Below are 53,908 nucleotides of genomic sequence, written 5' to 3' on the forward strand. Positions count from 1 at the left end.
ACCACCACGACCACACGGCCATTGCCTCGACAGCACGGTTCCACACGCCCACCGACATCGTCAGCTTCATCGCCAACGCAGAAGCCGCCAAGATCAAACCGGCGAGTTAATTATCTGCGAGCCCTAAGGCCAACCACGACCACGCAGAGCCAACGGCCGTACGCGAACGTACGCCTCGCCCGTCCGTTGACGACCCCGAGGACGAAGCCGACGACGGTGGTCACCAACACCGCGGCGTAGAAGGCAAGCCCGATGCCGGCCGTCCACATGGTGACCTGGTAACACGGGCCGGGCACGCCGTTGACCCTGCCAGTTGACGCCAGTCCGTGCTCGGCAACGCACGCCTCGTACTGTTCGCCAAGGCGGAAGAGAAGCACCGCGAACACGGGCACGAGGGGCATGCCGACGGCGGTGACCACCCAGTGCCGTCCGCCCTGCGGACGCCCGCCGCCTCGTTTCGGCGCGTCAGAGCCGCGTACGGTAGACACTCAGGGACTCTTTCGCTGCCGTTAGCAGCCCCGCCGAGTCGTGGACGAGGCCACGAGCTTTGGACAGGTTGGCCTCGGTGTTGCGGACGATCTCGGGCCGGCTGCCGGCGAGTACGCCGAGCAGGGCGTTATGGGTCGCCCACATTCTGCGGTGGATTTCGGCGAGCCGCTTCGTGGTCTTGTCGACCTGCTCGATGACATCTTCGAGCCCGCCGATGACCTGCCCCGCGATGCTCGACGCGTTACTCCGGCGGCCTGACATCGTCCGGGGTCCGCGAAGCGCGCTGTGACTCGCAGCCCCCGATACACGGTGTCTTGTGCTGGAAGGCACACGCGGCGTTGCGCTGCCACTGCGGGCAGCGGCTGCGCGTCGCTGGTCACGGCGTTCGCGGAGATGATCGAACCCGGCAACTACCAGGGCTTTGCCCTGCGAGCCGACCATGCCGCCGATGACTGCACCGCCAGTGGAGGCGACCGTCGGTGACACGGGTAGGCCGTAGCGGGCACTGGCGAGACCGACAAGCATGCCGACTGCGGCGCCACCCCATTCGACCAGCTTGCCCAGCGCCTCCTTGACGCTCTCGTACTTCAGCCGCCGGGCAAACGGCCTCTCCCTCTTCTGGGTGGCCCTTTGCCTTCGTCCGTATCTCATTGACCGAGGACAGGGTCCAGGAACGCGCAGCCGGTTGAAATCATGACGGGCAGGTTGAGAGCGGTGTCGCGCGCAACCTCGGCGGGAGTCAGGTTGAGAAGCTCCTCACCTGCTTGCGCCTCTTCGGACTCATCCGCGTAGTAGGCGCAAGCTTCCCAGAGGTTCGGGTGAAGAAACGCATAGGACCATTGCGCGTAGACCTGGACGGGAACGGCGATCTTGGGTTGGCCGGAGTGACCCATCCGGTGCAGGTGAGGTTCCTCCGCCGTGGAGCCGAGTCCTTCTCCGAGGGGAAGCAGCTTGTGACGGCGGAAGACGGGTTCGAGGTCGCCATCGGTGTCGAACTCGACCAGCAGCCCGCGCTGGAGCAAGCTGTCGACCAGTTCGCGGGCCTGCGGCTCCGGGCTGGGTGCCGTCTCCAGCAGCCGGATCAGCGATTCACGATCGACCTCAAGTTTTGCGTGCCGAGCGGCGTCCATGAAAGCCGCCGCCCAGACCGCCGCCTCCGTCTCGGTCAACTCCACGAGGTCGTCGCCGAGGTGAATCTCGTAGCACTCCGGCGTCGGGTCCGGCGGGCGGACGTAGCGGTAGCGCGGACCCATCGACAGCCCGGCCGGCACGATGACGCGTGGCATGCGGTGTCTCCTCGGGTCAGAAGCTGGCAGCGTAGTGCCGGGTCGCTTCGATGGAGCCGGCGGCGAGTTGTGACGCCTCGTTGATCTTCGCCTTGGCCTGCTCCAGCCGGGCGATTGCCTCAACTACCCGGGGATGGGCGGTGCCGCTGGTGACGGCGCGCAGTTGAGCCAGGCTCTGATCAATGGAGTCGTGTACCGCCCTGAGCTGCGCCACCTGCTCCTGCGTGGATCGGCCGAACTGGTTGATCCCGGCCTTGATCTCCTGGATCGATGCCACCGCGTTCCTCCGATCGGCAACGGTCGTTTCCGCTGCGACCGTACCGGATCATGCACGCTACGTCAGCCCGGGGTCGCTTATCGGTCAGACCGGCTGGGGTGGGAAGCGGTAACGAGGTCGAGGTGCTGTCCGGGTGACCTGGCCAGCACCTCAACCGGTGCCCGTCAGCGAATGAACGAGTCGTGCCTTACGCCAGCGACGAAGCGCGCCCAAGCCTGTGGATCGAAGGTGAGGACCGGGCCGTTCGGGTCCTTGCTGTCTCGCAGTCCCACCATGTCTGTCAGGCCGTCGGCGACCTCGACGCAGTCGCCGGAGCCATTGCTGCGGGTGCTTTTCCGCCAGGTCACGCGGGTCATGCCGACCTCTTCCACCCGCGCCGTCCTCTCATAGCTCGTCGATCGCCCCATGGATCAGGTCGCGTGACTTTCGAGCGCTGGCAGCCGTGGCGACCACGTGCTCGAAGACTCGGCTGTATTCCCTGACCTGTTGGCCTTCGAGATAGAGGCTACCCGCGCGGGTTTCGACGTAGACAACCCCGGGGTCGGCGGGCTCCGGGAAGGCCAGCAAGCTGAAGGCGCTGCCCATCGACCCGTACTCGCCAGCGGCGAAGGTCAGGATCTGGATGGTGTTGCCGGGCCTATCGGCCTCCTCGACCAGTCGCCGCAACTGCGCCTTGAAGTGGTCGGCGCCGCCGATCGGCCGCCGTAGGGCTGCCTCGTCCAGCACCACCCAGAGCTTCGGCGGGGTATCGCTGTTCTGCCGGCGCATCCGCAGCTCAACTCGGCGCTCCACCTCCTCTGTGGGAGCGTCCGGGTGCTCTGCGCGGATCACGGCACGCGCGTAGTCGGCGGTCTGAAGCAGCCCCGGGATCAGTTGCGGCTGGAAGGCCCTGATCTCCGACGCCTCGGCCTCCAGTCCGACGTAGACCTCGAACCACGCCGGCAGCACGTCGTCGTACGCCTGCCACCAGCCGCGCTTGCGGGCGTCCCGAGCCACCTGGACGAGCGCGTCGACCTCGTCTCCTTCCACGCCGTACAGCTCAAGCAAGCCGCGGGCAACCGGTGGCATCACGGAGACCTGCGCGTTCTCGATCCGGCTCAGCGCGGATTTCGAAATGCCGATCTCCTTGGCCGCCTGGTCGGCGGTCATGCCGGTCTGCTCCCGCAGGCGGCGTAGGGCTGCGGCGAGGCGTCGCCGACGGACGGTCGGGCTTCCAGTCATGTCGAGCATTGTGGACCGCCAGGGCGGAGTGCGCAACGACCCCGGACTGAATCGGGAGTTGCGTAAAGGAACTGTGTCGGTGCACGATGAGTGAGGCTGCGAGTCGGTTGAGTGATCGAGTTCGCGTGGCTCGACAGCCCCTGAGCTGCCCTGCTGTCGTACTGCTGGTTGGAGGCTGCGGTGGTAGGTGCTGGTGGGTCCGTCGATGCGCGGAGGGTCGACGGCCCCACCGTCCAGGTGGCATCCACGTTCGAGAGGTAGGTACCCATGCGTGTTCTCTTCCGGCGGCTCGGGCGCCGCGAGCGGCCGGTGCCGGCCGCCACCTGCTACCGGTCCGCTTCCTACCAACCGCTGCGCCCCTGGCAGGTGCGCGAACGGCGGTTCAGCCGCAGCCCGTTCGGCCGGCGGGGCGTGGACCCGGACGAGGTGGCGCTGTTCCTCGACCGGGTGGCCGGCGACCTCGCGACGGTCTACGACGCGCTGTCCCGCAGTCGCCAGGAGACCGACCGCATCCGGGACGCGCTGCGCCGCTGGCAGTCCGAGCAGGCCCGGGCCCGCTCGGCGGGGCAGTGGCGCAACGAGCGGGGGAGCGGGCGGTGACCCGACGCTGGGTGGTGCACCTGCCGGTGGTCGCGACGGACCTGCCCGCGGCGCAGCGGATCGCCCGGGTGGTGGCCCGGTGGACGCTGATCCTGCCCCAGACCGACCCCGGGGAGATCACCGTGTCGGCCGAGGACGCGCAGGGCGTACGGCATCGGGTCTTCTGCGACCTGTTGCTGCCCGGCGGCCGGCGGTGCGTGCTCCGGGCCGACCACGACGGCCCCTGCGCCCGCCGGCTGGTATCCCGGTGAACCGGGTGCCGACGGTCGCCTGCCCGGACTGCTCGGGGCTGACGTTCCAGGTCCAGCGGTGCCGGTGCACCGACGGCGGCGACCGGCTGCTGGTCGAGGGGGACGCCTACGCCGACGAACCGTACCGCGAGTGCCGGCTGTGTCGGGGTGACGGCAGTGTCGCCGTACCGTGCCCGAGGTGCGAACGGACCGGCCGGCGGCGGGCGGAGGTGGTGGTGTCCGTGGTCAACCTGGACACCGGCGCGGTGGCCTCCGAGCGGTTCCGGCCCGGCCGGTTCACCCCGGTGCGCAGCCCGGACGGGCTGTGGGAGGTGCCGCTGCGGCGGGTCGCGGCCCGGCTGGCCGCGCGGGTCGGCGCGCGGGACGTGGGCGGGATCTCCCCGACCGGCCCGGCGCTGGACGCGCCGCTGCTCTGGCTGCCCCGGACGTGGCGGCCGGACCTGCCCGCCGACCAACGGTACGCGGCCGAGGCCGAGGCGCTGGCCCGCGCGGACCACACGCCCTGGGTGGTGCTGCTCGGCCGGGCCGCCGAGCCGCCCCCGCCGCCCGCGCCGGGGCGGCACCTCGGCTGGCTCTGCGGGGTGGCCGGGCTGCTCCACCTCGACCTGGTCGTGGAGGCCCGGCGGCGGCACGACCAGGTGTGCTGGGACGTCCGGTTCGAGCTGCCGGGCGGGGACGTGCCGGACGCGCCGCGCCGGCAGGGTTTTGACCTGCCGGCCGCCGTCGTGGACACCACGGTCGCCGCCGCGCTGGCCGGGCTCGCCGAGTCCGGGCTGACCGCGCCCGCGTACACGGTGCGGTCGTCGCTCGGCGTGCCCGCCGCGCCGGCCGACGTGGACGTGGCCGCGCTCGGCGGGCGGATCCTCACCGACCTGGCCGGCGGGCCCGGCGCGCAGGCGATCTGGCGGGACGGTCGCTGGTGGCACACCCTGCTGCGGCCCGGTGGGCGCGTCGAGGTGCTGCACGAGCACGACACCGGGCAGATCGTCCGGTGGACGACTACCGCGCTGCTGCGGGTGACCGAGCCGCCGGACCCGGCCTGGTGGGGCGCACCCATCACCCACCGGGACTGCCCCGACTGCCGGCCCGGCAGCCGGCTGCGCCGCTGTGCCTGCCGGGTCGGCGCCGCCGGCCCGGACCCGGACTGCCCGGACTGCGCGGGCGCCGGGATGGCCCCCGGGTGGGGCCCCTGCCCCGCCTGCGGGGGCAGCCGCCGCGTCTACTCGGCGGTGACCCTGACCGTCACCGACCTCACCCGGGTCACCCACCGCCTGTGGCAGCCGGTCGCCGGTGAGCCGGCGACCCGGATCGGCGCGCAACCGAACGGTGCGCCGGTCGTCCAGCTCCGCGAGCACTACCGGGCCGCGCGGCTGGCGGCCCCCTTCGGCGTACGCCCGGAGCACCTGATCCGGCTCGACCAGCCCGGCGGCCTCTGCCTCGGCCAGGACCTGCTGGAGGGCACCGTGACCCTCGACCGGCCCGACGACGACCTGGCGGCGCGCTACGTCGCGGCGGCCGCCCGCGGGGCGCCCGGCGCCCGGCTCGTCGTGCTGGCGCAGCCGCCGGACGTGCCGCCGGTGGCCGACCTGGTGCGGCTCGCGGCCGGGCTGGACCTGGCCGTCGCCGTCACCGCCTGCGATCATCGGCGCGACACCGCCGACCCGACCCGGCTGCACGGCGTCCGGTGGCAGCTCGACATCGTGCCCCGGGACGCGCCGCTCGGCCTCGCCCAACCCTGGTGGCCCAGCCCCGAGACCGCCGTCGCGGACTGCCTCGACCGGCTGGGCGGCGCGCTGCTGGAGGCTGTGCCCCGGAACCCGGACCGGCCGGTGCCGGCGCCCACGGCCACCGCACCGGGGGCGGTCGGCGACCCGGCGTCGCTGCTGCGCCGGCTCGCGCGACGGTACGCCGGGCAGGTCGTCGCCGTACGCGTCGACCGGGCCGGCTGCCAGTTCTGGCTGGCCGAGGAGGCCGGCGCGCGGGCACTCACCGGCGCGGTGACCCTGGTGGAGGCGGTGGCCGCCCTGCGGCTCGATTGACCATCTCGACACATCGGACGGTGACCCGGGTCTGACGCGCCGTGGCGATTGTGGATAGGGTCGGCCGGGTGGCCGTGATCCATGGGCTTGGGGAGTCGTTTGTGGAGTCGGTGGCGTCGGCGTTCGGGCGGGCAGTGGCGGCGCACCGGGAGGCCGTGTCGCATGTGGAGGCCGCCCGTGCCCGGTTGCGGGACGCGGCGGCCACCGTCGGCCCGTCGTCGCAGGCCGGAGCGGAGGCCCAGCGGCTGGCCGCCGGCATGCGGCAGCTCGCCGCCGCGTTGACCCCGGGTTGGCTGGGCTGCCGCTGGGAATCGGCCGCCGACCTGCCCACCGGGGTCGACGCGGCGGTCGGCCGTCCGCTGCCGGTCCGGCTGGGGGACGCGTCGGCCGGCGCCGGAGCCGGTTTCCCGGTGGTGGTGCCGTTCGTCGGCGCCGGGCACCTGGCGATCGACGCGGACGCCCGCGACCCGGCCGTGGCCCGGTGGCTTCGCGGTGTGCTGCTGCGGGCGCTGGCCGCGCTGCCCGATGGCGCGTTACGGGTGGCCGCGGTGGACGGCGCGACGCTGGGCGCGGTGTTCGGGCCGTTCCGGGCGATGGTGGACGCGGAGGCGTGGCCACGGCCGGCGACCGACCTGCCGGGTTTCCAGCAGGTGCTGGCCGAGGCGGAGGAGCGCATCGAGCGCGCCCAGGCCGGCGCGTCGGATCCGTCGGTGCTGCTGGTGTGCGTCGCGGCGCCGCCTGAGGGCGCCGGGCGGACGGAGTGGTCGAGGCTGGCGGCCATCGCGCACGCGGGGCCGGCGGCGGGCGTGTTCCTGCTGCTCGCCGGGTACCCGCCGCCGCAGCACCCGGGGCTGGAAGCGGCACCGCGGCTGGAGAACTGCACCCACCTGACCGCCGTGGGTGGTGGCGCGTTCGCGGTGTCGGACCCGCCGGGCCCGCACCGGTTCGGCGCCGACGGCTCGGGGTTGCCGGTGCCGGTGCGGTTGGCCGCCGGGCCGCCGGACGACCTGGTGGAGGCGGTCTGCCGCAGGCTCGCGAAGTCCGCGCGGGTGCAGGCGTCGACGGACTTCGCGGCGCTGATGCCAGCCGAGATCTGGCAGGAGTCGTCGGCGCAGGGCTTGCGGACGGTGGTGGGCCGGGAGGGCCGCGCCGACTGCGTGCTGGCGCTGGACGACGCGACGCCGCACTGGCTGGTCGGTGGGCGCACCGGGTCGGGCAAGACCGTGTTCCTGCTCGACGTGCTCTACGGGCTGGCGTCGCGGTACTCGCCGGACGAACTGGGCCTGTACCTGCTCGACTTCAAGGAGGGCGTGTCGTTCGCGGAGTTCACCCCGACCGCGGTGGACCCGTCGTGGATTCCGCACGCCCGCACGGTCGGCATCGAGTCCGACCGCGAGTACGGGTTGGCGGTGCTGCGGGCGCTGTCGCGGGAGATGACTCGGCGGGCGACCGAGCTGAAGCGGGCCGGGGTGACCAAACTGGCGGACCTGCGCGCGGGGCGGCCGGACGTGGCGATGCCGCGGCTGCTGGCGGTGATCGACGAGTTCCACGTGCTGTTCGAGGGCAACGACGCGGTGGCCCGGCAGGCGGTGGCCCTGCTGGAGGAGTTGGCCCGCAAGGGCCGCTCGTACGGCATCCACCTGATCCTGGCGTCGCAGACCATCTCCGGGGTGGAGGCGCTGTTCACCAAGACCGAGTCGATCTTCGGGCAGTTCCCGCTGCGTGTGGCGCTCGCCGGTGGCGGCGGGATCCTCGACGAGCTCAACGACGGCGCGGACGATCTGCCGATCGGCGCAGCGGTCGTCAACGCCGCCGCCGGCATCCCGGGCGCCAACCGGGTCATCCGGTTCCCGAACGCCGACGCCGGATCGGTGACGGCCCAGCGGCACCTGCTCTGGAACGCCCGGCCACCCGGCGACGCGCCCCCGGCGGTGTTCGCCGGGTACGCCGAGCAGCACCCCGACCAGGATCCCACCTTCGTGCGCCTGACACCGGACGTGCGGCGCCGGCGGGCCCTGGTCGGCCGGGCCGTCGACGTGGGCCTGCCCAGCGCGGGCTTCACCCTGGAGGCCACCCCCGGCAGCCACCTCGCCGTGCTCGGCACGTCGCCGGTCGGCGCCGACATCCTGTACGCGGCGACCGCCGGCCTGGCCCGCCAGCACGCACCCGACACCGCGCGGTTCCTGCTCGCGCCGCTGGTCGCGGCGGCCGACGACGCCGCCGACGCCACGGCCGCGGCGATCACCGCCGCCGGGCACTCCTGCGAGACGGTCACGGCCGCCCAGTTCCGGGCGCGACTGGCGGAGCTCGCGCAGTCGGGCAACGCGGGGAGCGAGCCGACCGGGGGTACGACGTACCTGGTGGTCTTCGGCGCCGACAGCGCCAGCAGCCTCCTGGCCGCCAGCGACCCCACCACCTACCGTTCCGGGCGCGACGACCTGCGCGACGTGCTCGCCAACGGGCCCACCCACGGCCTCCACCTGCTCGGCTGGTGGCGCACCCTGAGCCGCTTCGCCGACGACATCGGCTCCACTGGCGGCGAGATCGGCTGCCTGGTCGCCCTCAACCTGCCCGCGAACGACGTGGGCTCGCTGCTCGGCGACTACGCGGCCGACTGGCGGTACCGGCCCAACCGGGCGCTGCTGATCGACCGGCACGAGAACCGCCGCGCCCTCATCGTCCCGTACGTCCGTCCAGGCACCCTCGACCAAGGCGACGATCTCGCATGAGCGACCACCCCTTCACCCCGATGCCCCGAGACGGCGGCTGGGCCGCCTACACCGAACAGTCGCGCCGGCTGGCAGCCCTGCTGGGCGACGAACGCGCCCGCATGGAGCAGACTGCCGCCGCCAGCCGCAGCGGGCGGGCCGCCGTCGACCACCTCACCCATCGGCTCACCGCGCAGCGGCACCACCTCGTGGCGCTGGCGGCCACCCTCCGCCTGCCTGAGCCGCACGTCGGCGCGATCGCGCCCAGCCCCGTGGCCGACCCCGCGGATGCCCTGCGCCGCGCCGGCACCGCCGCCGACGCGGCCGACGCCGCCGCGGAAGCCGCCCACCGGCGTGCCGCCCAACCGCCGCTGCTGCCCAGCCTCACGCCGCTGGCCCGCAACGCCCTCGTCTACACCGCCGTTGCGGCGGTCGGCACCTGCGCGTCCCTGCTGATGTTCGCCGTCAGCCCCGACACCGAATTCGGTCGTATCCCGTGGCAGCTCGTGCCCTGGTCCCTCTGCGGCCTACCGGCACTGGCATTCTTCGCCGGCTACCTCACGATCAGCCTCGTCGGCCAGCCCCGCATCGGGGGCGGCGGCACTCGCTCGGCCCGGGTCGGCGGGGTGATCTGTTTCGTCGGCATGCCGATCCTGTGGTTCATCTTCATCGCCGCCACCGGAGGCTGACCACGGCACGGACGCGCTCGGCTGGGACGGGAGGTGGCCGGGCACTAGGATTCGCTGCGCGCATCGGTCACGCGGTGACGACGGGCCGGTCGCAGGCGGTGTTCCTGCACGGCTCGTTCGGCTCCGGCAAGTCGCACTTCATGCCGGTGCTGCGGGAGATCCTCCAGCACAACCCCGACGCCCGGCAGGTGCGCGGCCTGGCCGAGCCGGTGCTCGCCGCCGACCCCTGGCTGCGCGACCGGAAGCTGCTCACCCTCACCTTCCACATGCTCGACGCGCGCTCGGTCGAGCAGGCGATCCTGGAGGGCTACCTCAACCAGATCACCAGGCTGCACCCGGAGGCGCCCGTCCCCGCCGTACACCGGTCGGACGCGCTGCTGGACGACGCCGCGCGGCTGCGCGAGCGGATGGGCGACGACGACACAAGCCTCGCCACGCATCGTCGTCCGCCTTGCCGGCGACCGTGGTCGTCATCAGGTGGGCGATGGCGGCCTCCCAGACGGCGACGATGTCGCCCGGCTCGGCCACGCCTTCGCTCGAAAGCATTCGCAGGAACCGGTCGAAGCGCTCCGCCAGACTCTCCAACCACCGCCGCCACGGCCGTCATCCGTTGTCAGATCAGGCGGGCGGTGAAGCGGCCTTCCGGACCGCCTCCGCGTACGAGCGACAACCGAGAGCCCCGGATACGTCGGTAGCCGCCTGGATCACGAGTGTCCGCGTGCGCTCGGACATTTCGTCGACGACCGACGGGACGGGGCCAGCGACCGAGATCGCGGCTCTGAATTCGTGTTTCTGATCGAATATGGGCGCTCCGACGGCGGCGATCCCCGGCACGACGTCATCGACTGAGACGCAGTACCCGTTGCCCCGGATCTTCACGAGCTCGTCTCGCAGAGCGTCGGCGGCAGGGGTCGACGGCGTGAAGAGGTCGAGCGACGGCTGGCCGAGGAATTCCTGCTGGACCTGCGGGTCCGCGTAGGCGAGGAGGACGCGCGCGCCTGAGCCGCCGTGGAGCGGAACCGACCCCCCTCGAGGCAGGATCATTACCTGGATCTGTTGTCCGTCGAGTCGCTCGATGCACACGGCGCGCAGTCCCCGTCGTACCGTGAGAAAGATCGTCTGTCCGGTCTCGCGACTCAGGCGTTCCATCGCGGGCTTGGCGGCGGACTGCAGGTCCGCGAAGCGAGCCGCGACGATTGTGCCGAGCTCGAAGAGGCGTCCGCCGAGATGGAACGAGCTTCCATCCGGGGTCGGCTCGAGATAGCCGTATTGCACGAGGTTGCGGATCAGGCGGTAGACCGTTCCGCGTGGTTCGTCGATCGCCGTGGAAATCTCCGCCGGCGTGGCCTGCCCCGCGTGGGCGAGATGGTCCAGGACCGCCACCGCCTTGTCGAGCACCTTGATGGAAGTCATTGACATTTATCTCCATGGCCCGGAGTACTGTTGACGCGATGTAGGCAGTGTGCCCACATCGTAACACGCGCCTCCGGTTCGGTGAAGGTGGCTGGCCTGGGCCTCGGCGGAGCCGGGGGTGCGTGCCCGGGGTTCCTGGCGGCTACCGCCCTGGTCAGACCTTTGATCGAGTTGTTGACACCCGTCCGGCGCGGCCTTAGGGTCGCTGTCGTCACGATGTAGACAGGGTGCCCACATCATGAAACAGGCCAGAAGTTGGAGCCGAGCAAAGGTGGTCAGGATGCCAATCACGCGCCGAAGGCGAGCCTCAGTCGCTGCTCTTCTCAGCCCGCTGTTGATCGTGTTGCTTGCCGGCTGTATCGCTCCTCCCGGTGGCTCCCGCGGGGCCGACGGGGCGAAGGGGCTCAAAAAGATCTCGGTCGGTGTGCCCACGATCATGGGGCCGAACAACAGCCCGATCGCTGTCGCGCAGGGCTTGGGTTACTTCGCCGACGAGGGCCTCGACGTCGAGTTCGTCACGACCGGCGGTAGCGCGGAGAGCGTGCAGAGCACCCTGACCGGTCAGATCGACATCGGCAGTTCCACGTCGGAACCGATCTACCAGTTGGCCGAGCGCGGCAAGTCCGGCGAGGAACTGGTGATGGTCTACAACTATCTCCGGGCTCCCACCGGGAGCATCGCCGTGCGCGCCGACTCACCGATCCGGGACCTCGGTGACTTCGCCGGCGCCACGATCGGCGCCGACAGTCTGGGCAGTGGCAACGTGCTGCTCGCCGAGGGAATCCTCCAGCTCGGCGGGGTCGACGCCGACGCCGTCGACTTCGTGGCCACGGGTACCGGCGCGCCGGCTCTGCAGGCGCTGCGCTCGGGGAAGGTCGACGCCCTCTCGCTGTGGGACACCGAGTACGCCGCGATGGAGAAGTCCGGCATGAAACTGCGGTTCTTCAGCCACGACAAGATCGACCCGCTGTTCTCCACGACCTTCTTCGTGACACCGGACTTCCTGAAAAACGAGTCCAAGACCGTGGCCAGCTTCGGCAGGGCCATGGCCAAGGCTACGGTCTTCGCGTCGGAGAACCCGGCCGCCGCCCTTCAGGTGATGTACTCGGAGTATCCCGAGACACGGGTGGCGGGCAAGTCACTCGAGGATCAGCTCGACACCGACCTGACGGCATTCCGCGCACGACTCGAGCGGCTGACCGCCGGTGACCCGGCGGCCAACTCGAGCTGGGGGAGGTACCCCGACGGGGCGGTTCAGGCATGGCTGGACTTTGCCCTCACGGCCGGCATCGTGAAGAAGAAGCTCGATCCCACGCCGCTCTACGCGAACGATCTCGTGCCGGAGTACAACGCCTTCGACGCGCCGAGCGTGCTGAAAGAGGCGCAGACGTGGAAGCCGTGATCCGGACCCACGAAGGGACCGAGCCATGACCATCCTCGATGACCTGCAGGCAATCCCCGTCGTCGACCACCACTGTCATATTGGCATGGACACCTATCAGGATTCCCGGGGCCGGCTTCGAGACGCCGACAGTCACGAGAAGGCGTACGCCCGCGGTTACGTCGAGGGCCGGATCGGTCCCGATGCGTACACACGCTGGCTCGACGCCGAGCGCCGCCAGGACGCGGCCGAGCTGGCGGACCTCGAAGGGACGTATGGGATCAGCGGCTTGCTCCAGCGCGCCCTCCGGTATCGGGAGACCACGGTCTTCGCGGAGAGCCTCGCCGATGGACACAGGTTCCTGGACGCCCAGGTCGGCTTCGACTACCGCTCGCCCCGCGCTCGGAGCGACGTCCGCGCGCTCTTCGACCGGACGCTCGATCTGGTCAACTGTCCCGTCGTCCTGACCGATGTACGAGCTGTGCCCGAGGAACTCGCCGACTCACCGCGCTACCGGTGGGTGATGCGGATCGACGGGTACCTCTACCCGTTTCCCCTCGGGCGAACCGGGCGACGCGGCGAGGAGGTCGAATCCTTCACCGCACGGTTCCGGGCTGATCTCCAGGCGCGACTGAACGAGCTCGGGTTGGACCAGGCTCCCACGTCCTTCGCGGCCTACCTGGAGTTCCTGACCTCGTCGATCAGGCACGTCGTCGCCACCGGTGCCGTCGGCTTCAAGATCGCCTCTGCGTACACGCGGAGCCTCGCGTTCGTGCCGCGCGGCTACCGGGAGGCTGAGTCCGCGTGGAACCGCGCCGTCGCGGGTTCGTTCGAGGACCGGGCGCTCTACGAGGACTACATCGCCTTCCATGTGTTGCGCCAGATCGCGACGTGGCGGCTCCCCGTACAGATCCACGTCGGGTCGGGACACGGCGAACCCGGCATGGCCTACGCGGGGGCCCGCCCCCGGCTGCTCCAGTCCGTGTTCGATCAACCCGAGTTTTTCGGGATCCCGTTCGTGCTGATCCACGGCGGCTACCCCTACTGCAGCGAAACCGCGATCATGGCGCACACCTACGGCAACGTCTACCTGGACTTCTCCTGGATGCCGTACCTGCACCGCACGCACCTCGTGAGTCGACTCAACGAGTGGCTCGAGTTCCTGCCCGCGAACAAGGTCATCTTCGGTACCGACACCGGGCTGCCCGAGATGCACGTGGCCGCCGTCCGCAACGGACGATGGGCCGTCGCCCGGGCGCTCGAGCACGGCCGGTCGAACAACCTGTGGGCGGGCGAGCGGGCCGTGTGGCTGGCCGAACGGGTGCTCAAGGACAACGCACTCGAAATCTATTCCGAACTGGGGGTAGCAGCATGAGCACGACGGCACAGCGCCTGCCGACGAACGAGGAAGGTGCACACACCCGGCCGCTCATCTCCATCCGCGACCTGAGTAAACGGTACGAGACGAAGAAGGGCGCCACGGTGGCGCTCGACGGGATAGACCTGGACATCGCCGAGGGCGAGTTCGTGTCAGTCGTCGGACCGAGCGGATGCGGTAAGACCACGCTGCTGAAGATTCTTGCCGGCCTGGAACAGCGCACCGCTGGCGATGCCCTGCTGGGGGGAGCACCCATCACCGGCCCCCGCAACGACATCGGCATCGCGTTCCAGGGATCGGTGATGCTCCCCTGGCGCAGGATCATCGAGAACGTGCTGCTTCCCGTCGAGCTCAACGAGAAGCCGACGCCGGCACACCGGGAGCGGGCCCACGAGTTGCTCGCGCTCGTGGGGCTGGACGAATTCGCAGACTCCTACCCCAACGAACTCTCCGGGGGTATGCAGCAGCGCGCCGCGATCTGCCGGGCCCTGGTGCACGACCCGTCCCTGCTGTTGCTGGACGAGCCGTTCGGGGCTCTGGACGCCCTCACCAGGGAGCAGTTGAACGTCCAGCTCAACTCGGTGTGGGAGCAGAGCGGGAAGACAGCCCTACTGATCACCCACAGCATCTCGGAGGCGGTGTACCTGTCACAGCGGGTGGTGGTCATGAGCCCGCGCCCCGGACGCATCGTGGACGTCATCGAGGTGCCGTTCGGCCGCAAGCGAGGACCGGAGATCCTCACCGACCCGAAGTTCGGCGAGGCCGCCGACAAGATCAGGCAGCACTTCAACGGGGAGCGAAAGAATGGCTAGCACCACTACGACCCGCGTGATGACACCGTCCCGCGCCCATGGTTCCGCCAAGAGCCGTGGGGTCGCGTCCCGGCGGCACCTTCCGCCGCTCGCCTTCCTGGTGGTGCTCCTCGTGGCCTGGGAGTACGTGCCCAGGGCACTCGGCATCCCGTCGTTCATCTTTCCGCCGCTCGGTGAAGTCCTCCAGGCGTTGACCGATCCCGGCGCGACGAGGAGCTTCCTCTACCACACCCAGGTCACGCTCATCGAGGCGTTCAGCGGGCTGGCGATCGGAACCGTGCTCGGCCTGGTGCTCGGGGTCGTGCTGGTCGAGGTCGACATCCTGCACCGCATGATCTACCCGTACATCGTCGCCATTCAGTCGATCCCGAAGGTCGCCATCGCGCCCCTGTTCGTCATCTGGTTCGGGTTCGGGCTGACCTCGAAGGTCGTCGTGGTCGCGCTGCTCGCGTTCTTCCCAGTGCTCCTCGGCACGATGTCGGGAATCAGAAGTGTGAGCGCCGAGCACATCGCGCTGTTCAAGGTGCACCGGGCCACCCGGGGACAGATCAGGCGCAAGCTGTTGCTTCCCAGCGCCCTGCCCAGCATCTTCACGGGTTTCGAGATGGCCGTGGTCTTCTCCACCCTCGGCGCGATCGTCGGGGAGTTCGTCGGTGCCCAGGCGGGCCTCGGAGTGCTCATCCTCCAGGCGCAGTACCGGATGAACACCGGTGCCGTCTTCGCCTGCCTGCTGATCCTGTGCGCGGTCGGCATCACGCTGAACGTGATCGTCCGACTCGTGCGTCGCCGCATCCTCTACTGGGTCCCCGGAGAGAAGTCCCTGGACGTCTGAGCCCCGGAACCCTTACACGGAAAGGCTGAAGCCGATTACTGTCAAAGCGCCTCGAGGAGCGCCAGGGCCTCGACGGTCGGTGCCCGTTGCCGCGGCCGGATGCGTCAAGCCCGGTTCAGGGGAGAGCCACCAGGGGATCGTCGAGTCGGCGCGGAGGCTGCGCGCAGGATCCGTGACAGTGACCGAACTCGTGGAGACCTCGCTCGACCGTTGCGCGCAAATCGAGCGGCACGTCCACGCGTTCGCCCACATCGACGCCGCGCAGGCCAGGGCGCGAGCGGCCGAACTCGATGCCATGCTGGACGTCGGATACCAGCCTCGCTCACCGCTGTTCGGTATCCCCCTCGCCGTCAAGGACGTCATCGATGTGGCGGGGATGCCGACCCGGGCAGGGTCGCGTCTGTTCAGCGGCGCACCGGAAGCGGATCACGACGCGGCGGTGGTACGAACGCTGCGTACCGCCGGAGCGGTCCTGATCGGCAAGACGCACACCCACGAGATGGCCATGGGAACCGTCACGCCGACGACGCGTAATCCCCACGACCTCACCCGCATCGCGGGCGGTTCCAGCGGAGGGTCCGCAGCCGCGATCGCCGCCGGGGAGGTCCTGGGAGCACTCGGCACCGACACCGGCGGATCGATCAGGATCCCGGCAGCGCTCTGCGGCGTCGCCGGCCTGAAGCCGCGTACCCACTCGGTCGACATGACCGGCCAGATCCCGCTGTCGCCGATAGCCGACTCGTGCGGTCCCCTGGCGGCGAACGTGCGGGACCTGTCAGTCCTCTGGTCCGCCATGTCGGGGCGACCGGCGACCGCCGTCGACATGGACCGCCTCGGCATCCTGTCCCCGGCGGACCTCGGCGACGTGGAGTCCGCGGTCGGCATCGCCTACGAGCACCTCGGCGAGAGCCTGGCGCGGCACAGCCGGGTGTCGACGGTAACGGTCCAGGTCCCGGCCTTCGACGAGTGGTATCCCGTCCGGCTGGTCCCGCTCTTCGCCGATGCCTACCAGGCTCACCACGCAGCCGGCTGGTATCCGGCGGAACGGGGACTCTACAGCCGTGGCCTCAGGACCGTTCTCGACGCGGCGGCGCAGCACACCGCGGCTGACCTGCTGGCCGCGTGGAAGACCCTCACGCGCCTGGCCGAGCGTCTGGTGGCGGTCTTCTCGGTGTGCGACGCGCTCGTGCTGCCGACCGTCCCGACCACCGCGCCGTTGCGTACTGCCGTCGACGACGACTCGCGTCCGCGCGCCGAACTCACCGGTGCCAGCCGCCAACTGACCCGCTTCTGCGCGCCCGTCAACTGGTCCCCACTGGCCGCGGTCACGGTTCCCTTCGGGACCGACGAGCGAGGACTCCCGGTCGGGATGCAGTGCGTGGCCCTGGACGAGGAACGAGCGCTGTCCGCAGCCCGGTTGGTCGAGGGACTGGCCGGCGCGTACTGAACACCGCCCCACGCACGCCCGAGGCGGGCCGGCCGGCCGGAACGTCGGGCCGGTAACTCAACCTGCCAACCGAACTGGAGGATCAAACATGAGTGACTCGAACAAGCCGACGCTCGGACATTGGATCAACGGACGTCGGGTGATCAGCGAAACCGCGCGCCGGGCGGCCGTCTTCGACCCTGCGCTCGGGGAGGCCACGAAAGAGGTGGTTCTGGCCGACGCCACCGAGACTGCCGCCGCGGTCGAGGCGGCCAGGCGCGCCTTCGAGGAATGGTCTCAGCTGTCGGCCGCCAGACGGCAGACGGTGGTCTTCCGGTTCCGCGAGCTGCTGAACAGCCGTAAGGAGGAACTCGCGCGGATCATCACCAGTGAGCATGGCAAGGCCGTGTCCGACGCGGCGGCCGAGGTGCAGCGCGGACTTGAGGTCGTCGACCTCGCGACAGCGTTCCCACACCTGACCAGCGGACGTTACGCACAGAACGTGTCCACCGGCGTCGATGTGCATTCGGTGCGGCAGCCACTCGGTGTGGTCGCCGTGATCAGCCCGTTCAACTTCCCGGCGATGGTGCCCCTGTGGTTCACCCCCATCGCGATCGCCGTCGGCAACACGGTGGTGCTCAAGCCGAGTGAGCGGGTGCCGTCGGCTGCGATCTGGCTGGCCGAGCTCTGGAAGGCCGCCGGGCTCCCCGACGGGGTGTTCAACGTTCTCCAAGGCGACCGCGTCGCTGTCGAAACCCTGCTGGACCACCCAGACGTACAGGCGGTCTCCTTCGTCGGGTCGACGCCGGTGGCGCGTTCGATCTACGAGTCCGCGGCTCGGGTCGGCAAGCGCGTTCAGGCCTTCGGTGGCGCGAAGAACCACATGCTCGTGCTCGCCGACGCCGACCTCGACGCAGCCGCCGACCAGGCGGTGTCCGGTGGATTCGGGTCGGCGGGAGAAAGATGCATGGCCATCTCGGTCGTCCTTGCCGAGGAGTCGATCGCCGACGAGCTGAACGCGCGGATCCAGGAGCGGGCCGCGAGGCTGCGCGTCGACGACGGTCGCACCGACCCTGACATGGGCCCGCTGATCACCCGCCAACACCGGGACCGGGTGGCCAGCTATATCGACATCGCCGAACGCGACGGCGCCACAGTGCTGCTGGACGGTCGCCAATGCCGGGTGGACGGCCACGAGAACGGTTTCTGGCTCGGCCCCACGCTCCTGGACAGGGTTCCGACGACCTCGAAGGCGTACGAGGACGAGATCTTCGGCCCCGTGCTCGCGGTGGTCCGCGTGAAGGACCTCGACGAAGGGCTACGTCTCATCAACTCCGGCCAGTTCGGAAACGGAACGGCCATCTTCACCAACGACGGCCGCGCCGCCCGACGCTTCGAACGCGAGGTTCAGGTGGGCATGGTCGGAGTGAACGTCCCGGTTCCCGTTCCCGTCGCCTACTTCGCCTTCGGCGGCTGGAAGGACTCACTTCTCGGTGATGCTCCCGCCTACGGTCCGGAAGGGTTCGCGTTCTTCACCCGTCAGAAGGCGGTCACCTCACGGTGGGTGACCTCGACGCGTAGCTCGCTGAACATGGGGTTCCCCGAGAACGACTGAACGGGCGACACGCACCAGCCGAACCCGACCCGACTCGTCCGCTCACCAACTGCCGGGAGGGCTCGTCCGGCTGGTGTCGGTCACCCTGCCCCCACCTGTGGAAGGACACGAACTGGTGAGCGAGAACGAGGTGACGGCCGGGCCCACGGCGGGCACTCTGATACCCGGACTCGCGGTCGCCGTCGGGGCACTGGTCCTGATTCCACCGCCCTATCGATGGTGTTGGTGCAACGATGGAAGGCGTGGGAACTGCGAAAACTGATTCGCCTGCCATCTCGCCGCTTGGTGGCGAGCCGATTAAGCGTGCCGATGCCGAACGGCTCGCGGGTGTGCTGAAGGCGTTCGCTGATCCGGCCCGGCTGCGCCTGCTCAGTCTGATCCAGTCCGCTCCGTCGGGTGAGGCGTCCGTGAGTGACCTCACCGCGCCGCTTGGTCTCTCCCAGCCGACCGTGAGTCATCACCTCCGGATCCTCACCGAGGCCGGCCTGCTCGAGCGCGAGAAGCGGGGCGTCTGGGCGTACTACCGCCTCGTGCCGTCCGCGATAGCGGCGATCGCCGGCCTGTTGACGCCGCCCCGCAAGCGGGCGACGAAGCGGACCCGCTGAGCGGCACTGCCGCAGGCCGGCGCCGGCCGGTCCCCATCCGCCGTGGGTCGGCAACCCCCCGGGTGCCCGGCGGTGTTGTCCTACTCGGCCTGGCTGGCTTGCCGGCGGCGCAGGGTACGGATCCACCCTTGGGCGGTGTGCCCGGGCACGTTGTAGTGGTCGGCGACAGCCGCCACGCTGCCAGCCTGCCGGTACACCGCCTCGAGATCACTCGGTGACCGCCGATACACGCGGCCCGCGGCCGTGGCCTCCTCGCCCTTCGCGGTCTGCTTGGTGGCCTTCCGCGCCGCGGTGGTGGCGTTGGCACCCGCCGCGGCTTTCCGCCCACCCGCCCGGGTCGCGCCGGCGGCCCGTGCCTTCGCGCGCGACGCCTGCTTGGGAACCGCGACCTCAGTCACGTCAGTCTTCGCGGGGCTGGTCGTGGCCGGCTCGGCAGCGGTGGACGTGGTGGCGGCAACCGGCTGGGTGACCTCGGTGTCGGCGACGCGCTCCTCGCCGTGAACGGGTGTCCCGTCTGTGGCGGGCGCGTCGTCGGCTGGGGCAGCAGGCGACACGGTTATCGCCTGCTGCCCGCCGACGGCAGGCGTGACCGCCTTCAGCAGCAGATCCAGGTCGACCGCGGGAATCTGCCCGGCGGTCAGCCCGTCCCCCTCACCGGCGCGTACCACCAACTCGGTGATGCGCGCGGTCGGGCCGTTCAACTCGACCGTCACGGTCGTGGTCGCTCGACTGGGATCGTTTGCGGCGATGGTGATGGTGTATGAACTCACGACTTTGCCTCCGATGTAGGGCAAGGGCCTTGTCGCCTCTCGCGAACCCTCCTGACGAAAGGCGACAGCGACCTGGCCTTCCCCGTGCAGTATTCGGGGATCAAAGGGTAGAAGTTATCGCATGCCCCGCCAGCTGCCACCCAACGCATCGGCCACGCCCCCGGCTGCGCCGCTCTAACCTCAACCGGCGCGCGTCGACGCGATTGTGCGGGAGGTGATGATCTGCCCGCGTTCGGCGTCCAGCCGGCCGGGCCGTAGGTCGCGGCTGTACCGGAGGCGGCTGGCTGTCCCGCGGGACAGCCCGTCTTCCCACACCAACCGTCACCGCAGCGACTTGAATAGCGGTATGCAAGTCAGCAAGGACGGGCGGAGTTGGCGGATCGGCGCCGCCGCCGACGTGGACTGGATTGCCGGCCACACCACCGCCGGCACCTCGATCACCACCGCCATCCCACCAATCTTTGCCGCCTACGCCACCACGTACCAGGCCGACGACGTCACCGTCGCTGCCTACGAGCACGCCCTGGTCGAGGACCTCATCACGCATACCCCCGACCAGCCCTGGTGGCTGGCATACCTCGACACCGGCGCGCACGACATCGTCTTTCCCCGCGCCCCCAAGGTGTCGCTCTACTGGAACTGGCCGTACGTGCTGGTCGAGGCCGGACCCGAGCAGGCCCTCACCTGGCGGACCGGTCATATGCGCCATGGCCGCGGATCGCTACCCGACCTGTTCTTCCCCGCCGATCGATCATGGCTGGTCTCCGCACTCTGGGACGACACCTGGACCTGCGTCGGCGGCCCGGAACCGTTGATCAACACTCTCCAACACCACCCCGTGGCTAACGCCCGCCGGGTCCGACCCGACGAAGACGCGCTGCCACCAGGACTGACCCGCGAGTGACACGCAACGCCTGACCCCGGTCGCGGCTACCGAGATGGAAAGCGCTCAGTGCGGGCGCTGCAGGTGGAACGAGAACGAAGGCACGCAGCCGGGCCCGAGTCTCCCCGTCAAGGGGAGGCCCAGGCAGCTGCCTGCGTGCGGTCGACCGGCACGGCGCCCATCAAGGCGGCGCCGGCGCGGGTTCGACCCGGGGGAGGTGTGGGAGTTCCTCGACCGGGTCGCGGGCGACCTGGCAGCCGCGTACGACGCGCTGGCGCAGAGCCGCCGAAAGACCGACCGGATCAACGAGGCGCTGCGTCAGGCTCACGGGTGGCTCCTCCGGTAGGCGATACTCGCCAACCATTCAATCTGAACCGCGCTGAATCGCGCGCCTCGCCGAGCCGGCCCGGTTCGTGGTCACCTGAACCTCACCAGTGGGGGGCCTCGCCGACGATCGCCGGGGCGCGGGTGTTCGCCATCTCCACCGACCAGTCCAGGGCGTAGTCGGCCACCTGCTCCCAGCCGGGCTCCCCGACGGTGAAGTGCGACCGCCCCGGGAACCCGTGGTAGTAGGTCACCGCCCGGGACTTCTGGTACAGGCCGGCGACCGCCTTCACCACCGCCGCCGGTACCACGTGGTCCAGGTCGCTGCCGATCAGCAGCAGTGGCCCCCGCTCGTTGTTGCCGTTGTCCACCCCGGCGGCCGAGTCCGGGTTCAGGTTGGCGAACGCGCCCTCGAAGAGCACGTGCCCCGCCGCCGGTACGGCGTACCGCTGCCAGGCCCGGTCGGAGTCCTCGGCGCTCATGGTGTTGCCGAAGGCGTACCGGAACTCCTCGGGGGTGATCGGCACGGCCCGGTGCCGGTTCCGGGGGTTGCGGAGCACGGGGTACGCGGCGCGCAGCGTGCTCACCGGGAGCCGGACCACCCCCTTGATCGGCGCGGGGTGCACCCCGACCGCGACGGCGCCGAGCCCTCGGTCGAGCAGGACCTGGGCGAACAGGCCGCCGAAGGAGTGGCCCATCACGATCGGCGGGCTCGGCAGCTTCTCGATGATCGCGGCGTGGTGGTCGATGATCTGGTCCATGGTCAGGCTTGCGATGGGGCCCGGGTCCTCCCGCAGCGCCTCGACCTCGCGGTCCATTCCCGGCCAGGCGGGGGTCAGCACCCGGAAGCCGCGCGACCGGTAGCGGTCGGCCCAGTTCTCCCAGCTCCGGGGCGTCATCCAGAGCCCGTGGAGGAGCACGATCGTGTCGACCCGTCCCTTTCGCGTGGTATTCATCCCCTCAACCCCCCGCTGTCGCGACGCGGACCCGGCTCGGTTACCCGCCCTCGCGGGCGGGGAACGCGAAGGGCGGAGACGGGTCGGCCCTCGCCCGCGGACGAGCGCCGCGGGCGAGGGGCCCTACGGTACGGCCGGTCAGCTCAGCCTGGCGCCGACGTGGATGGCGATCGCGTCGTGGGCCGGGACGTTGGCGGCGAACCAGCCGCTGCCGTCCACCGTGATCACCGGCCCGCTGCACGTGCCGTTGCTGAAGTCGCCGTGGATGATGTCGCAGTACCGGCCGGCGGGCAGCCCCGTGTAGTACGACCGGCCGTTGACCGCGAAGTCCTCGTCGTTGATCGTCAGGTACCCCTTGCCGGACCGGCTGAAGGCGATGTGCTGGTAGCCGTTGTCGTACCAGTTGGCGACGCCGGCGCCCTGGGTAACGTTGTTGAAGCCCACCATGTTGAGGATGACCCGCCAGCGGTGCTCGCACTCCCAGCCGGAGTAGCACGTGGTGTTCAGGGTCTTGTTGCTCCCGTCCGAGGGCGGGCCCTGGTCGCGGTTGCTGAACGTGTAGCTGGACATCACCGTGGGGGAGCCGTACGGCCAGCCCAGCATGAAGGCGTTGGCCAGGGCGTAGATGCCCCGGTCGTGGTAGGTCAGCACGCCGCCCTCGCGCTGGGTGTCGTGGTTGTCCACGAACACCGCCGACACGCCGGTCGGCAGGTGGCCCCATCCCTCGCCGAAGTTCTTCAGGTACGCCAGCCGCTCGCTGCGGAACACCCGGGCCAGGTCCTTGCCGTACCGGAACTCGTGCACGTCGCCGTTGCCGGTGTACTCGGTCGGCAGGATCGGCTCGCCCGGGCCGTAGATGACCTCCTGCACGATGTACGCCGACCGGGAGAGCTTGGCCTTGATCCCGGCGATGTCGGCGGCCGGCATGTGCTTGCTGGCGTCCAGCCGGAACCCGTCCACGCCGAGCGAGAGCAGGTCGTTCATGTACCCGGCGATCTTCGACCGGACGTAGTCCGACTCGGTCTTGAGGTCGGCGAGGTTGACCAGCTCGCAGTTCTGCACCTCGTACCGGTCGTAGTAGTTGGCGATGTCGTTGTTGCCGTTGCGGCCGCAGTAGTGGAAGTCCTGCGACTGGTAGATGCCCGGGTAGTCGTAGTGGCCGTACGACGAGCCGGCCCAGCCGGTGCCGCCGGCGTCCTGGCCGGACATGTGGTTGATCACCGCGTCCACGATGACCTTCACCCCGGCGGCGTGGCAGGTGTTCACCATGGACTGGAACTGTGCCCGGGTGCCCTTGCGGGACTCGATCCGGTAGCTGACCGGCTGGTACGCCACCCACCACTGGTTGCCCCGGACGTGCTCCTGCGGCGGGGAGACCTGGACGTAGCCGTACCCCTTCGGGCCCAGCACGTTGGTGCACTCGCTGGCCACACTCGGCCAGTTCCACTCGAACAGGTTGGCGATGACCTTCTTCGTGCCGTACGGGGCCGCGGCGGCCGGGGGCGCCGACACGGCGGTCGGTGCGAGCAGGCCGGCGATCAGGCCCAGGGCGAGCGCCGCGGAGCGGCCTCGACGTCGACGCATCGAAACTCCTACGGGATCGGGGGATGGGGCGGTGCGGCGGGGGAAGGCGCCTCGGTGCCGGAATCTTGCAGGTCAGGGCTGAAATTTTCGGCAAGGTTACAAGCGCGTTGCAGAATCTGTCAACGCATGGAGATTCATCACTGCAATGGCGGCCTGTGGGCCACTCTCTGTGCTTGGGCCCGGGTGGTCACCTACAGTGGCGGGCCTTCCGAGCCGACCGACTCGGTTTCGTCCCTTTGCTCTGCACCTGCGGACGCAACGGTGCGGCTACCAGCGGAAACATCCGTCGGTCGCGTTGCGCCCGCCGCCGTAGCGGTCACTCACGGTGCCTGTCGCCTCGGTGGGTGCAGAGCAAAGTGCTGGCGTGTGGTGGTGGGGGTGGGTGGGTCCGTCGCTCCCCGTCATCGCCGCCCCTGCGCGAGCGATGACGCCCCTGCGCGGGGGCTGACGCCCATGCCGCGCCCATGCCGCGAGGGCTGACGCCCCTGCGCGAGGGCTGACGCCCATGCCGCGCCCATGCCACGAGGGCTGACGCCCATGCGCGAGGGCTGACGCTCACGCCCAAGCGATGACGCCGGCGTCGGGCCGTACGGCAGGGGCGGCCGGGTAGCGGCGCAGCGCAGCCGCGAAACGGCTCGGCGGGGGTCGGGTGAAACCCGACCCCCGCCGATGGAAGGTGTCAGCGGATCGGCGTGAGCCGGTCGGTGCCCAGCCGGTCGCGGAGCACCTCCGGCACCAGCACCGAGCCGTCGGGCTGCTGGAACTGCTCCAGGATCGCCGGGAACAGCCGGCTGGTGGCCAGCGCCGAGCCGTTCAGGGTGTGCACGAACCGGGTCTGCTTGCCGCCCGGCTCCCGATAGCGGATCGCCGCCCGGCGGGCCTGGTAGTCGCCGCCCCAGGAGACCGACGACACCTCCTTGTACTTGCCGGTGCTCGGCATCCAGACCTCGATGTCGAGGGTCTTGCGCATCGCCGCGCTGGCGTCGCCGGCCGCGAGCAGGCTGCGCTGGTAGTGCAGCCCCAGCCCCTCGACCAGGCTCTCCGCGTGGCCGACCATCTCCTCCAGGGCGGCGTCGGCCTGCTCGGGCAGGGTGAACTGGAAGATCTCCACCTTGTTGAACTGGTGGCCGCGCACCGTGCCACGCTCGTCCGAGTGCGAGCCGGCGGCCTCGCGCCGGTAGCACGGGGTGTACGCGAACACCTTCAGCGGCAGCTTCGTGACGTCCAGGATCTCGTCCTGGAACGCGCCGAGGATCGCCGTCTCCGCCGTGGGCAGCAGGAACTGCCCGCGCGGGGCGGACCGCTTGTCCAGGTGGTAGACGTCGTCGTAGAACTTGGGGAACTGACCGGCGGCGAAGCCGGCCGTGTCCAGCAGCAGGTGCGGCGGCAGCAGGAACTCGTACCCGGCCTCGACGTTCCGCTCGATCAGCCAGTTGACCAGCGCCCACTCCAGCCGGGCGCCCATGCCCGTGTACATCCAGAAGCCGGAGCCGCCGAGCTTGACCCCGCGCTCATGGTCGACCAGGCCGAGCGCGCGGCTCAGCTCCACGTGGTCGCGGACCTTCTCGATGGCCGGCGGCTCGCCGAACGTCTTGACGACCCGGTTGGCCTCCTTGCCCCCGGCGACCACGTCGTCGGCGGGCACGTTCGGCAGCTCGCTCATCCGCTCGCGCAGCCGGGACTGCACCCCGTCCAGCTCCGACTCCAGTTCGGCGAGCTGCTTGCGCCCGGCCTCCGGCGCGGAGACCTCCGGCTCGGTGCCGGCCCGCTTCGCCGCCGCGTACGCCCGGGCCTCCGCCTTGCGACGCTGCCGCTCGGCGTCGATCTCGGTGATCAGGGCGCGGCGCTCCTGGTCGAGCCGCTGGATCTCGTCCAGCGCCCGGTTGACCTCGGCGGGATCCAGTCGCTTCGCCAGCGCGGTCGCCACCGCCTCGCGATCCTTCCGGATCAACTCCATGTCGAGCATGCTGCTCCGTACGCCTCCGTCCGGGGAGTCAGGTGGGACCCCCAGATGCTACCGTCGCGGCCCTCCGCGGCCGGTCCGGCCCGGAACGACGGGCCCGGGCCGCTCCCGGCCGGTCAGAGCCGGATCGGCATCAGGATGGAGAACGCGTCCTCGTCGTCCGGTCGGCGCACGGCCAGCGGGGTGATCGGCCCGTCCAGCTCCAGCACGAGCTGCCCCCGACCGGCCGCGTCCAGCGCGTCGAGCAGGTACCGCCCGTTCACCCCGATCCGCAGCTCGTCCGGCCCGGCGGCGGCCAGCGCGTCGCCGTCGAGGACCCGCAGCGCGCCCCGGTCGTCCAGGCCGAGCACGGTCACCGCCACGTCGTCGCCCTCGTACCGGCGGACCAGGGTCGGCCCGCCGTCGGCGAGCGCCGCGCGCAGCGCCGGCACGTCCACGTCGATCCGGTACGCCGGCGCGTCGCCGACCGACCCGTGCAGCAGCCGCCGGTAGTCGGGGAAGTCGTACGGCAGGGCGGTGCCGGCCACCTCCCGCCCGGCGACGGAGACGGCCACCGTGGTCCCGTCCACCCGCAGGTGCGCCTCCGTCTCATCGCTGCTGTCCAGCAGCGCGCGTACCCGGTCGACCAGGTCCACCGCGGCGAGCGCCCGCAGCGGGGCGCCCTCCCGCCGCCCGGGAACCCGGGACACCGCCATCCGGTGCCGGTCGGTGGCGACGAGGCGTACGCCCTCGTCGGAGACGTCGAGCAGCACCCCGGACAGCACCGGCAGCTCCGGGTCGGCGCCGACGGCGAAGCGTACGGCGTCGATCGCGGCGGCCAGGTCGGCGCGGGACAGGACGAGACGGGTGGCCATGGGACTCTCCTCGGGGGTGATCAGGGCGCGGACCCGGGAGAGCTCGCGGCGCGCGTCGGCGAGGCCGTCCTCCAGCCGGCGCAGGTGCCCGTCGAGCAGCCGCCCCACGACGGCCGGCTCGGCGCGGTGCCGTACGGCGGCGGCGATCTCGGCCAGCGGCATTCCCACCCGGCGCAGCCCGGCCACCAGCCGGGCCGGGGCGACCTGGTCGTCGGTGTACCAACGGTAGCCGGTCACCGGGTCGACCAGGGCCGGCACCAACACCCCGGAACGGTCGTAGAACCGCAGGGCGCTGACGGTCAGCCCGCTGGCCCGGGCCAGCTCGCCGATGCTGCGCAGTTCGCTCTCCACGGCGGTGATCCTGTCGCCTCAACCTGCTTGAGGGTCAAGCCTCCCTCACTCCAGCACCCGGAAGCCTTCCTCACGCCAGAGCGCGACAGCCTTCCTCACTCCAGCGCGCGGAAGGTCAGGCCGGCCGCCGTGAGACGGGCGAGGAGGGCGTCCCCCATCGCCGTCACCGGGGTCACCTGGCCCGAGGTCGGCGGCAGGTCGTCCAGCGCCAGGCACAGCGCCGACTCGGCCAGCATCTTGGCGGTCTCGTCGTACCCCGGGTCGCCGCCGGACACCTCGGTCAGCACGCGGCGGCCGCCGCCGGAGCCGAGGAAGCGCACCCGGAACCACGACTTCGCCCGCTGCTGCGCGGTCGGCCCCTGGCCGGAGGCGAGCCGGCCGAGCAGCCAGCGCCGGGTCGGCGGGAGCTTCGCCAGCCCGGCCAGGCCGCCCAGCGCGGCGGCGGCGAGCAGGATCGTCGGCAGCCGCTTCACCGCCGCGAAGTGCCGGTACCGGAAGTCCGGCCCGTACTCGGGGCGGGCCGCCGCCGACCGCCGCACCACCTGTGGGTCGATGGTCGGCAGCGGCACCGCCCACATGCCCAGCTCCCGGGAGCGCCCCACCCGGCCCGGCACGGCCCGGACCCGGCGTCCCTCGGGGCGCGGCTCGACGGCCCGGCGCTCGCGCGCCGCCCGTTTCGTCTCCGCCGTCCGGGAGAACGCGAGCAGCGCCGAGTGGTACGTGCCGGCGGAGATCCGGCCGCCGGCCCGGACGAACCCGTCGACGGTGATCGGCGCGTCCGGCGGCAGCCGCCTGACGGTGAACCATGCCCCGAGGTCGTGCGGGATCGAGTCGAAGCCGCAGCTGTGCACCAGCCGGGCGCCGGTGCGCACCGCCTCGGCGTGGTGGCGCACGTACATCTCGTCGACGAACTCCGGCTCGCCGGTGATGTCGACGTAGTCGGTGCCGGCGCGGGCGCAGGCGGCGACCAGCGGCTCCCCGTGCCGGACGTACGGGCCGACGGTGCTGGCCACCACCCGGGCGGCCTCGGCGACCGCCCGCAGCGATCCGGGGTCGCCGGCGTCGGCGGTCAGCAGCGGCAACTCGGCCAGCGCCGGGTCGACGTCGGCGAGCCGGTCCCGGACGGCGGCCAGCTTCGCCGGGTTGCGCCCAGCTAGGGCCCAGCGCAGCCCGTCCGGCGCGTGCCGGGCCAGGTAGTCGGCGGTGAGCGCGCCGGTGAACCCGGTCGCGCCGAACAGGACGAGGTCGTACGGCCGCTGCGTCCGCATCCCCCGAGTCTCCCACCGATGGGTTCAGGGCGTGAAGACCGCGCGGACGCAGCCGTCGGCGCGGTCGCGGAACAGGTCGTAGCCGAGCGGCGCCTGCTCCAGGGGGAGGCGGTGGGTGGCCAGGTGCCCGGTGGCGATCTCGCCCCGGGCGATCCGGTCCAGCAGCATCGGGATCCAGCGCTGGCCGTGCTGCCGGGCCCGCCTCCACGCAGACGTCGGGGCCCCGGCCGCCGCTGCGTTCCCGCAGCTCGGCGGGGACGTCGACGGCCCGGTAGTCGAGGATCTCCGCCCCGACGTGCCGCTCGGCCAGCCGCAGCCGGTCCGGGTACCGGTCGATCACCACCACACCACCACCCGGTCGCCGACGCGGTGCCGGCGCACCCGAGGCCCGACCTCCACCACCTCGCCGCGCCGGTCGGGGTGAAGCGGGTTCCCCCCGAAGGGGTGAACCGGCCGGGGCGGGGTAACCGCCCGCCGCACGACCCGGGGGAGCGTGGGGGTGGGGCCGGATGCTGCAGGGCGACAGCGAGATCATGGTCGGGGCGGCGGCCGGGCCGGCGCCGCTGCTGGCGTCCCGGCTGGCCCCCGCCCCGCTGCCCGAGCCCGTGCTCGTCCGGCCCCGGCTGCTGCGCCGGCTCGACGAGGGGACGGCCGGGGCGGTCACCGTGGTCTCCGCCCCGGCGGGGTGGGGCAAGACGACCCTGCTCGGGACGTGGGCCCGCTCGGTCGAGCCCACGCCCGCCTGGGTGTCCGTGGAGGCCGGCGACACGGGGGCGCGGCTGTGGGCGTACCTGGTGGCGGCGCTGCGGACGGCGGAGGGGCACCGGGGAGACCAGGCCGAGCCGCCCGCCCCGCCGGTGCCCGACGTGCCGCCCCGCCCGGACCAGCTGGAGCCGCTGGCCGCGGCGCTCGCCGCCCGGGAACGCCCGATGCTGCTGGTCCTCGACGACCTGCACCGCGTCGGCGACCCGGCGGCGCTGGCCGGCCTGGAGTTCCTGCTGCGCCACGGCGGGCAGCGGCTGCGCCTGGTGGTGGGGGCGCGCGCCGACCTGCCGCCGGGGCTGCACCGGCTGCGGCTGGCCGGGGAGTTGACCAGCGTCGGCCCCGACGAGCTGGCGTTCACCGACGACGAGGTGGCCGACCTGCTCGCCGCGCACGGCGTGCCCGTGCCGGCGGACGTGGTGCCCCGGCTGCGTGAGCGTACCGGCGGCTGGCCGGCGGGGCTGCGGTTCGCGGCGCTGGCCCTGCGGGCGCGCCCCGACCCGGCCGGCGCGGTGGAGCAGTTCGGCGGCGACCAGCCGGACGTGGCCGGCTACCTGCGCGAGGAGGTGCTCGACCCGCTGGACGAGGCCGCCCGGGACGCCCTGCGCCGGGGCGCGGCGGTGGGGGCGTTCCGGGCCGACCTGGTGGACGCGCTCACCGGCCGGTCCGACGCCGAGCCGGTGCTGACCGCCCTGGCCAACCCCGGCGGCTTCGTGCGCCGCGACGACAGCCGCCCGCCCTGGTACCGCTGCCACCCGCTGCTGGCCGACCTGCTCCGCGCCGAACTGGCCGGGCTGACCGACGGGCAGCGGCGGGAGCTGCACCAGCGCGCGTCCGACTGGTATGCCGCGCACGGCCGGCCCGCCGAGGCGCTGCGGCACGCCCTCGTGGCCGGCCACTGGGCCCGGGCCGTCGGGCTGCTGGTGGAGCGGTGGCCGGACCTCGCGCCGTACGACCGGGAGGCCGCGGCCGGCCCGCCGCCGGCCCCACCGCCGGCCGACGCCGTCCGGCGGGATCCCGAGCTGGGCCTGGCCGCCGCCGTCGAGCGCGCCCACGCCGGCGACCCGGCCGCCGCCGCCGAGCAGGCGCGCCGCGCCGCCGGGCCCGCGCGGTCGCTGCCCGTGCCGCGCCGGGACCGGTTCCACCGGCTGGCCACCGCCGTGGAGGTCACCCTCGCCCGGCTGGCCGGCGACCACGACGGGGTACGCCGCGCGGCTGCCCGGCTGCTCGCCACGCGTACGGCCGGCGGCCCGGCGGACGACCCGCGGACCGCCGGCACCGACGACGCCGACGCGCGGGCGACGGCCGGGGCGGCGCTCGGCCTGGTCGCGCTCGCCGAGGGCGACCTGCGCGCGGCGGGGGAGGAGTTCGCGCGGGCGCTCGCGGCGGCCCGGGAGGCGGGCCGGCCCCGCACCGAGCTGCTCTGCGTGAGCCGGTCCGCCCTGCTGTACGTCGCGCGCGGGGAGCTGCGGGCGGCCGAGCGGGCCGCCCGGGAGGCGCTGGCCATGCCGGCCTGCCAGGGCTGGTCCTGCCGGGTGGACTGCGCGCACGGCCACCTGGCGCTGGCCGTGGTGGCGCTGCACCGGGACCTGCCCGAGGAGGCGGAGGCGCACCTGGCGCTGGCGGTACCGGCGACCGGGGAGGCGACGGCGGCGGGAGGCCTCGCCGCGCTGTGCCGCGCCGCGCTGCTGCGCGACCGGGGCGACCCGGGGGAGGCGCTGCGGGTGCTCGCCGCCGCCCGCGACGGCCTGCCCGGCGCCGGGGAGCTGGCGTACGCGCTGCTCGCCGCCGAGGCGGACCTGCGGGCAGCCCACGGCGACCTGGGCACCGCCCGTGCCCTGCTCACCGAGCCGCAGCCCCCGCCCGACGGGCGGCTCCCGGCGCTGGCCGTCGCGTTGGCCCGGGTGGAGCTGCGTGCGGGCGACCCGCGTGCCGCCGGGTACGCGCTGCCCGACTGGGACGGCCCGGACGCCGCCGCCTGGCCGCTGCCCGTACGCCTCGACGCCGGCGTGCTGGACGCGGTGCTGGCCCGCCGGACGGGCGACGAGCGACGGGCGGGGCGCGTGCTGGAGCGGGTGCTGGAGCTGGCCGAGCCGGACGGGTACCGCCGCGTCTTCACCCACGCCGAGCCGGGCGTGCGCGACCTGCTCGCCGCGCACCTGGACTCCGGCACGGCGCACTGGCCGACGGTGAGCGACCTGGTCCGGGGCGCCGGGGAGCCGGCCGACCGGCGGGCCGCCGCCGCGCCCGAGCGGGGGCTCGACGAGCCGCTCACCGAGCGGGAGCTGACCATCCTGCGCTACCTGCAGAGCATCCTGTCCAACGTCGAGATCGCCAGCGAGCTGTCGCTGTCGGTCAACACCGTCAAGACGCACGTCCGCAACATCTACCGCAAGCTGGACGCCACCCGGCGTCGCGAGGCCGTGCGCCGGGCGCGCGAGCTGCACCTGATCTGAGTCAGGCGGTGGCGGCCTGGTCGACGGCGGCGAGCAGCTCGGGCAGCGCGTACCCGCCCTCGTAGCGGACGTCGTTGACGAACAGGGTCGGGGCGGCGGCCACGCCGCTGCGGATGCCCCCGACGAAGTCCCGCCGGACCCGGTCGGCGTGCGCGTGCCGCTCCACCTCGGCGCCCACCTCGTCGGCCGGCAGGCCGAGCTGTTCCACGCCGAGCGACAGGTGCACCGGGTCGAGCTGGTCCTGGTGCTCGTACAGCCAGTCGTGCATGTCCCAGAACCGGTCCCGCAGCCCGGCCGCCTCGGCCGCCTCGGCGGCGCTCTCGGCGTACGGGTGGAGGTTGCTGATGGGGAAGTGCCGGTAGACGTGGCGCACGACGTCGGCCCGCTGGCGCAGCAGCTCCGCGATGTTCGGGTACGCCAGGCCGCAGTGCCGGCACTGGAAGTCGCCGTACTCGACGAGGGTCACCGGGGCGTCCACCGGCCCCCGGGAGTGGTCGGCCTCGGTCACCGGCACCCGCAGCCGCGGGGTGACCTGCAACGGCGTGGTCATGAGCGTCAGCCTCCCGCCCGGCCGGGTGAGCGCGGGTCACCCGGCCCGGGTGGTTCTCCGGGCGGTCAGTCGGACACGGTGAGGTGGTTGTGCACCGAGTGGATGCCGGGGGCGGACCAGACGGTCCGCTCGATCTCCTCGCGTTCGGGCACCGAGTGGACCAGGCCCTCCAGCCGTACGCTGTCGCCGCGCACCAGGACCGTCACCCGCTCGCCGTTCACGGCCGCGTTGCGGGCCAGCGCGTCGACGATCCGGTCGGTCAGCTCGCCCGAGTCGGGCCGCGTCGCCGGGCGTACCGTCAGGCCGTTGCTGAGCCCACGTACGCCGGTCAGCCGGCCGACCGCCCGCTCCACGGCCCGCCGCTGGTACTCCCACTCCACCTCGCCGTGCAGCGTGACCCAGCCGTTCGAGACGGTCACGTCGATGGGTTCCACCGGCACGAACGCGTCCCACTCCAGCGCCCGGCCGACCGCCGTGGCGAGCTCCGTGTCGGTGCGCTGGGACGGGCCGGGGAGCCGGACGGTGACGTCGTTGGCGACCGCCCGGACCCGGGCGACCCGGTGCGCGGCGCGCTCCGCCGCGTACTTCTTGGCGTAGCTGTCGACCCAGCCGGTCAGCGTGACGACGCCCTCGGTGACGGTCACGCCGATCTCGTTCGGTCGGACCCGCGGCTCCCAGGTCAGCTCGTCCAGCACGTCGGTCTGGATGTCCTGGTCGGTACGGGTGGTCGCCGAGGTGGCCATCGCTCGCTCCTCCCGGTGGTCGGGCCGGTCCGTGCGGCGGGCGTGTGCCCGCCCGGTCCGAGCCTGCCGACGGCCGGGGTGAGCCGGACTCACCCGGCCGGGGTGAGGGCGGGGGGCCACGGCCCGGGCGTCGCCGGCCGGGGTGAGGGCGGGGGCCACGGCCCGGGCGTCGTTTCGGCCGGCGCCCGGGCCGGTCCTCAGCCGTCCAGCCCGACGGGGGAGTTGGGCCGGTCGACGTCGACGAACTCGACGTCGTCCGCGCCGTAGTCGGTCCGGCTCCCGGCCGCGCGGGCGGCCGTGCCGGCGGCCCAGCCGACGGCGGCGCCGACCAGGGCGGCGCCGATCAGCAGGGCCCAGGGCAGGGCCGGGCGCCGCCCGGCGAGCGCGTCGAACGCCAGCACGGCGCGGCGGCGGGCCTCGTCGGCGGCGGAGCCGACCAGGTCGCCGGCCTCCCCGGCCAGGCCGGAGCCGCCACGGCGGGCCGAGCGGGCCGTGTCACGGACGGTGTCCCCGGCGGAGCTGACGGCGGAGAGCAGGTGCTGCCACGCCTGGTCCGCGATCCGTTCGGGTCTGCCGCGGCGTTCCAGCAGGTTCGTTCCCAACATGGTGCATACCTCCTCGGGTGCCAACCCCGCAGTGCCCCGGGCGGCGCCGCCGCAAACCCGGACGACGGGCACGCCCGGTACGCGAGGTGCGCGCAATGGTCGGTGGGGACCGCTACCCTGGGGCGGCGAGATCGGCCATCGGGGCCGGTCGTGTGCCGAACCAGATGTGAATAGTCCGGATGGGGCGTTTTCTGCGCCCTGATCCACGAATTGCTCATCCTGAGGGGTGGCGACCGAGGCCGTCGGAGGAATACTCTCGGTCGCGGCCCGCGTACTGATGAGGCGCCCGTGAACGGGCGAGTGGAGGTGCTCGCGTGAGCCTGTCGATCGTGAAGTCGGTACTGTCGGGTGGTGTCATCGAGATCGCCCCGCGCGGTGAGATCGACGTCGACACCGCGTACGAGGTGCGCGAAGCCGTCGCCGAGGTGCTCGCCAAGGGGCGGCCCACCCGCATCGAGCTCAACATGCGCCTCGTCACCTTCATCGACTCCGTCGGCATCAGCGCGATGGTGGCCGGCTTCCAGACCGCCGAGGTCAGCGGTGTGAAGCTGGTCGTCACCGAGCCGAGCCGGTTTGTCCACCGACAGCTCTGGGTCACTGGCCTGCTCGGCCTGTTCGGCGCCCCGGAGCCGTACTACGCCGGCAACGCCACCCCGGAGGTCCTGCCCGGCGCCTGACCGCCCGCCGGGTTCCTTTTCTCGCCGGCTCCGGTGGGGGATGATCGTGGGCGTGTTGCGGCGCGACAGCTTCCAGTACTCCGTCCAGGCGCGCTGCCCGCGCGCCGAGGCGGTGGCGCTGCTGGGCGACCTGTCCCGGCAGGGCGAGCTGCATCCGCTGATCGAGCGGGTGCGCCAGCTGCCGCCCCGGCCGGGCGCCCGGGCCAGCTACGCGATCACCGACCGGCTCGCCGCCGGTCCGCTGCGCTTCACGACGACGTACCAGGCGGACGTCCTGGTGGTCACCGAGGACGAGGTCGTCGCGGTGGCCCGGCAGTGGCCGGCCACGTCGGTGCGCAACCACACCCGGCTGCGCGACGAGCCGGACGGCGTGGTCCGGATCGACGTCGAGATCACGCTTGTCGCCCCCGCCCCGCTGTTCGGGTACGCCTTCCGGCAGGCCCGCTCGGCGCACCTCGGCCTGGCCCGCCGGCTCGCCGAGGTGCTGGGCCGTCCGCCGGACGGTTCCGCCTCGCGGGCCTGAGCCCTCCGGCTAACGGCCGCCCGACCTCCGCAGCCGCCCCCACGGCTTGTACGTGGACAGCACCGTGGCCACCACCAGGAGGGCGGACGACACGCTCGGGGCCACCACCAGGTCGACGCGGTCGTGCGCGGAGGCCGCCCCGGCCAGCTCGCCGAGCAGCCGCAGCTTCGGGGTGAGCAGGAACAGCACCAGCCCGGTCATCACCGTGGTGAGCAGTAGCTTGACCAGCACCCAGCGGTACCGCAGCAGCCCCCACGGGGTGAGCAGCGAGCTGGCCACCCCGACCAGCCAGACCGCCACGCTCAGCGGCGCGAACAGCCAGGTGCCGACCAGCGCGGCGGCGGGGTAGACGGCGGCCGGGTCCGCGCCGCGCAGGCCGGCCACCCCGAGGGTGAGCAGGACGAGGTCCGCGCCGAGCCAGCCGAGCGCGGTGACCAGGTGCAGAGTGAGCAGGGCCTTGCGGGCGCGGGGCGGGAGTCGGGTCATGTCCCGATGCTCGCCGCGCCGGCCGCCCGGGTCGTGGGCCCACCGGCGACATCCCGCGTACGCCCGGGGGCGTAGCGCCCCGGTGGCCCGCCGCGCGACGGGCCACCGGGGGACGCGGGATCAGTACACCGACAGGTGCACGTGGTTGGTGTGGTCGCTCGACGGGTCCCCGTTGCCGCCGCTGTACGCCTTCCAGCCGCTGCTGGGCAGCCAGATCTGCTTGAACCAGATCACGTACAGCACGGCCAGGTTGTCCGCGTTGCGGACGAAGTACGCCGCCAGGTTGTTGCCGTACGTGCGGTCGCCGCCGGTGGCCACGCCGCCGAAGCCGTCCTTCTGGGCGGCGAAGTCGCAGGCCCGCCCCTTGGGATGCTCGCCGGAGCCGCCCGGGCGGTAGCAGGAGACGTACCGGGTGAAGCCGGCGGCCTTGGCCTGGTTGAGGGCGTGCAGCGTGCGCGGGGTGATGCAGCCGTTGGCCGGGGTGGGGTCGTTGACGCTGCACGACTCGGCCGGCCAGGAGCCGTCGGGGTTGCGCTTGGCGGGGGTGGCGGTGGCGCCGGAGGTGCCGCCGGGGCTCGACCCGCCGCTGGCCCGCTCGTTGGCCACGGCCAGCGCGCGCTCGGCCTGCTCCTTGCGCTTGCCCATCACCGTCACCTGCCGGCGCTGCTCGCGGATCTCGCCGTCGAGCGCCTGCTTCGTCCGGTTCGCCTGGTCCCGGGTCTCCAGCAGGTCGCGCAGGATGCGGTCCTCGTTGCTGGCGACCTGGTCGAGCGCCGCCGCCCGGTCCATGAACCCCTCGGGCGAGGCGCTGTTCAGCAGCGCCGACGCCGCCCGGAGCCGGCCAGTCTTGTACGCCACGCCGGCGATCTCGCCGACCCTGGCGTCGCGCACGGTCAACTCCGCCTCGATCGTCTTGAGCTGGGCGCCGAGCTGCCGCTGCCGCTGCACCGAGCGGTTCAGGGCGGCCTTGGCGTCGAGGTAGCCCTTGCTGGCCGCCTCCAGCGCGGCGCGCAACGCCGGGGTGCCGCCCTCGTCGTCCTGGCCGGGCGCGGCGGCGAGCAGGGCGGCGGCCGGGGCCCCCTGTGCCGGGCCGGCGGGGGCGACCGCGAGGGCGCCGGCGAGCGCCAGCGCGAGCAGGGCCGCCACCCGGGCGGCCGTCCTTCGTACAGGTGCCACTACTGGCATACGCGTGTCCTTCCGTCAGCCGCCGACCGGGTTAGCTGACGGGTTCGGGACGGAAGATCCCTACCGCTCACGCGGATGCACCCCACGAAACGTGGTTCCCCGGCTCGCCCTCGCGGGCGATTAGGCGACGGCCGCCGCGGGCGCCGGTGGGCGCCACCGGAGCGGAGGCCGGGACCGAGCCTACCGGTGCTGGTGGGGTGGGCGCTGCGCCCGTGACGCACGGTACTTGGATCAAACCCATCAAATCCGGCATGTTGGCACAATAGTCCACCGAATCGACGGCGCTGGGTATCACCAGGCGGTCGGACCGCAGTTTCCCGGCGATGTTCCCGGCTCGACCTGCAGCGTGGCGTGCTCGATGTGGAAGTCCTCGTGCAGAGCCGTGCGGGCGGCGGTCAGCACGGCGCCCACCTCGGCGCCCGGGGCCATGGTCAGGTGCGCCGAGGCGACCTCCATCCCGGAGGTCAGCGTCCAGACGTGCAGGTCGTGCACCTCGACCACGCCGGGCACCGCCGCCAGTCGGTCGTGCACGGCGGTGACCTGCAGGTGCTCGGGGGCGGCCTGCACCAGGATCCGGACGGCGGCCCGGCCCAGCCGCCAGGTGCGGGGCAGGATGAAGACGCCGATCGCGACCGCGACGAGGGGGTCCGCCCACCACCAGTCGGTCGCCCAGATCAGGGCCGCGGCGACGATCACCCCGACCGAGCCGAGCAGGTCGCCCACCACCTCCAGGTACGCCCCGCGCAGGTTGATGCTCTCCTCTGCCGCGCCGCGCAGCAGGGCGAACGCGACCAGGTTGGCGAGCAGGCCCAGCACCGCCACCGCGAGCATCGGGCCGGTCGTCACCTCCGGCGGGTTGCCGAACCGGCGCACCGCCTCGACGAGGACGTACACGGCGACGCCGCTGAGCAGCAGCGCGTTGCCGAGCGCGGCGAGCACCTCCAGCCGGTACAGCCCGAAGGTGCGCTGGGGGTCGGCGGTGGCGCGGCGGGTGGCGGTGATCGCGGCGAGCGCCATGCCGATGCCGAGCACGTCGGTGAACATGTGCCCGGCGTCGGAGAGCAGCGCCAGCGAGCCGGTGGCGTACGCGGTGGCCGCCTCGACCAGCATCAGCGCGCCGAGCAGCCCGAACGCCGCCCACAGCCGGCCCCGGTGGCGCTCGGCGGCGTACGTGACGCCGTGGTGGTGGTCATGACCTGCGCCCACGCCCACACCCTCCGTCCCTGTCCCGCTGCCGGCCCAATCTATGCTCACATCGCTATGTGTGCAAGTAATCGTCGGCACTCCGACCGGTGACCCCGTCCGGGTACCCGGTCAGTCGGTCGGGTCGACCGTGGTGAGGCGCTGGGTGGCCCGGGACAGGGCCACGTACAGGGTCCGGACGCCGGAGCCCGGGTCGGCCCGGATCTCCCTCGGGGCGACCAGCACGACCCCGTCGTACTCCATGCCCTTGGCCTGGAGGCTGGTCACCACCTGCAGGCGCGGGCCGGCCTGGCCGGCGAGCCAGCCGGCGACCTCGTCCCGGCGCGGGACCGGCGTGATCACCCCGACCGTCCCCTCCACCTCGCCCAGCAGCTCGGCGACCGCCGCGCCGACGGCCGGCCGCAGCTCGGCCGGCGGGACGGTGAGCTGGACCGGCTCGACGCCGGTGGTCCGGACCGCGCTGGGCAGCGCGAGGTCCGGGTAGAGCCGGCGGATCTCCGCCGCCGCCACCGCGAAGATCTCGGCGGAGTTGCGGTAGTTGGTGGTGAGGGTGAAGTGGTGCCGGCGGCGTCGGCCCAGCGCCTGGTCCCGGGCCCGGGTCAGCTCCTCCTCCTCGCCCGTCCACGCCGTCTGTGCCGGGTCGCCCACCACCGTCCAGGACGCCAGCCGCCCGCGCCGGCCGATCATCCGCCACTGCATCGGCGAGACGTCCTGGGCCTCGTCGACGACCACGTGCGCGTACTCGCGGTAGTCCTCGGGGCGCTGCCGGGCCGCCTCGCGGGCCGCCCGCTGCCGCTCGGCGTGCGTGCTCAGCTCGCGCACCCCGCCGGCCAGCTGGAACGGGTCCCGCTTCGGCCGGGCCGGCCGCACCGGCTTGCCGAGCAGCGCGTCCAGCTCGTCGAGCAGGGCGATGTCGGCGATCGTGAGCCCGTCGGTGTCCAGCGTCCGGTACGCCTCGGCGAGCAGGCCGATCTCCGCCCGGCTCAGCACGCCCCCGGCGTACCGGCGCAGCCGCTCCGGGCGGGCCAGCCAGCCCAGCACGTGCCGGGGGTGCAGGCGCGGCCACCACGCCTTGAGGAACTCGCGGAACTCGGGCCGGTCGGCGATCTCGTCCTCGAACGCGCGCTGCTCCGGCAGCCGGGCGATCTCCAGCCGGCGGGCCTGCGCCCACAGCGCGGCGAACACCCCGTCGAAGCCGGCCCGGCGCACCTCGTTGCGGCGGGCGCCGCGGGGCAGCGCCCGGTCCCGGATGCCGTCCAGCTCCCGGCGGTCCAGGCGCAGCAGCGTGCCCCGGTAGAGCAGCCGCAGCTCGCCGGGGCCGCCCGGCACGGCGTCCCGGACGGCGCGCTCCAGCACCCGCCGCATCCGCAGCGACCCCTTCACCGCCGCCACCTCCTGCGGGTCGGTACGGGTGGCCGACATGCCGGGGAAGAGCGAGCCGAGCGAGTGCAGGGTGGCCGCCTCCTCGCCCAGCGACGGCAGCACCGAGGAGATGTACTCCACGAACACCGCCGACGGGCCGACCACCAGGATGCCGCCGCCCGCGTACCGGCTGCGGTCGGAGTAGAGCAGGTACGCCGCGCGGTGCAGCGCCACCGCCGTCTTGCCGGTGCCCGGGCCGCCGGCGACGAGGGTCACCCCGGAGCCGGGGGAGCGGATCGCCTCGTCCTGCTCGCGCTGGATGGTGGCGACGATGTCGCGCATGCCGCGGCCGGTGGCCCGGGACAGGGTGGCCAGCAGCGCACCGTCGCCCACCACGGCCATGTCCGGCGGGGCCGCCCCCGGATCCAGCAGGTCGTCCTCGATCCGGGTCACCCGCTCGGCCGAGGACTGGATCGTGCGTCGCCGCACCACGCCCAGCGGCTGCGCCGGGGTGGCCTGGTAGAACGCCGCGGCGGCCGGGGCCCGCCAGTCCACCACCAGGGTCTCGGCGTCCTCGGCGCGCACCCCGAGCCGCCCGACGTGCAGCACCTGGCCGCCGCGCAGGTCCAGCCGGCCGAAGACCAGCCCCTCGTGCTCGGCGTCGAGCAGGTGCCGCCGCTGGGCGGCGTGGAAGACCATGGCGTCCCGTTCCACCAGGGCTCCGAAGTTGCCCACCCGGGCCAGTCGGTAGCCCTCCTTCTCGGCCAGGGCGGCCGAGCGGCGCAGTTCGGCGAGGCGGGCGTACACCCGGTCGAGATGCCGTTGCTCGACGGCGATCTCCTGCTCCAGGGTGGTCCGGTCGGTCAACGTACGGGCTCCTCGCAGACGTCGGCGCCGGTCGCGCCGGGGTGTCCGGGTGAGGGTACGGCCAGCGGCCAGGGCCGTCGCGGGGCCATGCCGGTCCCGCGATCCGCCCCACGTCCCGGCGGCGCGGGCCGGCGGCGGTCAGCCGGCCGGGACGGTGCCGGATTCGGCGGTCGGGCCGGCGGTCGTGCCGGCCCCCCGGGCGGGGGCCGGACCCGTGGCGGCGGCCGGACCCGTGGCGGCGGCCGGACCCGTGGCGGCGGGCGCCGTGGCCAGCACCCGGCGCAGCACGCCGGCCAGCGCGGCGTTCACCTCGTCGGGCCGCTCCATCATGAGCATGTGCCCGGCGCCGGGGCAGACGGTCAGCGTGGTCTCCGGCAGCGCCGCCGCGATCGACTCGGCGCACGGCGGCGGGGTGAGCCGGTCCCGGTCGCCCACCAGCGCCGCCGCCGGCAGGTGGGCCAGCGCGGCGAGGGTCTCCAGCCGGTCCTGGGCCGCGATCGAGGCCCGGAAGCCGCCGATCGAGCGCAGCGAGGCGCGGGCCACCGCGGAGGTGACCAGCCGGATGTCCGCGGGATCGCAGCGGTCGCCGAACAGCAGCCATCGGATGCTGGGGCGCAGCGCGCGCAGCAACGGTCGGGGCGGGCACCACGAGCCGCAGCGGGCCAGCACCCCGGCGCCGGTGGTCTCCGCCAGCCGGATCAGCCGGGCGACGCGGGGCGAGAGCCCGTAGACGGTGTGGGTGTGGCCCTCGGCGGTGGTGGAGACGAAGACCAGCCCGGCCGTCCGGGCGGCGAAGTGCCCGGGGTGACGGTGCGCGTACTCCATGATCGTCATGCCGCCCATCGAGTGCCCGACGAGCACCACCGGGCCGGCCGGGGCGGCGGCGTCGACCACCGCGGCGAGGTCGTCGCCGAGCTGGGCCAGGGTGGCGGTACGCAGCGGCATGCAACTGGACCTGCCGTGGCCGCGCGCGTCGTACGTGAGCACCCGGACCCGGTCGCCGAACCCGTCCCGGACCGCGGCGAGCTGGCGGCGCCAGCCGCGCCCGTCCAGCGTCCAGCCGTGCAGCAGGATCGCGGTGACCTCGGCGTCGGCCGGCCCGGACGCCTCGACGTGCAGGCGTACGCCGTCGGGCAGCCGTAGCTCCACGTGCTCGGGCATCGCCGCCTCCCCTTGGCCGCCCGGAAATACACACCGGCTACCCACCATGGCACCACGCCAACCGTCCGGCGGGCGAGTAGGAAGGACTCCTTGTCGACGACGAACCGCCCGCCGGGATGACCCCGACGGGCGGTTCGTGTGTCGCGTGGGGGGAGGGCTCTCAGCCCTCGAAGACGCCGGCCTCGACGAGGCGCTTCTCGGTGGCGTCCCAGCCGTGCTCCGGGTGGGCGGCGGCGAGGCCGTTGATCTCGGCCCGGATCTTGGCGGCGTGGCCGGCGGCGGCCAGCACCCGGATCTCCTCGATGAAGGCCTCGGAGTCGGTGCGCAGGTGCGCCGTCTTGCCGTTGGTCAGGTTCCGCAGGTAGGCGTGCTTGCCACCGTTGAGCGGAATGATGTACTTGAACTCGCCCAGCACGCTGAGGGCGCCACCCTGGCCAGCCTGGCCGGCCCGGACTGACGCGCGCGCGGTCTTAGAGGTGTTGCTCGCCACGGAGGTACTCCTTGAGACGTACGGGAGGACGGTAACGTCCGGGGGCTGGTGACGGGTGACGCCCGGCTGGAGCCTCGACCCGTCGAAGATGTGCGCGGCACAGGCCGCCGATGGAACTGTACACGACCACGGCGCCTGGCTGGTCGCCGTGCCTGTTCGAAGGGCACAACCGGGTGGGTCGCCCGGCTATTCCGACCGCCCGGCGGGCCGGGCCTGGCGGCCGGTGGGCCGGACAGCGCACCTACCGCAGGGCAATTTTCCGATTCCCTGGCGTACCATCCGTCACACCAGTCATCATGTGTTCCAGTGACATCTCGGGTGGTCGAGGTCGTAGGGGAAGACGCACCTCGCTCTCCGGGAGGTCTCCGTGCCAACGCGTGGCGTCGTATACGTCCACTCGACCCCGCTCGCCGTGTGCCCACACGTCGAGTGGGCGATCGCGCGCGTCCTCGCCGCGCCGGTCAACCTGCACTGGACGGCGCAGCCCGTCGACCCCGGCGCACGCCGCGCCGAGTGCGGGTGGACCGGCCGTCCGGGGACGGGTGCCGAGCTGGCCGCTGCCCTCCGGCAGTGGCCCATGATCCGTTTCGAGGTGACCGAGGAACCGAGCGCCGGTGTCGACGGGGAACGCTTCATGTACGTGCCGGGCCGGGGCCTGTTCCGGGCCACGGTCGGGGCGGCCGGCGACATCCAGCTGGGCGAGGACCGGCTGCGCGCCATCATGGCCGCCGCCCGCGCCCCGGAGGCGCTGACGCACGCCCTCGACAAGGCGCTCGGCACCGCCTGGGACGCCGAGCTGGAGCCCTACCGGTACGCCGGCGACGGCGCCCCGGTGACCCTGCTCACCCGGGTCGGCTGAGGCCCAGAGCACGCCCGGCGGGCGGCGGTCGCCACCAGGTCAACTTGCCCCGATAAGGGTGAACTGGTGGGATGGGCGGCGTGTCGATTACCCCTCGACGTGCCGCCCTCGCGCTCACCGCTCTGACCGCACTGCTCGTCACCGGGTGCGCGGGGCCGGCGGACGGGCCGGGCGTCGCCCCGCCGACCACCACCCCGGCGGCGACGCCGACCCCGTCCGGGTCGACCGCCCCCGACCCCGCCGCCCGCGCCGCCGCCCTGGCCGGCGCCCTCGCCGACGAGGACCTGGTCGGTCAGGTGCTGATGCCCTACGCGTACGGCAGCTCGGCGACGGACGTGTCGGACGCCTCCGCCGCCGGCAACCGGGCCCTGGCCGGGGTGGCCACCCCGGCCGAGATGGTCGCGAGGTACCGGCTGGGCGGGCTCATCCTCGTCGGCTTCAGCGCCGACGACCCCACCTCCGGCAACCAGGTCACCACCAACGTCGACAACCCGCAGCAGGTCCACGAGCTGACCGGCGGGCTGCGGGAGGCCGCCGCGAAGCTGGCCGCCGGCCCGTCCGGCTTCCTGGTCGGCACCGACCAGGAGTACGGCGTGGTCACCCGGGTCACCGACGGTGTCACGCTGCTGCCCAGCCCCCTCGCGGCCGGGGCGGCCGGCGACCCGGCGCTCACCGAGGCCGCCTGGCGCGCGGCCGGCACCGAGCTGGCCGCCATGGGAATCAACATGGACTTCGCCCCGGTCGCCGACGTGCTCGCCAAGCGCAGCACGGTGATCGGGTCCCGGTCGTTCGGCGCGGACCCGCAGCGGGTCGCGGCCCAGGTGGCCGGCGCGGTCCGGGGGTTGCAGGGGGCCGGCGTGGCGGCCACCGTCAAGCACTTCCCGGGCCACGGCCTCAGCGCCGCCGACTCGCACAAGGACCTGCCGGTGGTCGGCCAGTCCCGCAAGGTGCTCGACAGCGTCGCGTTCCCGCCGTTCGCGGCCGGCATCGACGCCGGGGCCCTCGCGGTGATGTCCGCGCACCTCGACGTCACCTCGATCGACCCCGGCGTCCCGGCCACCTTCTCCCGCAAGGTCCTCACCGACGTGCTGCGCGGGCAGCTCGGCTTCAAGGGCGTCGTGGTCACCGACGGGATGAACATGCCGCCGGCCAAGCGCTGGTCGCCGGGGGAGGCCGCGGTCCGGGCGCTCAACGCCGGCAACGACCTGATCCTGATGCCGCCCAACGTCACCCAGGCGTACGACGGGCTGCTCGCCGCGCTGCGCGACGGGTCGCTGCCCCGGGCGCGGCTGGTCGAGGCCGTCACCCGGGTGCTGACGATGAAGTTCACCCTGGCCGACCGCCCCGCCCCGGCGATGTCCACGCTCAACAGCCCGGAGCACCGCAGGGCCGCCGAGGCGCTGGCCGCCGGCGCGGTGACCGTGCTGCGCGGCTCCTGCGCCGTCGGCGTACGGGGCCCGGTGACCGTCACCTCCTCCGGCGGGCGGGACCGGACCCGGGCGCTGCTGACCGAGGCGCTGACGGCGGCCGGCGTCCAGGTGAAACCGAGCGGCGGGACGAAGGTGCACCTCGTCGGGTACGGCGACGGCGCCGGCGACCTCAGCGGGGACGCCGACGTGACCGTCGCGATGGACACCCCGTACGTGCTGGCGCACGCGAAGTCGCCCACGCTGCTGGCCACGTACTCCTCCAGCCGGGCGTCCATGACGGCGCTGGCGGCGGTCCTCGCCGGCAGGGCCCGACCCACCGGCCGCTCGCCCGTGCCGGTCCCCGGCCTCCCCGCGACCACCTGCGGCGACTGACGCCCCGGCGCCGCGCCGGACGAGCCTGCGCCGGCCCGTCCGGCTGGTAGCGTTCGGCTGTCCCGACACCGCCGGCGAGGACGGAGGCCAGCGCCGTGACGCGACCGGAGCCGGCAGTGTCGGTGGTGGTCCCGATGTTCAACGAGGAGAGCGTGCTGCCGCTGTTCGCTCGGCGGCTGCGCGCCGTCCTCGACGGGCTCGGCGAGCCGTACGAGGTGCTGGCGGTCGACGACGGCAGCACCGACGGCACCGCCGCCGGCCTGGCCGGGCTGCGGGCCCGCTGGCCGCAGCTGCGGGTGCTGCGGCTGCGTCGCAACAGCGGCCACCAGGCGGCGCTGGTCGCCGGGGTGCTGCGGGCCCGCGGGCGGTACGTGGTCAGCATCGACGCCGACCTGCAGGACCCGCCGGAGGCGATCGTCGAGATGCTGCGCCGGGCCCGCGCCGAGGGCCTGGACGTCGTGTACGGGGTACGCGCCGACCGCAGCCGGGACACCCGGTTCAAGCGGTGGACGGCGGCCGGCTACTACCGGCTGATGCGGCGGCTGGTCGGCAAGCAGGTGCCCGCGCAGGCCGGCGACTTCCGGCTGCTCAGCCGGGCGGCCGTGGAGGCGCTGCGGGAGCTGCCCGAGCGCAACCCGGTGCTGCGGCTGGTGGTGCCCTGGCTCGGCTTCCCCAGCGCGGAGGTCAGCTACGAGCGTGAGGAGCGCGCGGCCGGCCGGACGAAGTACCCGCTGTCCCGGATGGCCGGCCTGGCCGTCGAGAGCGTCACGAGCTTCTCCGCCGTACCGCTGCGGGTGGCCACCTGGCTCGGGCTGGCCGGCGTGGCGGTCTGCGGCGTGCTGGCGGTCGTCGCCGTGGTCGCCTGGCTCGCGGGCGCGACGGTGACCGGCTGGCCCTCGCTCTACGTGGCGGTCCTCTTCCTCGGCGCGGTGCAGCTGCTCTGCCTCGGCCTGCTCGGCGAGTACGTGGGCCGCGTCTACACGGCCGTGCAGGGCCGCCCGGCGTACTTCGTGGCCAGCGACACCGGCGCGGACGGCGCCGACCGCGACCCCCGTGGTGGGGTGCCGACGGCGCCCGCCGATCCGGCCGAGCTGGCCGACAGCCTCCGGTGACGGCGCTGGCCACCGGCGGCACCGAGCCGTCCGGCCCGCGCGAACCCGACGCCGCCGCCGGGCCGGGCGGCGCCCCGCCCGCCCGCCGCCCCGCCGCGGCGCGCTTCGCCCCCGCCGCCGCGGGCTACGCCGCCGTCGTGGTCGCGCTGCTCGCCACCGGCACCCCGCCGCTCGACGTGGCCCGCTGGACCGGGTACGTCCTGCTGGCCGTGCTGCTGCCCGGCACGCTGGTGTTCCGGGCGCTGCGCCGCCGCCCACACACCCTGGTGGAGGACGTGGCGCTGGGCGCCGCGGTCGGGCTGGTGCTGGAACTGGTCGGCTGGGCGGCCTTCACCGCGCTCGGGCGGCCCGGCTGGCTGTGGCTGTGGCCGCTGGCGGTGCTGGTGCCGTTCGTGGCCGTGCCCCGGCTGCGCCGGCACTGGCGGCCCGCCGGGTACGTCCCGGTGCCCGCCGGCTGGGCCTGGTCGCTGGCCGCCGTGGTCGCCGGCTTCACGCTCTACCTGACCGAGTCGTTCCTGCGGATCAACCCGGTGCTGCCCAGCGACGAGGGGCAGGCCCAGTACATCGACCTGGCGTTCCAGCTCTCCCTGGCCGGCGCGGCCACCCACCAGGTGCCGCTGGACGTGCCGCAGGTCGCCGGGGAGCCGCTGCACTACCACTGGTTCGGCTTCGCCCACTTCGCCGCGGCCAGCCTGGTCAGCGGCGTCGACCTGCCCACGGTCTTCTTCCGGCTCGGCGTGCCGAGCCTGTGCGCGCTCGCCGCCGTGCTGGTCGCGGTGGTCGGCTGGCGGGTCAGCGGCCGCCCGTACGCGGGGGTGGCCGCCGCCGCGCTGATGTTCACCGTCGGCGAGTTCGGCTACGAGAACGGGGTGCGCCAGCTCTTCGGCACCCAGGCCACGTTCATCGTCTGGGGCAGCCCGTCGATGACGTACAGCTGGGTGCTGCTGCTGCCGCTGGTCGCCGCCCTCGGCGAGGTGGTCGGCCGGGCCCGGGGGTCGACCGTGCCGGCGCTCGGGCCCGGCCGCTGGGCGCTCGCGGCGCTGTTCCTGGCCGCGTCGACCGGCGCGAAGGCCAGCTCCGTGCCGGTGGTGCTGGCCGCGCTCGCGTTCACCGCCGCGGTGGCGCTGCTGGGCCGCCGCCGGCCGTCCCGGGCGGTGCTGGCCGCGGCGGGGCTGGCGCTGGCCGCGCAACTGTTCGCCACCGCCGTGCTGTTCGCGTTCGAGAGCCACGGGGTGACCGTCGACCCGTTCTCGGGGCTGCGCCCGTACGTCGGGACGGGCCACCCGGCGGGCGTGACCGCGCTGCTCTGGGCGGCGGTGTTCGGCGCGTTCCTGCTCAACCTCCAGCTGCGGCTGGTCGGGGCGCTGGCGCTGCTGCGGCTGCGCCGGTGGCGGCTGGAGCCGGTGCAGGTGTTCCTGCTCGGCGGCGCGCTCGCCGGGCCGGCGATCTACCTGCTGGTCGGCCACCCGGGCAGCAGCAACCAGTACTTCACCCGGGCCGGGTTCGCGTTCGGGGTGATCCTGTCGGCGTGGGGCTGGGCGGAGCTGCTGGACCGGGCCACGCTGGGCGTCCGGGGCCGGGCGCTGCTCGCGGCCGGGGCGGCCGCGTTCGCCGTGCTGCTCACCGCCGTCCAGCTGCGCCACCCGGCCCCCGCGCCGGCCGGCCCGGCGTACGCGGCGGTGCTGCCGCTGCTGACCTGGGCGATGGCGCTGCTGGCCGTGGCGGTGCTGGTGGCGCTGGGCTGGCCCGCGCTGGTCGGCCGGTGGCCGGGGCTCGCCGGCCGGGGCGGGGCGGTGCTGCTCACCGCCGCCCTGGTCGCCGGCGCGCCGGGGCTGGTGCTGGACGCGGCGGCGGCCCACCGGTATCCCAACGGCGGGGCGTACCCGGTGGAGCGGATGCCCGCCTCCCGGGTGGCGGCGGCCCGCTGGGTGCACGACCACAGCGACCCCGGCGACGTGGTGGCGACCAACGCGCACTGCCGGGCGGTGGTGCGGGGCTGGTGCGACGCCCGGTCGTTCTGGCTGAGCGGCTACGCCGAGCGTGCGGTGCTGGTCGAGGGGTGGGCGTTCGCGCCCCGCATGGTGGGCCTGCCCGGCGGCCCGTACGCCCCGTTCTGGGACGCCGAGCGGCTGCGAGCCAACGACGAGGCGTTCACCGCCCCCACTGCCGCCGGCCTGGCCCACCTGCGCGACTCGTACGGCGTGCGCTGGCTGGTCGTCGACCGCCAGGTCGGGCGGGAGTCCGAGGCGCTGGCGACGCTGGCGGACCTGCGCTACACGAACGCCCGGATGGCCGTCTACCGCCTGCGCTGACGCCCGTCGCCGTCGTCACGGGTTGCCACGCTGTCCTTTACTGGGAGTCCAGTATGGATGCGGAGGGCGTGGCATGGTCGCGGTCCGAGATGTGGTGCGGGACGTGGTGGCGGAGGTCGCCCCCGAGGAGCTGCCGCTGGTGGACGGGCTGGCGTCGTACGACGACGGGACCGTCGTGCGCCGGCTCAGCCGCACCGGGCCACGGCGCGAGCCGCTCGGCTTCGGCTGGGGCGAGGTCATCGGGCTGGCCACCCCGGTGGTGTGGCTGGTACTCGACCAGGTGGCGCAGCGGCTCGCGGACGCGGCGGTGGACGGCACGGCCAAGGGGGCCAGGGGGCTGCTGCGCAGGCTCGTACGCCGCCGCCGGCCGCCCGCGACCCTCCCGGCGCTGACCGCGGATCAGCTCGCCGAGCTGCGCCGGGATCTACTGGACCTGTCCATCCGGAGGGGACTGGACGCGCAGATCGCCGCCGAGGTCGCCGACGCGGTCGTGCGCAGGCTGGACCGGGGCCCCGACGGGAGCCCCGGCGAGCCGGGCCCGGCGAGCTGACCGTGGCGGGCGCGTCGTCGCGGGTCGACGAGCGGGCGCTGGGCGCGGGCACGACCGCGAGGTTCACGCTGCTGGTCGCCCTGCTGGTCGCCAGCAGCAGCGTGATGCTGCTCTACGTCGCCCTTGCCCTGGCCGCCACCGATGGCTTGAGCTGCACCCTGGCGGCCGGGGCCGACCCGGGGACCGATCCGGCGGCCAACGTGATGGCCAGGCGCAGCCTGCAGTGGGAGGCGTACGCCGCGTGCAGCGATCGCTACGCCCCGCCTCCGTCCGGGCGGTGGCTGGTCGGCTGGTGGGCGCTGCTGGCCGCGTGCACGGCCGCGCTGTTCTGGGCGCTGCCCGCCTGGAAGGCCCGCCGCGGCCGGGTGGTGCCGCTGGCCACCGTCGACCGCGACGGGGAGATCGGGCGTACGGTGGCCGAGCTGTCCGCGACCGCCGGCCTCGCCCGCCCGCCGCGCGTGGTGGTCGACCCCGCTGCGGCCTCGGCCGGGGCGGTCGTGTTCGGCCGGACCGGGCGGGCGACGGTGTGCCTGCACGGCGGCCTGGTCGCGGCCCGCACCACCGACCCGCGGCGGTTCCGGGCGGTGCTGCTGCACGAGCTCGCCCACATCACCAACCGCGACGTGACGATCACCTACCTCACCGTGGCCCTATGGCGGGTCTACGCCGCCGTGGCCGTCCCTCCGTTCCTGGTGTGGGGCGCGTGGAAGTTCCGCACGGCGTCCGGGGCGACGCTGTGGTCCGCCGAGGCTCCCATCGTCACCCGCGGCCTGCTGGTCACCGGCCTGCTCGCGGTGCTGGTGTACCTCGCCCGGTCCGACGTGCTGCGCAGCCGCGAGGTCTACGCCGACCTGGCCGCCGTGCGCTGGGGCGCGGACCCGGAGAGCTGGTCCACGGCGGCGGCCCCGGCCCCGGTCGGCGGGCGCGGGCGGCGGGCCCTGCGCGCGTTCGCGGAGCTGTGGCACCTGCACCCGCGCTGGGACGCGCGGCGCTCTGCCCTGGCCGACCCCGCCGTGCTGTTCGGCGTGCGTGCGCTCCCGCTGGTGCTGACCGGCGTGGCCGCGGGGGTCACGCATACCCACGTCGCCTATGCCATCACCCTGTACGGCCTGGTCACCAACTGGGTGCAGCACGCGGCGGCGCTGGCCGCCGCCGCGCTGGTCGCGGGCGTGGTCGGGATCGCGCTGTGGCGCGCCGTGGTGTACGCGGCGCTCACCGGTCAGCGGGCCTCCTCCAGCGCACGGGCGGGCCTCTGGCTCGGGCTCGGCATGGCGGCCGGCGCCGCCGCCGCGGGCCAGGGGACGGTCAACGAGTGGCTGCCCGCCAGGCCCTGGCTGCTGGCGCTCGTCGTCGTGGCCGCCATGGCGTTCACCTGGTGGCTGACGCGGTGCGCGCAGCTGTGGGTGGCCGTCTGGCGGGGCCGGTCGCTGCGCGGGGTGGCCCTGCTGAACGTGTCCGCCGCCGCTCTGGCGCTGTCGCTGTGGTTCCTCTGGTGGCAGAGCCTGGGGGCCGCGTTAACGGCGGGATGGTCGTTCGACGTCGCCGGGATCCGGGACTCCTTCGTGTCCTTCTTCGTCGGCCGGGAGCTGGACCACCCCCCGGCGTCGCTGCTCGACCGGGCGTACGTCCTGGTCACGATCGTGGGGTCCGCCGTGGCTTCCTCGCCGCTCGCCCTGCTGGCGGTCGTCGCCCTGTGGGTGACCCCGCTGCTGGCGTGGCTGCCGCGCCCCGGCGCCGACCCGCCCCGCTGGGTGCGCGACGCCGCGCCGGGTGCCGACCCCACCTCGCCGGGCCCGCCGCCGCCGGGCCTGCGCCGGGTGCTCGTCCCCGGGCTGATCGGCGGGGCCGCCGGGGGTCTGGCGGCGGTCGCGCACTCGGCCTGGCTGCACGTCCGTGTGCAGACCGCGACCTCCGCCACCACCGTCACGGTGGCCTTCCTGGCCGGGGCGATCCTGGCCTTGCTGGTCGCGGCGGCCGTCGCCGCCGTCACCGCCCGGGTGGCCGTGCCCGCGCACCGGCTCCCCGCCGCCCTGATCGCCGCGGGTGCCGCGGCGCTCGTCGGGTTCGCGGCCGTCGCCGCGCTCCGCGCCTCCGACGGCTGCGTGCCCGCGCTGGGCATCTGGAACGTCCCCTGCTCGTGGAATCCCGCCATGGTGCAGCGGCTGTTTCCGCAGATCCTCGTGCCGGCACTGCCCCTGGCCATGCTCGTGGCGGGCGCGGTCGCCCTCCCGCGCCCGCGTGCCGCGAGGCGCGGGCGACGGTCGTTCGACCGGGCCGCGACGGTCGGCGGGCAGACCAGCCGCCCCAGGTCGATGGCGGTGGCCCGGTCCTGCGCCCTCGCCCTGGTCGCGACCGGGCTCGCCGTGGCCACCGTGCACGCCGTGCAGCGGGCGCCGAACGCCGCGCGCCCGCTCGACCCCGGGGAGGCCCAGCGCTTCGCCCGGCAGGGTATGTACGTCGTAGTCGACGCGCCGGTGTCGGCCCGGTCGAGGGCGTTGCAGGTGGAGGCGTGGCTCGACCTCGGCGGCGACGAGCTGCTGGACCGCTTCTACCGGCACCGCCGGGACCTGTTCGCCGCCGTCACCACCGCAGTAGGGGAGGGCAGGAGCATCGACAGGATCGACGACGTCCGTCCGCTGTGCGCCGAGATCGGCGACTTCGCCCGCGCCGCCGACCGCTACTTCCGGGTCCCCGATCCGGAGGCCGACAAGCTGTGGGTGAAGCTCGTCAAGCTCGCCTGGGAGGGGAGCCAGAACTGCCAGCAGGCCCTCGACGCCGACCAGGCCGACCAGTTCAACACCGCCATGCGTACGCTCGCCGACGCCCAGGACACCAGCCACGCCATCGACGACCGCATCGACGCCCTGATGGGCCAGGGCGGCCTGTGACCCCCGTCCCAGGCGTACAGGTACGCCGTGCCGGCGCGGTCGGCCCGCAGGGTGACCTCCACCCCGCCGGCCACCGGACGCTGGTCGGTCAGCCGCAGCGCTTCCGCGGGCAGCCGCGGCACGGCGGCCGGGGCCACGCCGTCCACCGCCGACTGGGCGATGGTCTGCGGGCTGTGCACGCTGCGGGCGGCGGTGTCCGGGAAGACCGGGGCGCTGGGCTGCCGCTGCGCCGGGGTGTAGCCGGGCAGGGTCGCCAGGCCGTAGCGGTACGGGTCGGCCCGTACGCCGGTGAAGGTGGACCAGCCGAGCCGGGACTGCGAGGTGAGGTCCTGGGTGTCGGAGTCGTAGATCAGCACGTTGAAGCCCATCCGGGCCGGGTCGACGGCGTCCGGCAGCACCGCGAACGGGATGCTCGCCTCGATCGTGTAGCCCGCGTACGGGGCGGTGACCCTGCTGACCACGGTCATCCCCGGCGCGGTCGTCGCGCCCGGCCCCTGCCGGTTGTCGGCGTCCCGCTGCCAGCACGGCGGGTTCCCGTTGGCCGGGTCGTCGGTGACCGGGAAGATGCCGGCCTTGAACACGGTGGAGGTGTCGGCCGAGTTCCCCTTCGGGTCGACGATGATCTCCACGCTGTCGGTGCGCCGCTGCCGTTTGCAGTCCTGCGGCACCACCTTCCGGCCCAGCACGTCGTCGGTGACCTGGACGAACACCTTCAGCGCGTCCTCGGTCCAGGCGATCCGGCCGGTCGCCGAGGCGTCCTGCGGCGTGGTGGCCGCCCCCTCCCAGATCCGGGACAGGTCCAGCTCCTCGCCGGGGTACTCGCCCGGGGAGGCGACCCCGTCGACGGCATGGTCATGACCGGCCTGCGGCACCTCGGTGACGGGCACGATCTCCAGGGCTGCGTTCTCCATCGGGTACGCCGTGACCGGCGGCCCGTGGCCCGGCACGATGCTGGAGTTGAACTTCTCCGGCCGGGCGCTGGACCGGCTCGCCGACGCCACCGGGGTGCCCGGCGGGGCGGCCGGGCTGGCGGCCGCCGCCGAGCGACCCGGCCCGGCCCGGGACGCGCTGACCGCCCGGGTCGACGAGCTGGCCCGGCACCTGGTCACCTGCTGCCTGCTGCTCGACCCGCAGCGGGTGGTGCTGGTGGGCGGGGTGGCCGGCAGCGACCTGATCCGTGGGCTGCTGGTCGAGCGGCTCGCCGCCGTGCTGCCGTACCCGCCGGAGGTGGTGCTGTCCCGGTTCGCCGACGACGCCGCGCTGCTCGGGGCGGTCGTCCTCGCCCGGGAGGCGGTGCCCACGCCCCGCTGACCGGTCCGCCGGGCGGCTCAGCGGGGCGGCTCCGCCGGGCGGCTCAGCGGGTCCGGCTCAGCGGGGCGGCTCCGCCGGGTGGCTCAGCGGGGCGCGCGGAGGGCGGCGATCAGCCACTCCATGGCCGGCACCGAGGGCGGGAACGGGGGCCGCCGGTTGAGCACCCCGACGAGCTGCCAGTACCGCTCCACCCGGCGGTCGGTGAAGGTCGCCAGCCGGTCGGCCAGCGCGGCCCGCTCCCGGCCGGGCAGCGCCGGGTCCACGATCCGGTCCAGCACCGCCCCCGCCTCCGGCGACTCCGGGGCCACCCCGGCGGCCAGCGCCTCCCGGGCCTGCTCCACCGACGGCGGGGACAACTCCACACCGGCGTCGCCCGCCGCGCCGGCCACTGCCATCCCGCGGACCCGCTCGCGGAACGCCGGGTCGGCGACCAGCCCGGCCAGCTCCACCCACGCGTCCACCTCCGCGTCGCTGGCGTCGTCGGGCAGTTCGGCGGGCAGGGCCCGCATCGCCCCGGCCAGGCCGGCGCCGGGCGCGTCGGCGGGGACCCCGGCGAAGACCTCGGCGACGAAGTCGTCGACGATCCGCTGCCGCTCCTCGGCGGAGTGTCGGGCCAGTTCGGTCATCAGTCTCAGCTCCTCTGTCGTACCGCCACGTCGGGCGACCGACCGCAGCACCGCCCGGCGCAGCCGCAGCGTCCGGATCTCGGCGTCCAGCGCCTGTACGTGCGCCCCGGCGACGTCGGCCACGCTCGCCTGGCGGTCCAGGATCCGGCGGGCGGCGTCCAGCCCGATGCCGAGGTCCCGCAGGGTCCGCAGCAGGTCGAGCCGCGCCACCGCCGCCGCGTCGTACAGCCGGTAGCCGCCGGAGGTACGCGTGGTCGGCGGCAGCAGGCCGAGGTCGGACCAGAAGCGGATGGTGCGTACGGTCAGGCCGGTCCGGCGGGCGAGTTGCCCGATGGCGTACAGCTCGGTGCGGTCGGTCACCCGCCCAGCGTGCACCCTCCAGCCGCTGGAGACTCAAGCCGCCGCCGCGCGGCGGCGGGGTCGGCCCCGGCGGGGTCAGCCGTCGGTGGGGCGGTGGGCGCGCAGCATGAGGGACACGCCGGGCAGCGACCGCACCGGCAGGTACCGCTCGGCGGTGATGACGGCCCGCAGGCCCAGGTTGAGCACGGGATGCGGGTCGTCCAGGTCGCTGCCGGTGGACCTGCGCCGCCGCCAGGCCGCCGCCGGCCGCAGCAGCACGTTCCAGCTCCACAGCTCGTCGACCACCAGCCCGGCCTTCTCCACGACGGCGCGCAGCGACGCGCGGTCGTACCGCCGGACGTGGCCGACGGCCTCGTCGTGCGCGGACCACAGCGCCATGTCGGCGGGTACGGCGATCAGGGCGGCGCCCCCGGGGCGCAGGGTCCGGCGGATCTCGGCGGCGGCCAGGTGGTCCTCGTCGAAGTGCTCCAGGATGTCGAACGCCACCACCAGGCCGAGGCTCGCCGAGGGCAGCGGCAGGTGCCGGGCGTCGGCCTGGACGACGTCGAGCCCGCGCTCCCGCGCCACCGCGGCGCCCTCCGGCGTGTACTCCAGCGCCACCGGGCGCCAGCCGTGCGCGCGCAGCACCCGCGTGTTGCCGCCGCCGGCCGCGCCGACGTCGAGCGCCCGCCCGGGGCGGTGGCCGGCGGCGGCCAGCCGGCGCAGCGCCCGGGCCAGCAGGACGCGCCGCTCCCGGTACCACCAGTGGCGGTCCTCCAGGGCGGCGAGCTTGCGGACTTCGGTCGCTTCCACGTCGTGCTCCTCGCGGTTCTCGGCGGCCCTCACCCTAGTCGGGCGCCGCCCCGTCCGCTCGCCTCGCCGCGAGGTTCCGGACGGGCCGACCGAGGAACGTGCGACCCGGGCCTGGCGAGGTGAGCATGGCCGGTTCCGGGGCGCGGCGGGCGAGTGCGGGGGCACCTGGACGCGGACCCTCTGGAGCTGCCCCGTCTGTGCGCCCAACAGAACCCGCGCCCGCCCCTGCGCGCTCCCGCTCCCGCCCCCGC

General features: G+C 73.6%; 47 protein-coding genes, 4 pseudogenes and 1 riboswitch. Of the genes and pseudogenes, 24 read left to right on the forward strand and 27 right to left on the reverse strand.

The features are described 5' to 3' along the window. Positions 1 to 110: 110 nt before the first annotated feature. The 6 genes from ABGB16_RS21765 to ABGB16_RS21790 all read right to left on the reverse strand — a co-directional run bounded on the left by ABGB16_RS21765 (position 111) and on the right by ABGB16_RS21790 (position 3,273). Positions 111 to 401: a hypothetical protein gene (locus ABGB16_RS21765; RefSeq protein ID WP_347669939.1), complete on the reverse strand. Its 291-nt coding sequence runs from the start codon at positions 399 to 401 to the stop codon at positions 111 to 113. Positions 402 to 465: 64 nt separating this feature from the next. Then, on the reverse strand, positions 466 to 1,140 hold the full coding sequence (locus ABGB16_RS21770) for a hypothetical protein (RefSeq protein WP_347669940.1): 675 nt from the start codon (positions 1,138 to 1,140) through the stop codon (positions 466 to 468). Further along, positions 1,137 to 1,775, reverse strand: coding sequence for a hypothetical protein (locus tag ABGB16_RS21775; RefSeq protein WP_347669941.1), 639 nt, complete (start codon positions 1,773 to 1,775; stop codon positions 1,137 to 1,139). The genes ABGB16_RS21770 and ABGB16_RS21775 overlap by 4 nt, the downstream gene beginning before the upstream one ends. A 16-nt stretch (positions 1,776 to 1,791) precedes the next feature. After that, positions 1,792 to 2,052 carry a hypothetical protein gene (locus tag ABGB16_RS21780; RefSeq protein ID WP_347669942.1) on the reverse strand — a complete coding sequence of 87 codons (261 nt, stop codon included), beginning with the start codon at positions 2,050 to 2,052 and terminating at the stop codon, positions 1,792 to 1,794. A gap of 164 nt (positions 2,053 to 2,216) precedes the next feature. Beyond that, positions 2,217 to 2,423: a DUF397 domain-containing protein gene (locus ABGB16_RS21785; protein ID WP_347669943.1), complete on the reverse strand. Its 207-nt coding sequence runs from the start codon at positions 2,421 to 2,423 to the stop codon at positions 2,217 to 2,219. A 13-nt stretch (positions 2,424 to 2,436) separates the two neighbouring features. Then, positions 2,437 to 3,273 carry a helix-turn-helix transcriptional regulator gene (locus ABGB16_RS21790; RefSeq protein ID WP_347669944.1) on the reverse strand — a complete coding sequence of 279 codons (837 nt, stop codon included), beginning with the start codon at positions 3,271 to 3,273 and terminating at the stop codon, positions 2,437 to 2,439. A gap of 267 nt (positions 3,274 to 3,540) precedes the next feature. Here ABGB16_RS21790 and ABGB16_RS21795 point away from each other — a divergent pair, with 267 nt between their 5' ends. From ABGB16_RS21795 to ABGB16_RS21815, 5 genes are all read left to right on the forward strand, one after another. Next, positions 3,541 to 3,873 carry a DivIVA domain-containing protein gene (locus ABGB16_RS21795; RefSeq protein ID WP_347669945.1) on the forward strand — a complete coding sequence of 111 codons (333 nt, stop codon included), beginning with the start codon at positions 3,541 to 3,543 and terminating at the stop codon, positions 3,871 to 3,873. Further along, complete coding sequence (locus ABGB16_RS21800; RefSeq protein WP_347669946.1) at positions 3,870 to 4,124, forward strand: hypothetical protein; 255 nt, start codon at positions 3,870 to 3,872, stop codon at positions 4,122 to 4,124. Before ABGB16_RS21795 ends, ABGB16_RS21800 begins: the two co-directional genes overlap by 4 nt. A gap of 5 nt (positions 4,125 to 4,129) precedes the next feature. Further along, the gene (locus tag ABGB16_RS21805; protein ID WP_347669982.1) at positions 4,130 to 6,163 is read left to right on the forward strand and encodes a hypothetical protein; all 2,034 of its coding nucleotides are present in this window, start codon (positions 4,130 to 4,132) and stop codon (positions 6,161 to 6,163) included. A 257-nt stretch (positions 6,164 to 6,420) separates the two neighbouring features. Beyond that, positions 6,421 to 8,892 carry an FtsK/SpoIIIE domain-containing protein gene (locus ABGB16_RS21810; RefSeq protein WP_347669983.1) on the forward strand — a complete coding sequence of 824 codons (2,472 nt, stop codon included), beginning with the start codon at positions 6,421 to 6,423 and terminating at the stop codon, positions 8,890 to 8,892. Further along, on the forward strand, positions 8,889 to 9,560 hold the full coding sequence (locus ABGB16_RS21815) for a hypothetical protein (RefSeq protein ID WP_347669947.1): 672 nt from the start codon (positions 8,889 to 8,891) through the stop codon (positions 9,558 to 9,560). The genes ABGB16_RS21810 and ABGB16_RS21815 overlap by 4 nt, the downstream gene beginning before the upstream one ends. Positions 9,561 to 9,604: 44 nt before the next feature. Here ABGB16_RS21815 and ABGB16_RS21820 read toward each other — a convergent pair whose 3' ends face one another. Both ABGB16_RS21820 and ABGB16_RS21825 read right to left on the reverse strand, forming a co-directional pair. Further along, on the reverse strand, positions 9,605 to 10,000 hold the full coding sequence (locus ABGB16_RS21820; protein ID WP_347669948.1) for a hypothetical protein: 396 nt from the start codon (positions 9,998 to 10,000) through the stop codon (positions 9,605 to 9,607). A gap of 178 nt (positions 10,001 to 10,178) precedes the next feature. Continuing rightward, positions 10,179 to 10,973 (reverse strand): IclR family transcriptional regulator, encoded by a 795-nt coding sequence (locus ABGB16_RS21825; RefSeq protein WP_347669949.1) that lies wholly within the window; start codon positions 10,971 to 10,973, stop codon positions 10,179 to 10,181. Positions 10,974 to 11,253: 280 nt separating this feature from the next. Here ABGB16_RS21825 and ABGB16_RS21830 point away from each other — a divergent pair, with 280 nt between their 5' ends. From ABGB16_RS21830 to ABGB16_RS21860, 7 genes are all read left to right on the forward strand, one after another. Continuing rightward, positions 11,254 to 12,375: an ABC transporter substrate-binding protein gene (locus tag ABGB16_RS21830; protein WP_347669950.1), complete on the forward strand. Its 1,122-nt coding sequence runs from the start codon at positions 11,254 to 11,256 to the stop codon at positions 12,373 to 12,375. 25 nt (positions 12,376 to 12,400) lie between these two features. After that, positions 12,401 to 13,729, forward strand: coding sequence for a hypothetical protein (locus ABGB16_RS21835; protein WP_347669951.1), 1,329 nt, complete (start codon positions 12,401 to 12,403; stop codon positions 13,727 to 13,729). Continuing rightward, on the forward strand, positions 13,726 to 14,544 hold the full coding sequence (locus ABGB16_RS21840) for an ABC transporter ATP-binding protein (protein ID WP_347669952.1): 819 nt from the start codon (positions 13,726 to 13,728) through the stop codon (positions 14,542 to 14,544). The genes ABGB16_RS21835 and ABGB16_RS21840 overlap by 4 nt, the downstream gene beginning before the upstream one ends. Continuing rightward, positions 14,537 to 15,376 carry an ABC transporter permease gene (locus tag ABGB16_RS21845; protein WP_347669953.1) on the forward strand — a complete coding sequence of 280 codons (840 nt, stop codon included), beginning with the start codon at positions 14,537 to 14,539 and terminating at the stop codon, positions 15,374 to 15,376. Before ABGB16_RS21840 ends, ABGB16_RS21845 begins: the two co-directional genes overlap by 8 nt. Before the next feature lie 178 nt (positions 15,377 to 15,554). After that, entirely contained in the window at positions 15,555 to 16,823 is a 1,269-nt protein-coding gene (locus ABGB16_RS21850; protein ID WP_347669954.1) for an amidase, read from the forward strand. Between the two features lie 88 nt (positions 16,824 to 16,911). Then, positions 16,912 to 18,417, forward strand: coding sequence for a CoA-acylating methylmalonate-semialdehyde dehydrogenase (locus tag ABGB16_RS21855; RefSeq protein ID WP_347669955.1), 1,506 nt, complete (start codon positions 16,912 to 16,914; stop codon positions 18,415 to 18,417). A 233-nt stretch (positions 18,418 to 18,650) separates the two neighbouring features. Further along, on the forward strand, positions 18,651 to 19,022 hold the full coding sequence (locus ABGB16_RS21860; RefSeq protein ID WP_347669956.1) for a metalloregulator ArsR/SmtB family transcription factor: 372 nt from the start codon (positions 18,651 to 18,653) through the stop codon (positions 19,020 to 19,022). An 80-nt stretch (positions 19,023 to 19,102) separates the two neighbouring features. On the opposite strand, the gene ABGB16_RS21865 is transcribed toward ABGB16_RS21860, so the two are convergent. Further along, the gene (locus ABGB16_RS21865; protein WP_347669957.1) at positions 19,103 to 19,816 is read right to left on the reverse strand and encodes a hypothetical protein; all 714 of its coding nucleotides are present in this window, start codon (positions 19,814 to 19,816) and stop codon (positions 19,103 to 19,105) included. 322 nt (positions 19,817 to 20,138) lie between these two features. Between ABGB16_RS21865 and ABGB16_RS21870 the strand changes: the two genes are divergently transcribed. Both ABGB16_RS21870 and ABGB16_RS21875 read left to right on the forward strand, forming a co-directional pair. Next, positions 20,139 to 20,696 carry a hypothetical protein gene (locus tag ABGB16_RS21870; protein ID WP_347669958.1) on the forward strand — a complete coding sequence of 186 codons (558 nt, stop codon included), beginning with the start codon at positions 20,139 to 20,141 and terminating at the stop codon, positions 20,694 to 20,696. Positions 20,697 to 20,868: 172 nt separating this feature from the next. Then, positions 20,869 to 21,021: pseudogene (locus tag ABGB16_RS21875) on the forward strand (DivIVA domain-containing protein); the annotation flags it as partial. Positions 21,022 to 21,103: 82 nt separating this feature from the next. Here the strand turns inward: ABGB16_RS21875 and ABGB16_RS21880 are convergent. The 6 genes and pseudogenes from ABGB16_RS21880 to ABGB16_RS21905 all read right to left on the reverse strand — a co-directional run. After that, the gene (locus tag ABGB16_RS21880; protein ID WP_347669959.1) at positions 21,104 to 21,955 is read right to left on the reverse strand and encodes an alpha/beta fold hydrolase; all 852 of its coding nucleotides are present in this window, start codon (positions 21,953 to 21,955) and stop codon (positions 21,104 to 21,106) included. A gap of 138 nt (positions 21,956 to 22,093) precedes the next feature. After that, on the reverse strand, positions 22,094 to 23,539 hold the full coding sequence (locus tag ABGB16_RS21885; protein ID WP_347669960.1) for an alpha-amylase family protein: 1,446 nt from the start codon (positions 23,537 to 23,539) through the stop codon (positions 22,094 to 22,096). 679 nt (positions 23,540 to 24,218) lie between these two features. Next, a complete protein-coding gene (gene serS, locus ABGB16_RS21890) occupies positions 24,219 to 25,505 on the reverse strand; it encodes a serine--tRNA ligase (protein WP_347669961.1) in 1,287 nt (428 codons plus the stop codon). 113 nt (positions 25,506 to 25,618) lie between these two features. Further along, complete coding sequence (locus ABGB16_RS21895; protein ID WP_347669984.1) at positions 25,619 to 26,695, reverse strand: MerR family transcriptional regulator; 1,077 nt, start codon at positions 26,693 to 26,695, stop codon at positions 25,619 to 25,621. A 107-nt stretch (positions 26,696 to 26,802) separates the two neighbouring features. Beyond that, positions 26,803 to 27,975, reverse strand: coding sequence for a saccharopine dehydrogenase NADP-binding domain-containing protein (locus tag ABGB16_RS21900; protein ID WP_347669962.1), 1,173 nt, complete (start codon positions 27,973 to 27,975; stop codon positions 26,803 to 26,805). Positions 27,976 to 27,999: 24 nt separating this feature from the next. Continuing rightward, positions 28,000 to 28,321 (reverse strand): annotated as a pseudogene (locus tag ABGB16_RS21905) (glutathione-dependent formaldehyde dehydrogenase); the annotation flags it as partial. Between the two features lie 163 nt (positions 28,322 to 28,484). Between ABGB16_RS21905 and ABGB16_RS21910 the strand changes: the two are divergent. Beyond that, entirely contained in the window at positions 28,485 to 31,193 is a 2,709-nt protein-coding gene (locus ABGB16_RS21910; protein WP_347669963.1) for a LuxR C-terminal-related transcriptional regulator, read from the forward strand. 1 nt (position 31,194) lies between these two features. Here the strand turns inward: ABGB16_RS21910 and ABGB16_RS21915 are convergent, their stop codons facing one another. The 3 genes from ABGB16_RS21915 to ABGB16_RS21925 all read right to left on the reverse strand — a co-directional run bounded on the left by ABGB16_RS21915 (position 31,195) and on the right by ABGB16_RS21925 (position 33,091). Then, positions 31,195 to 31,743, reverse strand: a complete 549-nt coding sequence (locus ABGB16_RS21915; protein ID WP_347669964.1) for a DsbA family protein — start codon at positions 31,741 to 31,743, stop codon at positions 31,195 to 31,197. A gap of 65 nt (positions 31,744 to 31,808) precedes the next feature. Beyond that, on the reverse strand, positions 31,809 to 32,486 hold the full coding sequence (locus ABGB16_RS21920; protein ID WP_347669965.1) for a BON domain-containing protein: 678 nt from the start codon (positions 32,484 to 32,486) through the stop codon (positions 31,809 to 31,811). Positions 32,487 to 32,683: 197 nt separating this feature from the next. Further along, positions 32,684 to 33,091: a hypothetical protein gene (locus ABGB16_RS21925; RefSeq protein WP_347669966.1), complete on the reverse strand. Its 408-nt coding sequence runs from the start codon at positions 33,089 to 33,091 to the stop codon at positions 32,684 to 32,686. 314 nt (positions 33,092 to 33,405) lie between these two features. On the opposite strand from ABGB16_RS21925, the gene ABGB16_RS21930 reads away from it, so the two are divergent. Together ABGB16_RS21930 and ABGB16_RS21935 are read left to right on the forward strand one after the other, a co-directional pair. After that, entirely contained in the window at positions 33,406 to 33,768 is a 363-nt protein-coding gene (locus ABGB16_RS21930; RefSeq protein ID WP_347669967.1) for an STAS domain-containing protein, read from the forward strand. Between the two features lie 52 nt (positions 33,769 to 33,820). Beyond that, positions 33,821 to 34,291 carry an SRPBCC family protein gene (locus ABGB16_RS21935; RefSeq protein WP_347669968.1) on the forward strand — a complete coding sequence of 157 codons (471 nt, stop codon included), beginning with the start codon at positions 33,821 to 33,823 and terminating at the stop codon, positions 34,289 to 34,291. Between the two features lie 9 nt (positions 34,292 to 34,300). On the opposite strand, the gene ABGB16_RS21940 is transcribed toward ABGB16_RS21935, so the two are convergent. From ABGB16_RS21940 to ABGB16_RS21965, 6 genes and pseudogenes are all read right to left on the reverse strand, one after another. After that, positions 34,301 to 34,777 (reverse strand): hypothetical protein, encoded by a 477-nt coding sequence (locus ABGB16_RS21940; RefSeq protein ID WP_347669969.1) that lies wholly within the window; start codon positions 34,775 to 34,777, stop codon positions 34,301 to 34,303. Between the two features lie 120 nt (positions 34,778 to 34,897). After that, positions 34,898 to 35,962, reverse strand: a complete 1,065-nt coding sequence (locus ABGB16_RS21945; RefSeq protein WP_347669970.1) for a hypothetical protein — start codon at positions 35,960 to 35,962, stop codon at positions 34,898 to 34,900. A gap of 4 nt (positions 35,963 to 35,966) precedes the next feature. Further along, positions 35,967 to 36,099, reverse strand: a riboswitch (cyclic di-AMP (ydaO/yuaA leader). A 154-nt stretch (positions 36,100 to 36,253) separates the two neighbouring features. Then, a complete protein-coding gene (locus tag ABGB16_RS21950; RefSeq protein ID WP_347669971.1) occupies positions 36,254 to 37,168 on the reverse strand; it encodes a cation diffusion facilitator family transporter in 915 nt (304 codons plus the stop codon). Between the two features lie 108 nt (positions 37,169 to 37,276). Continuing rightward, a complete protein-coding gene (locus ABGB16_RS21955; protein WP_347669972.1) occupies positions 37,277 to 39,394 on the reverse strand; it encodes an AAA family ATPase in 2,118 nt (705 codons plus the stop codon). A 267-nt stretch (positions 39,395 to 39,661) separates the two neighbouring features. After that, positions 39,662 to 40,555: pseudogene (locus tag ABGB16_RS21960) on the reverse strand (alpha/beta hydrolase); the annotation flags it as partial. Positions 40,556 to 40,715: 160 nt separating this feature from the next. Next, positions 40,716 to 41,045 (reverse strand): hypothetical protein, encoded by a 330-nt coding sequence (locus ABGB16_RS21965; protein ID WP_145773112.1) that lies wholly within the window; start codon positions 41,043 to 41,045, stop codon positions 40,716 to 40,718. Positions 41,046 to 41,412: 367 nt separating this feature from the next. On the opposite strand from ABGB16_RS21965, the gene ABGB16_RS21970 reads away from it, so the two are divergent. The 6 genes and pseudogenes from ABGB16_RS21970 to ABGB16_RS21995 all read left to right on the forward strand — a co-directional run. After that, positions 41,413 to 41,904 carry a DUF3145 domain-containing protein gene (locus tag ABGB16_RS21970; protein WP_347669973.1) on the forward strand — a complete coding sequence of 164 codons (492 nt, stop codon included), beginning with the start codon at positions 41,413 to 41,415 and terminating at the stop codon, positions 41,902 to 41,904. A gap of 71 nt (positions 41,905 to 41,975) precedes the next feature. Then, entirely contained in the window at positions 41,976 to 43,706 is a 1,731-nt protein-coding gene (locus tag ABGB16_RS21975) for a glycoside hydrolase family 3 N-terminal domain-containing protein (protein ID WP_347669974.1), read from the forward strand. A 95-nt stretch (positions 43,707 to 43,801) separates the two neighbouring features. Beyond that, positions 43,802 to 44,818 (forward strand): glycosyltransferase family 2 protein, encoded by a 1,017-nt coding sequence (locus ABGB16_RS21980; protein ID WP_347669975.1) that lies wholly within the window; start codon positions 43,802 to 43,804, stop codon positions 44,816 to 44,818. After that, positions 44,815 to 47,130: a hypothetical protein gene (locus ABGB16_RS21985; RefSeq protein ID WP_347669976.1), complete on the forward strand. Its 2,316-nt coding sequence runs from the start codon at positions 44,815 to 44,817 to the stop codon at positions 47,128 to 47,130. Before ABGB16_RS21980 ends, ABGB16_RS21985 begins: the two co-directional genes overlap by 4 nt. A gap of 73 nt (positions 47,131 to 47,203) precedes the next feature. Next, positions 47,204 to 47,680: a hypothetical protein gene (locus tag ABGB16_RS21990; protein ID WP_347669977.1), complete on the forward strand. Its 477-nt coding sequence runs from the start codon at positions 47,204 to 47,206 to the stop codon at positions 47,678 to 47,680. A gap of 203 nt (positions 47,681 to 47,883) precedes the next feature. Next, positions 47,884 to 48,672, forward strand: a pseudogene (locus ABGB16_RS21995) (M48 family metalloprotease); the annotation flags it as partial. A gap of 1,685 nt (positions 48,673 to 50,357) precedes the next feature. Here ABGB16_RS21995 and ABGB16_RS22000 read toward each other — a convergent pair. Further along, positions 50,358 to 51,479, reverse strand: a complete 1,122-nt coding sequence (locus ABGB16_RS22000; protein ID WP_347669978.1) for a sugar-binding protein — start codon at positions 51,477 to 51,479, stop codon at positions 50,358 to 50,360. Between ABGB16_RS22000 and ABGB16_RS22005 the strand changes: the two genes are divergently transcribed. Next, positions 51,445 to 51,879, forward strand: coding sequence for an ROK family protein (locus ABGB16_RS22005; RefSeq protein ID WP_347669979.1), 435 nt, complete (start codon positions 51,445 to 51,447; stop codon positions 51,877 to 51,879). The two genes, ABGB16_RS22000 and ABGB16_RS22005, sit on opposite strands and share 35 nt — an antisense overlap. 83 nt (positions 51,880 to 51,962) lie before the next feature. Here ABGB16_RS22005 and ABGB16_RS22010 read toward each other — a convergent pair whose 3' ends face one another. After that, a complete protein-coding gene (locus ABGB16_RS22010; RefSeq protein ID WP_347669980.1) occupies positions 51,963 to 52,865 on the reverse strand; it encodes a MerR family transcriptional regulator in 903 nt (300 codons plus the stop codon). Between the two features lie 75 nt (positions 52,866 to 52,940). Then, a complete protein-coding gene (locus tag ABGB16_RS22015; RefSeq protein WP_347669981.1) occupies positions 52,941 to 53,657 on the reverse strand; it encodes a class I SAM-dependent methyltransferase in 717 nt (238 codons plus the stop codon). Positions 53,658 to 53,908 lie beyond the last annotated feature (251 nt).

Source organism: Micromonospora sp. B11E3 (assembly GCF_039871625.1).
Classification (GTDB): Bacteria; Actinomycetota; Actinomycetes; order Mycobacteriales; family Micromonosporaceae; genus Micromonospora.

Bases quoted from the DNA above. Each gene is read 5' to 3' on its own strand.
- ABGB16_RS21910 (WP_347669963.1), top strand. From the start codon at position 28,485: ATGCTGCAGGGCGACAGCGAGATCATGGTCGGGGCGGCGGCCGGGCCG.
- ABGB16_RS21830 (WP_347669950.1), top strand. From the start codon at position 11,254: ATGCCAATCACGCGCCGAAGGCGAGCCTCAGTCGCTGCTCTTCTCAGC.
- ABGB16_RS22000 (WP_347669978.1), bottom strand. From the start codon at position 51,479: ATGGAGAACGCAGCCCTGGAGATCGTGCCCGTCACCGAGGTGCCGCAG.
- ABGB16_RS21975 (WP_347669974.1), top strand. From the start codon at position 41,976: ATGGGCGGCGTGTCGATTACCCCTCGACGTGCCGCCCTCGCGCTCACC.
- ABGB16_RS21860 (WP_347669956.1), top strand. From the start codon at position 18,651: ATGGAAGGCGTGGGAACTGCGAAAACTGATTCGCCTGCCATCTCGCCG.
- ABGB16_RS21820 (WP_347669948.1), bottom strand. From the start codon at position 10,000: ATGCGTGGCGAGGCTTGTGTCGTCGTCGCCCATCCGCTCGCGCAGCCG.
- ABGB16_RS21855 (WP_347669955.1), top strand. From the start codon at position 16,912: ATGAGTGACTCGAACAAGCCGACGCTCGGACATTGGATCAACGGACGT.
- ABGB16_RS21940 (WP_347669969.1), bottom strand. From the start codon at position 34,777: ATGACCCGACTCCCGCCCCGCGCCCGCAAGGCCCTGCTCACTCTGCAC.
- serS (WP_347669961.1), bottom strand. From the start codon at position 25,505: ATGCTCGACATGGAGTTGATCCGGAAGGATCGCGAGGCGGTGGCGACC.
- ABGB16_RS21775 (WP_347669941.1), bottom strand. From the start codon at position 1,775: ATGCCACGCGTCATCGTGCCGGCCGGGCTGTCGATGGGTCCGCGCTAC.
- ABGB16_RS21920 (WP_347669965.1), bottom strand. From the start codon at position 32,486: ATGGCCACCTCGGCGACCACCCGTACCGACCAGGACATCCAGACCGAC.
- ABGB16_RS21915 (WP_347669964.1), bottom strand. From the start codon at position 31,743: ATGACCACGCCGTTGCAGGTCACCCCGCGGCTGCGGGTGCCGGTGACC.
- ABGB16_RS21845 (WP_347669953.1), top strand. From the start codon at position 14,537: ATGGCTAGCACCACTACGACCCGCGTGATGACACCGTCCCGCGCCCAT.
- ABGB16_RS21900 (WP_347669962.1), bottom strand. From the start codon at position 27,975: ATGCGGACGCAGCGGCCGTACGACCTCGTCCTGTTCGGCGCGACCGGG.
- ABGB16_RS21770 (WP_347669940.1), bottom strand. From the start codon at position 1,140: ATGAGATACGGACGAAGGCAAAGGGCCACCCAGAAGAGGGAGAGGCCG.
- ABGB16_RS21825 (WP_347669949.1), bottom strand. From the start codon at position 10,973: ATGACTTCCATCAAGGTGCTCGACAAGGCGGTGGCGGTCCTGGACCAT.
- ABGB16_RS21765 (WP_347669939.1), bottom strand. From the start codon at position 401: ATGCCCCTCGTGCCCGTGTTCGCGGTGCTTCTCTTCCGCCTTGGCGAA.
- ABGB16_RS21880 (WP_347669959.1), bottom strand. From the start codon at position 21,955: ATGAATACCACGCGAAAGGGACGGGTCGACACGATCGTGCTCCTCCAC.
- ABGB16_RS21790 (WP_347669944.1), bottom strand. From the start codon at position 3,273: ATGACTGGAAGCCCGACCGTCCGTCGGCGACGCCTCGCCGCAGCCCTA.
- ABGB16_RS21945 (WP_347669970.1), bottom strand. From the start codon at position 35,962: ATGCCAGTAGTGGCACCTGTACGAAGGACGGCCGCCCGGGTGGCGGCC.
- ABGB16_RS21795 (WP_347669945.1), top strand. From the start codon at position 3,541: ATGCGTGTTCTCTTCCGGCGGCTCGGGCGCCGCGAGCGGCCGGTGCCG.
- ABGB16_RS21870 (WP_347669958.1), top strand. From the start codon at position 20,139: ATGCAAGTCAGCAAGGACGGGCGGAGTTGGCGGATCGGCGCCGCCGCC.
- ABGB16_RS21835 (WP_347669951.1), top strand. From the start codon at position 12,401: ATGACCATCCTCGATGACCTGCAGGCAATCCCCGTCGTCGACCACCAC.
- ABGB16_RS21810 (WP_347669983.1), top strand. From the start codon at position 6,421: ATGCGGCAGCTCGCCGCCGCGTTGACCCCGGGTTGGCTGGGCTGCCGC.
- ABGB16_RS21990 (WP_347669977.1), top strand. From the start codon at position 47,204: ATGGTCGCGGTCCGAGATGTGGTGCGGGACGTGGTGGCGGAGGTCGCC.
- ABGB16_RS21925 (WP_347669966.1), bottom strand. From the start codon at position 33,091: ATGTTGGGAACGAACCTGCTGGAACGCCGCGGCAGACCCGAACGGATC.
- ABGB16_RS21840 (WP_347669952.1), top strand. From the start codon at position 13,726: ATGAGCACGACGGCACAGCGCCTGCCGACGAACGAGGAAGGTGCACAC.
- ABGB16_RS21815 (WP_347669947.1), top strand. From the start codon at position 8,889: ATGAGCGACCACCCCTTCACCCCGATGCCCCGAGACGGCGGCTGGGCC.
- ABGB16_RS21885 (WP_347669960.1), bottom strand. From the start codon at position 23,539: ATGCGTCGACGTCGAGGCCGCTCCGCGGCGCTCGCCCTGGGCCTGATC.